The sequence below is a fragment of the Nitrospirillum pindoramense genome (assembly GCF_007827955.1).
Classification (GTDB): domain Bacteria; phylum Pseudomonadota; class Alphaproteobacteria; order Azospirillales; family Azospirillaceae; genus Nitrospirillum; species Nitrospirillum amazonense_B.
In genome coordinates this window covers 340,812-398,482 of the sequence record NZ_VITR01000004.1, presented here as the reverse complement: position 1 = coordinate 398,482, position 57,671 = coordinate 340,812, and the positions used below count along the sequence as shown (strand labels likewise).

Sequence of the window (57,671 nt, the reverse complement as noted above, 5' to 3'; positions counted from 1 at the left end):
GGCCATAGTGGTAGGAATCTTTGGTTCCATAACGGCTGGCATCAGTTTTGGTTCTGTGCTGTGGAGCGCGGCGGCGCCGATACGGTTCCTGATCGCGGGATATCACATCTCCATACCCGGCGACATGCTGTGGTATTCCCTGCTGTACACGGCGCTCACCACCGGGGCCATCATCTTGGTCGGCCGCCCCCTGATTTCTCGCACCATGCGTCAGCAGCAGGTGGAGGCCGACTTCCGCTTCGGCTTGATCTACATTCGCCGCAATGCGGAACAAATCGCCTTCCTGAATGCCGCGCCGGCGGAGGTGCAGTCCCTGCGCGCGGCATTCGATCATGTCAGGAAGAATTATCACCGGCTGATCCTGGCCCAGATGGGCATCAACGCGACCCAGCACGCGTTCGACGGTGTCGGTCAAGTGCTGCCCCTATTCCTGGCTATTCCCAGATACTTCGCGGGTACGTTGACCTTTGGCGGCGTGATGGCGGCCAAGGACGCCTTCTCCCGCATGACCTCATCCCTTTCATTCTTCTATCAAGCCTTTCAGTCATTTGCCCAGCAAATCGCCAACGTCAACCGTATCTGGGCTTTCGACCAGGTGTTGGAGCGGAAGGGCGCCACCGATATCGAAATAATCAGGGACGGTGGTGACACGATTTCCACCCGGGGCCTCCGCCTGGACTTCCATGACAACGCGTCCCTGGCCATTGGGGATTGGACGATCCTGCCGGGTCAGCGCTGGGTGGTGGTGGGGCCGTCGGGAATAGGCAAGAGTTCCACCATGAGGGCCATCGCCGGCTTGTGGCCGGATGGCGCCGGGGTGGTTCACGTGCCGTCCCAGGGCCTGACCATGTTCGTGCCCCAGCGCCTCTATCTGCCCATCGGAACCCTGAAGAACGCCATCTGCTTTCCCGGCTCGCCGGAGCGGTACGATGATGAACAGGTCATCTCCTTGCTCAGCGTCGTCGGGCTGGAGAAACATGCCACGCGGCTGCATGAATCCCGCCCCTGGACGGATCAGCTCTCCCCCGGGGAACAGCAGAGGCTGGCCTTGGTCCGAATCCTGCTCTACCGGCCGGACCGCCTGGTCCTTGACGAAGCCACCAGCGCCTTGGACATGGCGAACGCGCTGCACTTCTACACCACCCTGCTTGAGCGCCTGCCGTCCGTCACCCTGATCAGCGTCGTTCATGATGAGCGCCTGACACCGTTCCATACCCATTGTCTGCGGTTGGCGGCGGATGGGGCGACGCAGGCCACGCTGCCCCCGAAAGAGGAAACAGTATGTTAAGCGCCTACATCAGCGACAGCGAGGTGGACCTGCGCGCGGCCAGCGAGCAGGCCGTCGAGCTGGCCCTGCGCGCCGGTGGCAAGGAAGCCAGCGCCAGCGCCGCCTCGGGCGGCGGGCTTCAACTCGGCCTACGGGACGGGCGGCTGGAAACGGCGGTGCGCAGCGGCCATCGCTCCCTCCATCTGACGGTCTTCCAGGAGGGCAGGGTGGGCGCCGCGTCCACCACCACCTTCGATCCCGGGGCGATCCAACGCCTGGTGGAAGAGGCGGTCAGCATCATGCGCTGGGCCCAGCCGGACGCCGACAATGGCTTGGCGGATGCCGCCGACCTGGCCCATGACGGTCCCCAGCCCCTGCGGTACGAGGCGGTCAGCGACGATGCCGCGGCCCTGGCCGAGGAAGCGCAGGGCATGCAGCGCGCGCTGCATGCCCTCGAAAAGCCGGCCGGGACGGAACTGCGGACGTCGGAAGTGGGGCTCAGTTGCTCCGAGACCTTGTCGGTGATGGTCACCTCAACCGGCTTCTGTCGCGCGAGCCTCGGCTCCAGCCAGGCGCGCTGGTGTTCGGTGACGGCGATGCGGGATGGGGCCATGGCGCGGGACTATGCGCAGTCCATGGCACGCCGGTGCGGCGACCTTGATGCGGCGCCGGGGCTGGCGGAGCGCGCCCTGCAGGGGGCTGCCGGGCAGTTGGGGGCGCGCACGGTGCCGTCCGTCACCGGCCCGGTCCTGTTCAGCCCGAGGACCGCGCAGGCGCTGATCGAGGATCTGGTCGGTGCGTTGATGGGTGCCGCCCAGTACCGGCGCGCCAGCTTCCTGGCCGGCGCTTTGGGGGAGCGGGTGGCGGCGGATCATCTGGACCTGCTCGAGGATCCGTTCGAGCCCTGGGGGCTGGCCAGCGGCGCTTACGACGGCGAAGGCGTCGCCGGCAGCCGCCGACTTATCCTCGATGGCGGCGTGGTCAACGGCTACTTCCTGAACAGTCTGAACGCCCGTCGCCTGGGGATGCGGACCACGGGCAACGCCAGCGGCCCCTACAATCTGGCGCTTTCCAGCCGCCATCCCGGCGGTGATGCCTTGGCGATGCAGCGCCATCTCGGCACGGGTTTGCTGGTCACCACGCTCAGCGGCGGACGCACCGACCCGACGACGGGGCATTGGAGCCGGGCGGTCGAGGGATATTGGATCGAGAATGGCGTCCAGCAATTCCCGGTCGCCGGTATCACCTTGAGCGGGGATATGCGCGCGATGCTGCGCGGTATCACCCATGTCGGCGATGACGTCGAACGTTTTGGCGCCTTTCACACCGGATCCATTTTGATTGACGCGATGCATATCGGAGGACGGGCATGATCAATCCGCCGCACATGGATTGGGCCCGGCGTCTAATCCTTGAGCCCAATCAGTTGGATGAGCTTGAACTGTCGCGCGCGTTGGGGCAGTTGGCGGCCGGCGCCGACTTCGCCGACATGTTCTTCGAAAGCACCAAGTCGCGTGAATGGCGGCTGGACAATGGCAGGGTTTCAGCGGGCAGCTTTTCCATCGGCCAGGGGCTCGGCTCCCGCGCTGTGCTGGGCGATCAGGTTTCCTTCGCGCATACCAGCGACCTGCGTCCGGAGGCCATCCGGTCCGCCCATCAGACAGTGCAGGCTTTGACCCGACTGGGTGGCGGGACGACGGGGGCGACCCTGGCGCCGCTGGCACCGCGGCTGACGGATCATGGGCTCTACTCCCGCAAGGACCCTTTGGCGTCCGCCGACCTGCTCCCCTGGGTTCAATTGTTGGAGGCGGTGGACATGCTGGCCAGGGCGGCGCATCCCGGCGTCCGCCAGGTCAACGCGTCCCTGTCATCGTCCCATCGGGTGGTGTTGATCGCCAATACCGATGGACAATTGGTTGCCGACGCGCGTCCGATGACGCGGCTGTTCATCAATATCGTGCTGGAACGGGGGCCGACGCGGGCCCAGGGCAGCGCGGGTGTTGGCGGGCGGTATGGGCTGGAGGGCCTGACGGATGGGGAGGTGGCGTCGGTCGTGTCCCAGGCCGTGCGTATTGCCACCGTCAACCTGGATGCGCGGCCGGCCCCGGGCGGGGTGATGCCGGTGGTGCTGGGCCCGGGCTATGCCGGTGTCCTGTTCCACGAAGCGATCGGCCACGGCCTTGAAGGCGATCATCACCGCAAGGGCCTTTCCGCCTTCGCCGGCCGGATGGGGGAACGCATCGCGCCGGAAATGGTGACGGTCCTGGACGATGGCTCACTCCCCGGCCGCCTGGGCAGCGTGGGCGTCGATGACGAAGGCACGCCGGGGCAGAAGACCGCCCTTATCGAGAACGGCGTGCTGACCGGGCTGATGCAGGATCGTCTCAATGCCCGGCTTATGAACATGAGGCCCACGGGAAATGCCCGTCGCCAATCCTATGCCCACCTTCCGATGCCGCGGATGACCAACACCTTCCTGCTGGCCGGCCAGGAGGACCCGACCGACATCGTGGCATCGGTGTCGCAGGGCATCTACGCCCCCCGCATGGGCGGCGGTCAGGTCGACATCACCAGCGGCCGCTTCAACTTCACGGCGGTGGAAGCCTACCTCATCGAGGACGGCAAGATCACCGCCCCGGTGAAGGGGGTGACGCTGGTGGGCGTGGGCCATGAGGCGCTTCGCCATATCCGCGCCGTTGGCCATGACTGGGCGTTGGACGAGGGGATCGCGACCTGTGGCAAAGCGGGCCAGACGGTGAGCGTCAGCGTGGGGCAACCAACCCTGCGGATTGATGAAATGGTTGTAAGTGGCAGTGTGTGACGTGGAGGAATCAAAAATGAAAAAAGCGACTAACGTGAATACAGCCGAGTTTGACTCAAAGGTTATTGGTGCCGAGATGCCGGTGCTGGTGGATTTCTGGGCGCCGTGGTGCGGACCTTGCCGCGCCCTGGCACCGATACTTGACGAGGTGGCCACCGATTTTGACGGCGCGATGGATGTCTATAAGGTTGATATCGAGGCGGAGCCGGACGTGGCCACTCGCTTCGGGGTGCAGACCGTACCCGTGCTGATCCTGTTCAAGGGCGGCGAGGAAATCCATCGCCGGGTGGGCGCCCTCTCGCGCACACAGCTGACAGCCATTATCGAGCAGAAATTATGACGGTAAGCACGTCTGCGTTTCACGGTCGTCCGGAACTGAAGCTGGGGCTGCTCGATCATATCGACGCGCTGATCGACCAGGGCCATATCACGGGCAAACGGAATGCCAAGTCGCTAATGGCGCTGATGTCCACCGAGTGGGAGGAGTTTTCGGCGGTCTACGGCCTGCCCCCGTCCCTGGTGCTATTGCTGGACGTCATGCCGGCCTATGCGGGCAACGCGGACGCGATCACAGCCTGGCGGGACTTGGTGGTAGCCGTCGAGCCGGGCGCGGATCTGAACCCCTCGTTACATGGCTTCCTGCTGATGATGCTGGCGCCGCCACGGGATGACATTGATCCGTCGGACATCACAGGGCGCTTGTCAAAACTTCACCAGAGGCTTTTGACCGGAGAGGTGGTGGCGCGCGCCGAATGGGCCAGCCTCCGGAACGAACTGGTGGGCCTGTCGGAAGAGAAGTTTCCGCCGGGCGATCGTCGTAAACTACAATATTCCGTCTGGGAAGCGGCAGCTTGGCCCATGAGCAGCTCCCCCAGCATATTGGTTCAGATGTTCAGAAGCTGGGGAATCCTGAGCGAGCTGGTGCCGGATCCGGAATGGTCCGACGCCGACGAGGCCCGCAAGGATCAGGTTCTCAGCCAGATTTGGCAGGAACAGGCCCCTGCGCGCACCGTAGGGGAACAGCCGAACTACCCGGCCCTGTTCAGCGCGCGTGAGCCTGACCTGGCGGGCCGGTTCGTGGCCCATCTGGACCGGGCGAACGCGGGCGCCAGCGCGCGGTGGATTGAGGCGGTCAGATATCTGGCGATGCTGTTCAGGGGGCAGATCGCCGCAAACCCGGCATGATGGGCATATTCTGAAGTGAAAAAACTGACCTATATCGGTGCCGCGGCGCTGTTGGCGCTCCTGGGTGCCCTGATAAAGCTCGCGCTTTGGCCATCGCACAACGCGCCACAATACGTGACGGTGCCGGTGAAGCGCGGGGCCATCGAGCAGACGGTCCTCGCCAGCGGCGTCCTATTCCCCAAAAAGCTGGTGAGCGTCGGTGCCCAGGTATCCGGCCAGGTGAAGCTTCTGAATGTTTCGCTGGGCCAGCAGGTGACGCAGGGGCAGTTGATCGCGGAAATCGATTCCGCGCCGCAGGTGAATGCCCTGAACGCCGCCCAGGCGGCGCTGGAAAATGTCCAGGCGGAACTGGGAGGCCGGCTGGCGACGCTGGAGCAGGCCAAGCTCAATTTTGAGCGTGAAGCCGCCATGGTGACGAGGAACGCGAGTTCGAGGTTGGATTACGAGACGGCGAAGGCAACGCTCGACAACGCGCGTGCCGGGGTCGCGTCCCTCAACGCCCAGATTGCTCAGGCGAAAGTCGCCGTCGACCTGGCCCAGGTCAATCTGCGGTACACCAAGATTTCCGCCCCCATAGACGGCACCGTCGTCTCCGTCGTGACGGAGCAAGGCCAGACCGTGAACGCGAACCAGACCGCGCCGACGATCATTCTGCTGGCCGATCTCAAGACCATGACGGTCAAGGCCAAAGTCTCCGAGGCGGACGTTGGCAAAGTGAAACCGGGTCAGGATTTGTATTTCAAGATCCTGGCGTCCAATGAGCGCCGGTTTTACTCGACCCTGCGATCCATAGACCCGGCGCCGGAGGACATCGCGGCCTCCCTGGATGCGGGGGCGGGCAGCCGCGGCGGCAGCAGTTCGGCCGCCACCACCAACCCCGTCTACTACAATGGCCGTTTCGACGTCGAAAATCCGGATGGGCAACTGCGGCCCAACATGACGGCGGAGGTCTTCATCGTGCTGGCCAAGGCGGAGAACGCGCTGATCGTGCCGTCCGCCGCGCTGGGGCCGGCCGGCGCCGGAGAACGGACCGTGCGGGTCCTCGGCGCGGAAGGCGTCTCCACGCGGACGGTGCGCGTGGGCATCGACAATAACGAGCAGGCGGAAATCCTGAGCGGGCTTGAGGCCGGCGAAAAAGTGATCGTCGGGGAAATGATGCCCGGCGACGGGCCCCAAAAACCGACACAGCGATAGGGGGCCGCGATGAACGACACGCGGCTCGAACTGACGCGCGTGACCCGGGAGTACATCTCCGGGCCGAATACCATCGCCGCGCTGCGGAACGTCTCCTTGACGATAGAACCGGGTGAAATGGTTGCCATCGTTGGCGCCTCCGGTTCCGGGAAGTCCACGCTGCTCAATATCCTGGGCTGCCTGGATCGCCCCACGTCCGGCAGCTACAGGGTGGCGGGCCAGGAAACGGGCGCGCTGTCGTCCGATGATCTGGCGCGCCTGCGCCGGGAGCGGGTCGGCTTCGTGTTCCAGCATTACAACCTGCTGTCCAGCCTGACGGCGGTCGATAACGTCTCCATGCCGGCCATTTACGACGGCCTGCCGCGCCGCGACCGGTTGCGCCGGGCGGAACTGCTGCTGGGAAGGCTTGGGCTGAAGGACAGGGCCGATCACAGGCCCCATCAACTCTCCGGTGGTCAGCAACAGCGGGTCAGCATCGCGCGGGCGCTGATGAACGGCGGGCCTGTCATTTTGGCCGACGAACCCACTGGCGCGCTGGACCAGAATACCGGTGAGCAGGTGTTGCAGGCCCTGAAGGAACTGCACGCGAAGGGGCACACGGTCATCATCGTCACGCACGACATGACGGTGGCCCAGCATGCCGACAGGATCATCGAGATCCGCGACGGCTTCATCATCGCGGATTCCGGCCGGCGGGCGATCCAGGATGAGGGCCGGCAAGATTCATCCCGCCCCCGATCATCCGGCTGGATCGGCCTGTGGCGCCATCTGGAAGCGGCCCGGATGGCGCTGGCGTCGCTGAATGCCCACCGCCTCCGCACGCTGCTGACCATGCTGGGCATCATCATCGGCACCGCGGCTGTGGTGACCGTGGCGGCGCTGGGCGAAGGCGCCCGCCTGCGGGTCATCGCCAACATCAGCACCCTGGGAACCAACACCCTCAATATCTATCCGGGGGCTGGCTGGGGCGACATGCGGGCCGGTGCCGTCGCGACCTTGAAGGCAAGCGATGTCGCCGCGTTGGGCCGCCACGATTATATCGACAGCGTTACCCCCATCGTTATCGGCAAGGGCACGCTGCGCTTTGGAAACCTGACCGCGAACGCCAGCATCAGTGGCGTGGGGAGCCAATATTTTCGGGTCCACGGGGTCCAGCTGTCTTCCGGGACGGTTTTTGACGACGACGCGGTTTCTCAACTCGCGCCCGTGATCGTTATAGACTCCAAAGTCCGCGACAAGTTCTTCGGTCCTGGGACGGATCCCCTCGGCCAAATCATTTTGGTGGGCATGGTGCCCTGCCGGATCATCGGCGTCGCCGATCAGGATAATCTGGGTTCCATCCAACTGGGCGACCTGAATGTCTGGGCGCCCTATACCGTCGTTTCCGGCAGGCTGACGGGCTCAGCCCGGCTGGATGGCATCACGGTTCGGCCCAAGGCTGGCTACACGACCGAGGTTGTGGAGCAGGCCGTAACCAAACTCCTGACGCTGCTGCACGGACGGAAGGATTTCCACACCTACAATATCGATCTGATCCGCAGGTCGATCGAGGGCGCCAACCACACCATGACCCTGCTGACGTCGATGATCGCGGTGATCTCCCTCATCGTCGGCGGCATCGGGGTCATGAACATCACCCTGGTTTCGGTGACGGAGCGCACGCAGGAAATCGGCGTGCGCCTGGCCGTTGGCGCACGTCAAAGCGATATCCTGAGCCAATTCCTGCTGGAGGCCGTCTTCGTGTGCCTGATCGGCGGCGTGCTGGGTGTCCTGAGCGCGATCGGTATCGGTGAGGTGCTGGCGAAGGCCGCCCCGGCCACGGCCATGGTGATCTCGCCGGTGACCATGCTGATCGCCTTCGCCAGCTCAACCAGCATCGGCCTCATTTTCGGATTCGTCCCGGCGCGCAACGCCGCCCGGCTCAATCCCGTTGACGCCCTGGGGAAAAGCTGATGGCCGCCGCCCTGAAACTGCTCAGACTGTTCCCCCTGGCCCTCGCCGCCACCTTGGCGGGATGCGTCGTGGGCCCCGATTTCGTGAAGCCCCGGTCGGACGGATATGCGCCGGCGCCGCATGCGGATCGTACCGCCGCTTCGGAGGGGCCTGCCGGTGCCGCCCAGGGATTTGGCGTCACCGACGACATCCAGGGCGACTGGTGGACGCTATACCATGACCGGAAGCTGGACGCCCTGATCGCCCAGGCCATCGCGGGAAGCCCGACGCTGGAGGCGGCCCAGGCGACGCTCCGTTCGGCGAGCGCCAACCTTGTCGCCGCCAGGGCGGGCCTGCTGCCCGCCGCCAGTTTGACCGTTTCGGCGAGCAAGAGCAGGACGACGGGACAATATGCGTCGACGGCGTCGCAGTACGGCGCGTCCGTTGGGGCATCCTATACCGTGGACGTCTTCGGCGGGGTCCGCAGAATGATTGAAATGCAGCAGGCGGCGCTGGACCTGCAGCGCTTCTCCGTCGAAGGCACCTACCTGACCCTTACGTCCAACGTCGTCACCACGGCGTTCCAGGAGGCGCTGCTCTCCGCCGAGAGTGCGGCGGAGGAGGAAATCCGGGCGCGCCAGGCCAAGCAACTGGAGATCATTCGGATACGGGAGCAAAGCGGCGCGGAATCGCCCGCGAATGTGCTGACGCAGGAAAGCGTGCTGTTGGGCACGGAGGCCGCGCTGACGACGCTCCGGACCCAGAGCGCGCAGATACGCCATTTGCTGGCGGTCTATCTGGGTGACGATCCCGCCACCTTCGCCGGCGGCGGCCTCACGCTTTCCGGCCTGACGCTGCCGACGGACTTGCCTTGCAGCGTGCCGGCCACGCTAACGGAGCGGAGGCCCGACATCCGCCAAGCCGAAGCGGCGTTGCACCAGGCGTCGGCGGCGATCGGCGTGGCCGTGGCCGCCCGGCTCCCGAATATCGGCCTGACGGCGGCGCTGTCGACGAATTCGGGCGCGCTTCAGACCCTGTTTTCCGGCGGCGTCATCGGTCTGGGGGCCAGCGTGACCCAGACCCTGTTCGATGGCGGCGCCCTGGCGGCGCGCGAGGACGCCAGCAGGGCGGCCTATGACGCGGCGGCGGCGGCCTATCGGCAGACCGTTCTCAGCGCCCTGCAAAATGTCTGTGACGTCCTGGCGGCGATTGAAGCCGACGCCCAGAACCTGTCGATCACGACCCGGCAGGAGGAACGGGCGCGCCAGAGCCTGGAAATATCGGAAGTCCAGTACCAGTATGGCAAGATCGGCTACGCGGACCTTCTCAACGCCGAAGAGCAATATCAAAGCGCCACCATCGCCCGCCTGAGCGCGATGGCGTCCAGGTTCTCCGACACGGCCGCCCTCTATGTTGCCTTGGGGGGAGGGTGGTGGCATCGGCGGGATGCACCGTGAGAAATCGAGATTATCCCGGTGTCATCCAGACCGGCACGCGCTACGGGAACTGATCGCCTCCGCCCGCCGGCATATTCGGCGGCGCCTGGGCAAGGACGTGAAACCGTGATCGCTTAAGCTTCAGCTTGCCTTAAGGTTGGCCAGTTAGAGAGCGGCATCGCCTTTCCCTCAGCGAGCGGTCATGCCACGTTCTCCTTCCTTTCCAATCGCCTGCCGGCGCCGTGCCGTCCTGGCCTGCGCAGCGCTTGCCGCAGGCCTGGGCTTGGCCCCGGCCTTCGCCGCGACGCCCGACCCGGCACCGACGGCGGGTAGCATCCACGCCCTGTTCCTCCAGGCGCTGGAGCGTGACCCGACGCAGCAGGCGCTGGGCGCTCGGCTGGCGGCGGCCGATGCCAGCCAGAACCACGCCGATGGCCTGTTCCCCGTGCCACCCCGGGTCCAGGCCTACAACTTGACCGACCGCGTAGCCCGCAACCGCGGCTGGCAGGAAGCGGAAGTGCAGCTGGCCCTGCCCATCTGGCTGCCGGGGGAATCCGGCGCCCTTGCCCGCAAGGCGGACGCGGAACGCCAGGTGGCCAGCAGCACAGCCCAGCGGCAGGCCCTGACCGTGGCGGGCGCCGTCCGCACCGCCGCCTGGGATCTGGCGCTGGCCCGTAGGCTGGAGGCGCTGGCCCAGGACCGGCTGGATCTGGCCATGCGGCTGGAGGCGGACATGGAGCGCGAGGTGGCGCGGGGCGGGGCAGCCCGCCTGGATCTGTCGCTGCTGCAGGCGGAGCGAGCCAATGCCGCCGCGAACCTGGAGGCCAGGCGCGGTGTCACTGCGCTGGCCCGCGAGGCGCTGGCGGCATTGACCGACAATGGCGACATCGTCGGTGACCTGGCCGAAGCCGATGCCGAGGAGACGGCGGGCAGCGACCCCCGGCTGGAGGTCGCCCGGGCCGGCGAAAGGCTGGCGCAGGAGATGGCCAGCGTCTCACGCATCGCCGACCGCGAGCACCCGGAGGTGGGTGTCATCTATCGCCATAACCGCGATACGTTCGGGGGCCCACCCAGCGATTATGTCGGCCTGCAGGTCACCGTGCCCTTCAGCGGCCCATCCTACACGGCGCGAACTCGCACGGCGGAGGCCGACCTGCGCCAGGCGACGGCGGAAAGGGTGATGGCGGAGCGGACGGTGACGGCCGGCGTGCGCCAGGCCCAGGCCGCCCTTACCCATGCCCGGGCACAAATGGCCGCCGAGACCCAGCGCCAAGCCGCCGCCGCCGATCGCGCCGGCAAGATGCAGCGCGCCCGCGCGCTGGGCGAGGCCGCCACCAGCGAGATGGTGCGCGCCCAGCAATCCTTGAACGATGCCAACATCGCCCTGGCCGAAGCGGAGATGCGGCTGGGACGCGCCCAGTCCGACCTTCTGCAGGCCCGAGGAGTTCTTCCATGACCCGTAGCCCGTTGCCCCGGTTTACCGGGCCCGCCCTGCTGGCGTTCACCTGGTTGGCCGGCGCCGCCCATGCTCAGGCGCCGCAGCAGGCGAACCCGGCGGCGCTGACCCTGACCGACACGCAGGCCAAGGCCGCCGGCGTCGAAACCAGGGCGCCACAACCCGCCCCCGATGTGGCCAGTCCCACCTATCCGGCGCGGCTGGACGTGTTCGAGCATTACAAGACCATTGTCGCCACGCCGGTGCCGGGCATTGTTGATGAACTGGTGGGTGAGGTGAACGACGCGGTGGCGAAGGGCGCCCTGCTCGCCCGCATGCATAGCCCCGATATGGCCCAGGCCCAGCGGGACTATCTGATGGCGCTGGATGCCGCGGCGCTGGCCCAGCGCGAGGCGCAGCGCGACGCCGATCTGGTGGCTGAGGGTATCATCGCCGAGCGCCGGCAGCAGGCCAGCCGCAGCGCCGCCGCGCAGGCTGACGCCCAATTGCAGGAACGCCGCCAAGCGCTGCTGGCACTGGGCCTGACCGCGGCCGAGGTGGAGACCCTGAAGCGCAGCCGCAAGGTGACGGACGGAATGGCCGTTCGGGCGCCCGAGGGCGGAATGATCCTGGACCATGGCGCCTTCCCCGGGCAGCGCATCGACAGCAGCGTGCCGCTGTACACGCTGGCCAGGCTGTCGTCCCTGTTGCTGGAGGTGCAGGTGCCGGCGGCCGTTGCCGCCACCCTTCACGAGAAAGACAAGGTGCGCCTGGCCGACGCCCCCGAGGATGCTACCGTGGAATCAATCGGCCACCATGCCGACCCCGCCAGCCAGACCGTGACTGTGCGCGTCCTGGTGGACAACCGGGCGGGGCGCCTGCGGCCCGGCCTGATGACCGCCGCCTCTTTCCTGTCAACGGGGGTGGGAACCGCCTGGTCCCTGCCGCACGATGCCGTGGTGCGGGTGGCGGGGCGGCCGACGGTGTTCATTCGCCGCGGAGACAAGGTGGAAGCAGCCCCCATCGCGGTCCTGTCGGAAACGGCGGACACCGTGGTGGTGCAAGGGCGCGGTCTTGCCGCCGACAGCGCCGTGGTCGTCCGCGGTACCGTCGTGCTGAAGGGCATGCAGGCTGGCTTGGGGGGGCAGGAATGATCGCCCGCCTCATCGAATTCTCGCTGTCGCAGCGCCTGCTGGTGCTGATCCTGATCGTGCTGCTGGCGGGCGCCGGCCTGTTCGCGGCGCGCGGGCTGCCCATCGACGCCTTTCCCGACGTATCGCCGGTGCAGGTCAACATCGTGCTGAAGGCGCCGGGCATGACACCGGAGGAGGTGGAGAGCCGCATCACCGCCCCCATCGAGGTGGAACTGCTGGGGCTGCCGGGTAAGCAGGCCCTACGCTCCACCACCAAATACGGGCTGACCAGCATCACCGTGGTGTTCGACGACAGCACGGACATTTATTGGGCCCGCAACCAGGTGGCGGAGCGCCTGCAAGGGGTACGCGACATGCTGCCTCCCGGGGTGCAGGGCGGTCTGGCCCCCATCACCACTCCGCTGGGCGAGATGGTGATGTTCACCATTGAGGGGCCAGCCAGCCTCGCGGAAAAGCGCAGCCTGCTGGACTGGGTCATCCGCCCGGCCCTGCGCACCGTTCCGGGCGTGGCCGACGTCAATTCCCTGGGCGGTTTCGTCGAGACCTTCGAGGTGGTGCCGGACCTGGTGGCCTTGGGCGCACGCGGCGTGTCGCTGGATACGCTGAAGTCCGCCATCGCCGCCAACAACCGCAACGATGGCGCCGGCCGCCTGGCGGATGGGGAGGAGGCGCTGCTGGTCCGCAGCGAGGGAAGCCTGCGTAGCCTGGACGACCTGCGCGCCATCGTCATCGCCACGCCCGGCGGCACGCCGGTCCGGGTGGGTGACGTCGCCCAGGTCCGCGACGGCGGTCTGACCCGCTATGGCGCCGTGACCCGCAGCGGCAAGGGCGAGACGGTGGAGGGCCTGGTGCTGGGCCTGCGCGGCAGCAACGCCCAGGCCGTGGTGGAAGGGGTGCGCCAGCGGCTGGCGGAGCTGAAATCCCAGCTGCCCCAGGGCATATCCCTGACCGTGTTCTATGACCGCGGCGAGCTGGTGGACCATGCCGTGGGCACGGTGACCGAGGCGCTACTGATCGCCGTGGCCCTGGTGCTGGTCCTGCTGATCCTGTTCCTGGGGGAATGGCGGGCGGCGCTGGTGGTCAGCCTGACACTGCCCCTGTCGGCGCTTGCAACCTTCCTGCTGATGCGGGCGGTGGGGTTGACGGCCAACCTGATGAGCCTGGGCGGCCTGGCCATCGCCATCGGCCTGCTGGTCGACGGCGCGGTCGTGGTGGTGGAAAACGCGGTGGAGCGGCTGAACCACGCCCACGGCCGTCCGATGTCGCCTTTGACCGTCATCTACCGGTCCATGGCCGAGGTGACAACACCGGTCGTGGCCGGCGTCAGCATCATCGTCGTCGTCTTCCTGCCCCTGCTGTCGCTGGAGGGTCTGGAAGGCAAGCTGTTCCGGCCGGTGGCCCTGGCCATCATGTTCGCGCTGGGCGCCTCGCTGCTGCTGTCCCTGACGGCGGTGCCGGTGCTGTCGTCGCTGATCCTGAAGCCGGGACATGCGGGCGAGCCGTGGCTGATCCGCCACGCCGGCCGGCTGTACGCCCCCCTGATCCGGGGGGCGCTGGCCCGCCCGGTCCGGGTGTTCATCGGCGCCGGCGTTGCGCTGGCCGCGGCCCTGGCCGTCTTCCCCCTGGTGGGCAAGACCTTCATGCCGACCATGGACGAAGGCACCATCGTCATGCAGACGGAAAAGCTGCCCACCGTCAGCCTGGCGGCCTCCACCGCGCTGGACACCCTTATCCAGCGCCGGATCATGGAGCAGGTGCCGGAGGTGGCGGGCATCGTCTCCCGTGTTGGTTCGGACGAGCTGGGGCTGGATCCCATGGGCCTCAACGAGGCCGACAACTTCCTGACCCTGAAGCCCCAGGACCAGTGGCGCCGTAAGGACAAGGCCTGGCTGTTGGACCAGCTGCGCCTGGCCACCGCCGACATCCCCGGCATCTCCTTCGGCTTCACCCAACCCATCGACATGCGGGTGCAGGAGATGGTCAGCGGCAGCCGGGGGGACCTGGTGGTCAAGATCAAGGGCGCGGACATCGCCACCCTGAACCGCCTGGCGGCCGATGTCGCCGCCGTGCTGAAGGAACTGACCGGCAGTGAGGATGTGCTGACCACCCTGAACGAGGGCATGCAATACCTGACCTTGCGCCTGGACCCACTGGCCATCGGGCGGTTGGGCCTGACGGTCGATACGGTGGAGGAGGCGTTGCGCAGTCAGCTTGAGGGCACCCAGGCCGGATCGGTCGTGCGGGGAAACCGCCGCACGCCCATCCTGATCCGCGGTCCCGCCGATCTGGCGCGTGCGCCGCAGGTGTTCGCCAACCTGACCTTGCCCATGCCGGACGGCCGCCTGATCCCGCTGTCGGCCGTGGGACGCGTGGAGCGGGTGGACGGCCCCGTGCTGCTGAGCCGGGAGGAGGCACGACGCCAATCAGTGGTGCGCGCCAACGTCCGCGGCCGGGATCTGGTGGGATATGTCGCGGACGCCCGCGCCGCCATCGCCGCCAAGGTGAGCGTGCCGGCCGGGTACGAGCTGGCCTGGGGCGGCCAGTTCGAGAACCAGCAGCGGGCCGCGGCCCGCCTGGCCATCGTCATCCCTTGCTGCCTGGTGGTGATCTTCGTCATCCTGTACGGGACCTTCGGCACGGCGCGCCAGGCCCTGCTGGTGCTGGGCAACGTGCCCTTCGCCCTGGTGGGCGGGATCATTTCGCTGTGGCTCAGCGGGGAATACCTGTCGGTGCCGGCGTCGGTCGGCTTCATCGCGCTGCTGGGCATCGCCGTGCTGAACGGCGTGGTGCTGGTGGCCTGCTTCAACCAGCTGCTGGCTCGGGGTGTGCCCATTGTCGAGGCGGTGCTGCAGGGGGCCCAGCGGCGCTTGCGCCCCGTGCTGATGACGGCCACCATTGCCGCCTTCGGCCTGCTTCCGCTGCTGTTCCAGACTGGCCCGGGGTCCGAGGTGCAACGCCCCCTGGCCATCGTGGTCGTGGGCGGGCTGGTCAGCTCCACGGTCCTGACGCTGCTGGTCCTGCCGGCGCTTTACCAACGGTTCGGGCTGCCCCGCCCGAGGAGGGTCACGCCATGACAAGCCCGTCTTTCCCTTCCGTTGCCCCCGAAGCCGTCCATATTCTGCTGATCGAATGTTATGCGGAATTCGAGGCGGGCATGGTTGATGTGCTGCTGGATGCCGGGGGATTGGTTGACCGCTTCAGCATTTCAGCGGTGCGGCTCTACGGGCGCGACCTGTCCCTACCCACGCCGCGTGACCGGGTGGTAGGCTCACGCCCCGGCCTGCGGGCCGTGGTCGAGGTGCGGGGCGACGTCCAGGCGGTGGTCGGCCGCCTGCGCCACCACCTGGGCCGTGCCGGCCTGTCCATCCAGGCGTTGCAGGGCCAGCCCCTGATGGCGGCCGGGCCAGGCGCGATGGGGGCATGAGGCCATGCGGCTGCTGCTGGTGGAGGATGACACCCGTCTGGCTGAGTTTCTGGCCCAAGGGCTGGCGGAGGCCGGCTTCGTCGTCGACACGGTGGCCGAGGCGGGGGACGCGGAAGCCGCGCTGGACACCGTGCCCTACGACCTGCTGATCCTGGATCTGGGCCTGCCGGACGGCGACGGCATGGACCTGCTGGCCCGCCTGCGGGCACGGGGGGAGATGCTACCCATCCTGGTGCTGACGGCGCGAGGGGCGCTGGCCGACCGGGTGAGCGGCCTGAACCGCGGGGCGGACGACTATGTGTTGAAGCCTTGCGCCACGGAGGAACTGGTGGCCCGGGCAAAGGCCCTGCTGCGGCGGCCCGGCGGCGCGCTGGGTGCAGTGTTGACCCTGGGCAATTTGCGCTTCGACACCCTGGCCATGGAATGCGCGATGGAAAACCGGCCGCTGGATCTGTCACGGCGCGAACTGGCGGTCCTGGAAACCCTGCTGCGCCGGGCGGGCCGCGTCGTGCCCAAACGGGTGCTGGAGGAAAAGGTCTACGGCTTCGACGACTCCGTCGCCTCCAATTCCATCGAGGTGCATATCTCGCGCCTGCGCCGCAAGCTGGAGGCGGAGGGCGCCACCGTCCGCGTGCACACGTTGCGCGGCATCGGCTATATGCTGTCCGAGGAAAAATGACCCGGCCTGCCCCGTCCCTGCAATGGCAACTGATTTCGCGCGTGCTGGCCCTGACCCTGGCGCTGACCGTGCTGGGCAGCGCCGCGCTGGTGCTGTTGTTTCAGAACACCGTCGACAGCTTGCGCGACCGCAGCCTGCAGGGCCAGGCGGCGGACATCGCGCACCACGCCGCCGTCGCAGCCGACGGTACGGTTACGGTACGGCTGCCGCCGGCGCTGGAAGACAGCTATCGCGGTTCGCGCGGTGAGTTCATCTACGTGCTGCTGGACGCGGACGGCCGGGTGGTGGTGGCGTCCGACGGCGTCTCCGCCCCCTTGGTCGCCCTGTCGCCGGCGCGCGAAGCCCGGTTGTTCCAGATGACCAAGCAGGGACGCATCTTCTATGGTGCCAGCCAGCCGATGTCGATTGGTGGACGGAATTACTGGGTGCAGGTGGCGCAGGGGCCCAGCCATCACAACGTGCTGGAGGACAGCCTGCTGACGGCCATCGTCAACCAGGGTGGCTGGGCAATCCCGCTGTTCGTCCTGCTGTTCCTGGGGCTGACCGCGCAGACGATCCGATCGGGCCTTAAACCGCTGGTGCAGGCGTCGGAACTGGCGGCACGCATCTCGCCCACCAATCTGGAGGTGCGTCTGCCCCTGCGCCGTATGCCCAAGGAGGTGATTCCTCTGCTGCAGGCGGTGAACGGTGCCATCGATCGCCTGGCCCAAGGCCTGCGGGAGCAGCAGCGCTTCACCGCCGACGCCGCGCATGAACTGCGCACCCCGCTGGCCGTCCTGCGCGCGAACCTGGACCGGTACCGGGGCCAGCCCTGGGTTCCCGGCCTGCTGGTGGACGTTGATCGCATGACGCGGGTCGTGCAGCAATTGCTGGACGTTGCCAGGCTGGAAGAGGGTGCCGTCGGCGCACCGCAGTCGGATGTGGATTTGGCCGACCTGGCGGCGGAGGCCGCGGCCTCGCTGGCGCCGGCGGCGATCGAGACGGGGCGGTCGTTCGATCTGCGGGAGCAGGGGCCGAACCGGGTGGCGGGTTACCCCCACGACATTTATTCCGCCCTGCGCAATTTGATGGAAAACGCGCTGGACCACACGCCGGCCGGCACGATGGTGGAGGTCGATGCCACCGTACCCGGTATCGTGCGGGTTCGGGACCATGGGCCCGGCGTGCCGGCGGACCAGCGGGCCCATGTCTTCAGCCGCTTTTGGCGGGCCCCAGCGCGGCGCACCCTGCCGGGGGCCGGGCTCGGCCTGTCCATCGTGGCCGAGGTCATGCGCCGCCATGGCGGCAGGGTGGAGATAGAGGACGCGCCTGGCGGGGGTGCCGTCTTTGCCCTGATCTTCAGTCATGAGACCTGGGCGTAGGCCGCACTCGGGTCCCCCTCCACAGCCTGTCAAGACAGTTGCGGGCCAGGCATTTGAACCTGCGAATGAATGGAGCGGGATTGGAGCAAGGGCTTCAATCGGAAGAGGGCCGAAAACTAAGATTTCATGTTGGTATCTAACCAAGGCCGCCGATAGAGATTTTCTTCGTCGGCGTTGCCCTGTCGGACTCCAAGGCGAAGGTCAAAATCCACTCCCTTGATTTGAACAATATTCGGGTGTCAGCAAGCAAAGTATACGCAATTTGACGTATTAGGATTTCATACCGACGCCCCCACCATTCCCCCGAAACCGATACCGGGGCCTGAAGCCCGGGAAATATCATCGAACGGGACGGGGAGTGGCATCATGATGGGGATTATCAAGGGTCCGCGGGAACGGGCGACGTTGACCTTGCGGACCGGGCTGTTGGCCACGGCGTTGGTTCTGCCGGCCGCCGGTTCCGCCTGGGCGGGTGAGACCATCGCCGACGGCGACAAATCCATCACCGTGGGGCTGGGTTTGCGCGCCAGTTTCACCAGCGTGGAGGATGGGGCGCCCGACGGCAAATCCCGTTCCGCCGATTTCAACCTGGACAGTGTGCGCCTGTACATCAGCGGCCAACTGACACCGATCATCAAGGCCACCTTCAACACCGAACGTGACGGCAATGGCCATGTCGAGGTGCTGGACGGCTATGCCCAGCTTGAGCCGATGGATGGCGTCAATCTGTGGGTGGGTCGCATGCTGCCGCCCAGCGACCGCGCCAACCTGGACGGCCCCTATTACCTCAGCACCTGGAACTACCCGGGCACGGTGTCGCAATATCCGGCCAAGTTCGCCGGCCGGGACGACGGCGCCACGGTCTGGGGCAAGCTGTTGGACAAGAAACTGGTCTATTCCGTCGGCGCGTTCGAAGGACACAACCGGATCAGCGGCGCCAGCAACCAGTCCGACAACCTGCTGTACGCCGGCCGCGTCGCCTATAACTTCCTCGATGCCGAGCCCGATCCGGGCTACTACACCAGCAGCACCTATTACGGGTCCGTCGACGTGCTGACCCTGGCCTTCGCCGGCCAGTATCAGAAGGATGGCGTCGGCACCGTGGGTCGGCACGGCGACTATGGCGCTTGGAACGTGGACGGCCTGTTTGAGAAGAAGCTGGACGGCTTGGGCGTGGTGACGCTGGAAGGGGCCTACTACCAGTACGACACCGGCGGCGTGGCCGATGTCGCCCCCGGATTCGGCGGGGCCGGCGCCTTCGACAACGTGGGTGGATTGGTCCAGGGCAAGGCCTATCTGGTCAGCGGCGCCTTCCTGTTTCCGGCCAAGCTGGGCTGGGGCCAGGTGCAGCCCACGGTGCGCTATCAGCATTTCGACGCCGATCTCACCGGCATTTCCACCAGCCAGACGGATGTGGGCCTGAACTACGTCATCTCCGGCCACAATGCCCGCGTCAGCGCCGACTATGTCATCACCGACACCACGGGCAAGCCGTCCGGCAACGCCGTCGTCCTGGGTCTTCAGGTTCAGTTCTGACGGCGGCGGCCGCCGGCCTCCCAGCCCAAGGCGCCATACGTCAAACGCCCCCTACGGTGGCGGGCGGCGGCCCGCTACCCTGGTCCTTGATTTGGCCACCCCATCGTCCACACTTCCGGGCTTGCCATGGGGCGGGGAGCGGGGAGGGAGTGTGGCCATGATGGGCGGGACGGCGGGGGCATGAGCGCGCGGCAGCGGATCGTCAGGGAACGGCGGCAGTACAACCAGCTGGCCGCCAGCCAGACGCTGGAGGATTACGCCCTGCGCTTCACTGCCACGCGGGCACGGCGCTGGTCGTCGTTCCGCGTGGCCAACACCGCCTTCGGCGCCATCAGTTTCCTGGCCTGCGAGGCCATCGGCGGCAGCGCCACCCTGACCTACGGCTATGCCAACGCCAGTGCCGCCATCCTGGCCGTCGCCGTCCTGATGTTCCTGGTGGGCTTGCCCATCACCTATTACGCCGCCCGCTATGGTGTGGACATCGACCTGCTGACCCGCGGCGCCGGCTTCGGCTATCTGGGGTCCACGCTCACCTCCCTGATCTACGCCAGCTTCACCTTCCTGCTGTTCTCCATCGAGGCCAGCATCATGTCGGCCGCGCTGCAGATGGCGCTGGGCATCCCGCTGTGGCTGGCCCACATCGTCAGTTCCCTGGTCGTCATCCCCATCGCCGTCTATGGCATCCGCCTGATCAGCCGCATGCAGCTGCTGACCCAGCCCCTCTGGCTGCTGCTGCAACTGGCGCCTCTGGCCTATCTGGCGCTGAACCACGGCGCGGATTTGGCGGCCTGGCGGGACTTTCCCGGCGCGTTGGGCCATGCCGACGGCCATATCGACCCGCTGCTGTTCAGCATGGCGGCCAGCATGCTGCTGTCCCTGCTGCCCCAGATCGGGGAGCAGGCGGACTATCTGCGTTTCCTGCCCACCCTGCGCAAGACCGGACGCTGGGCCTGGTGGGCGGCGCTGATCACCACCGGGCCGGGCTGGGTCGCCATGGGCGGTCTGAAGCTGCTGGCCGGGTCCTTCCTGGCGGTGGTGGCCTTGCGCCACGGCCTCTCGGCGGAACAATCGACCCAGCCGACGGAGGTGTTCTACATCGCCTTCCAGGAGATGCTGTCATCGCCTACGGCCGCCCTGGTGCTGACCGGCATCTTCGTCGTCGTCTGCCAGATCAAGATCAACGTCACCAACGCCTATGCCGGGTCCATCGCCTGGTCCAACTTCTTCTCCCGCCTGACGCACAGCCATCCCGGCCGCGTCGTCTGGCTGGTGTTCAACGTCATCCTGGCCCTGATGTTGATGGAGCTGGGCATCTTCCGGGTGATCGGCGGCATCCTGGGCCTGTATGCCAACTTCGCCGCCGGCTGGATCGGGGCGCTGACCGCCGACCTGGTGGTCAACAAGCCCCTGGGCCTGAGCCCGCCGGGCATCGAGTTCAAGCGCGCCCACCTCTACGACATCAACCCGGTGGGCGTGGGCGCCATGGCCCTGTCGGTCGTGGCCTCCACCCTCGCCTCGCTGGGCGCCTTCGGGCCGCTGCTGGGGCCCTTGCCCCACGCCATGGCGCCGTTCATCGGCCTGGGCGTGGCCTTCGTCACCGCCCCCCTGATCGCCAAGGCCACCCGGGGCCGCTTTTACCTGGCGCGGCCCGACACCGACCTGCCCGCCGACGCGGCGGAGGTCCGCTGCGTCATCTGCGAGAACGTGTTCGAGCGGCGGGACATGGCCCATTGCCCCGCCTATGCCGGGGCCATCTGTTCCCTGTGCTGTACGCTGGAAAGCCGCTGCCACGATCTGTGCAAGAAAGAGAGCCGCATCACCGACCAGCTGGCCCGTCTGATGGAGGCCCTGCTGCCCAGCCGCATGGCGGGCGGCGTGCGCACCCGTACCGCCCGTTTCCTGGGGGTGATGGCGGTCTTCACCCTGGTCAACGGCGGCCTGCTGTCCTTCATCGGCATGCAATATGGCGCTGCCGTACCGGAGGTGCGCGGCGTGGTCGCCACCACCCTATGGATCGTCTTCTTCGCCCTGCTGATCGTCTCCGGCGTCGCCGCCTGGCTGCTGGTGCTGGCCCTGGAAAGCCGCCGCGTGGCGGAGGAGGAGACGGCGCGCCAGACCGGCATGCTGATGGAGGAGATCGAGGCGCATGAGCGCACCGACGCCGCCCTGCAGAAGGCCAAGGAGGTGGCGGAGGCGGCCAACGTGGCCAAGAGCCGCTATATCATCGGCATCAGTCATGAGATCCGCACGCCGCTGAATGCCATCTTCGGCTATGCCCAGTTGCTGGAACGCGACGCCAGCATCCGCAACCCCGACGGGGTGCGCGTCATCCGCCGCAGCGCGGAACACCTGTCCAACCTGGTGGACGGCCTGCTGGACATCAGCAAGATCGAAAGCGGCCTGTTGCGCCTGACCCGCGACAAGGTGCGGCTGGTGGAGTTCCTGGACCAGATCGTGGACATGTTCCGCCTGCAGGCCGCCGCCAAGGGCATCCAGTTCCATTACGACCGTCCGGCCTACCTGCCGGCCTTCGTTCATACCGACCAGAAGCGCCTGCGCCAGATCCTGATCAACCTGCTGTCCAACGCCCTGAAATACACGGTCCAGGGCCATGCCACCCTGCGCGTGCGCTATCGCAGCCAGGTGGCGGAGTTCGAGGTGTCGGACACCGGTTTCGGCATCCTGCCCGAGGACAGGGAGCGCATCTTCGAACCGTTCGAGCGGGGGCGGATGGCCAACGCCCGCGCCGTACCCGGCACCGGCCTGGGCCTGACCATCACCCGCCTGCTGACCCGCATCATGGGTGGGGAGATCGCCGTCGCCAGCACGCCGGGGCAGGGCAGCACCTTCACCGTGCGCCTGCTGTTGTCGGAGGCGCAGTCCGGCCCGGACGACCCGCCGGCGGCCCGGACCATCCACGGCTATGCAGGCCCGCGCCTGCGGGTGCTGGTGGCCGACGACGACCCCGACCATCTGGCCCTGATCCAGAACCTGCTGCGGCCGCTGGACTTCCTGCTGTTCGACGCCCGCGACGGGCGGGAATGCGTGGACCTGGCGCGGGAGTGCCGGCCGGACCTGGCCTTGCTGGACATCTCCATGCCCCACATGACGGGGTGGGAGGCGGCGGCGGCCCTGCGCGACCTCGACCTGCCGCGTCTGAAGATCATGATGGTCTCGGCCAACGCCCACGACTACACCCCCGGCCGCGCCGCCACAGGCGGGGAGGATGGCGGCAGTGCCGCGCACGACGCCTTCGTCATCAAGCCGGTGGACATGGACGTGCTGCTGGAACGCATCGGCGCGCTGCTGGGCCTGGAGTGGCTGTACGCCCCGGCCGCAGCACCCGCGCCCGCCGCGCCCCCCGATGTTCTGCCGGCCCTGGCCCAGCCGCATCTGGAAGCGCTGTGGCAGCTGGGCCGCATCGGCCATGTGCGCGGCATCGAGGCCAAGCTGCGCGAGCTGGAGACGGAGGACGTGGCCACCGCCGCCTTCGCCGCCCAGCTGCGCACTCTGGTGCGCGCCTTTGACCTGAAGCGCTATATGGCGGTGCTGGAGGCGGCACGGACGCAGACGGGAGGGAGTGATGGCAGTACAGGTGATGGACAGGACCGGGTGGAGCATGGCCATGACTGATGCCCTCCAGGCCACTCCCGGTCGCCGGGACACCGTGCTGGTGGTGGACGACACGCCGGAAACCCTGGGCTTCCTGACCGACGCCCTGGATCAGGCGGGCCTGACCGTGCTGGTGGCAACGGACGGCGAAAGCGCCCTTGCGCTGCTGGAGCAGGTGACGCCGGACCTGGTGCTGATGGACGCCGTCATGCCCGGTCTGGACGGGTTCGAGACCTGCCGCCAGCTGAAGCGCGATCAGGCCCTGGCCCACCTGCCCGTCATCTTCATGACCGGCCTCAGTGAGACGGAGCATGTGGTGCAGGGCCTGCAGGCCGGCGGCGTCGACTATGTCACCAAGCCCATCGTGGTGGATGAGCTGATGGCCCGCATCCGCGTGCACCTGGCCAACGCCCGCGTGGCCTATGGCGCCCAGGTGGCTCTGGACACCACCGGCCGCTATCTGCTGGCGACCGACGCCCGCGGCACCCTGCGCTGGTGCACGCCCCAGGCCCAGCGCCTGCTGGCGGTCTTCTTCCCCGATGATGGGTCCGGCGGGAACACCCCCAACCGCCTGCCCCCGGCGGTGGCGGAGCGTCTGGCCCAGCTGCGCCGTGACAGCGCGCCGGCCATCCTGATCGACGGCCCTGACGCGAACGATACCCGCCGGCTGGAGGTCGCCTACCTCAGCCAGACGGAACCCGACGAGTTCCTGTTCCGCATCAGCGAGACTGGCGCCGGCCGCGCGGAACGCGCCCTGCAACAGGCCCTGGGCCTGACGGCGCGTGAGGCCGAAGTGCTGGTGTGGATCGCCCACGGCAAATCCAACCGCGACATCAGCGACATCCTGGGCATCAGCCCCCGCACGGTGAACAAGCACCTGGAACAGGTGTTCGTGAAGCTGGGGGTGGAGAACCGGGCATCAGCGGCGGCCGTGGCGGTAAGGGTGATGGCGGGATAGAGGTCCCATCGCAATCGGATAAGCTTCATATCGGCCCACATTGCTGCGGGAGACGTTAACGCCTAAACTTTCCATCACGCATCATAATTGGAGTATGCCGTGGCCAGCCTTACTATCCGAAACATGGAAGAACCGTTGGAGAGCCGCCTACGGGCCCAGGCGGCGGACCATGGACGCTCGATGGAGGAAGAGGCACGGCACATCCTTCAAGCCGTTCTGGTCCATGATCTGCCGCCGGCCCCGGCTGATTTGGCAGGATCGATCCGCCGTCGCTTCGCCCCGTTTGGCGGCGTGGAGCTGGCGTTGCCGCCACGTGAGCCGTTACGTAATCCGCCTAGCTTCCCGGAATGATTATTCTTGATACCAACGTGTTATCGGAGCTGATGCGTCCGGCGCCATCGGATGCTGTTTTGCGTTGGCTTGGCCAACAACCCCCGTCCTTATTGTTCACCACCACCATCACCCAGGCTGAAATTCTATCAGGCGTCGCCCTGCTCCCAGAGGGACGTCGGCGGGCTGGCTTGGAGAATGCCGCGCTACAGATGTTCGTCGCCGACTTCGCCGGCCGAATATTGCCCTTCGACACTCAAGCCGCGATTTCATTCGCGGGCATCACCACAGTGAGACGCCAGGCTGGGCGCCCCATCTCCGCCCTTGATGCCCAAATCGCAGCGATTGCCCACTCGCTCGCCGCCACAGTAGCAACACGTAATATCGATGATTTCTCGGGCTGTGGCGTGTCGCTGGTCAATCCATGGGCTCCCTGACTGAGCCTCAAATATTCACCAAGTGCGCCACCTCCGCCGCCGTCTTCTCGCGTGTGCTGCCGGCGCGGATGATGCGGCCACGTTGCATGACGCGGTAGCTGTCGGCGAAGGACCAGGCGAAGTCCAGGTACTGCTCCACGATCAGGACGGTGACGCCCAGGTCGGCGCGGATGCGGCGCAGGGCGTCCTCGATCTGCTGGACCACGGAGGGCTGGATGCCCTCCGTCGGTTCGTCCAGCAGCAGCAGGCTGGGCTGGCCCGCCAGGGCGCGTCCGATGGCCAGTTGCTGCTGCTCCCCACCGCTGAGCACGCCGCCCTTGCGGTTGATGATCTGCGCCAGCTTGGGGAACAGGTCGAAGATGTGGTCGGGCACGCCCGCCTTCATCGCCCCGCCGCCGCGGCCGGCCAGGGCGGACAGGCCGGTTTCCAAATTCTCCCGAACCGTCAGGTGGGGGAAGATGTGGCGGCCCTGGGGGACGTAGCCGATGCCGGCGCGGGCGCGCTGGTGCGGCCCCAGGGCGCTGACGTCCCGGCCCTGGAAGGTCATGCGGCCGGTGGTCAGGCGCTGGGCGCCGATGATGGTTTTTAGCAAGGTGGTCTTGCCCACGCCGTTGCGGCCGATCAGCGCCACGGCGCCGCCGGCGGGCACCACCAGGTCGATGTCCCATAGGACCTGGCTCTGGCCATAGGATGTCGCCGCCCCGGTGAGCGTCAGCAACGGTTCAGCCATGATGGGTGTCCTCCTTGGCGCGGCCCAGATAGACGGCGGCGACGTCCGCGTCGGCGCGGATGGCGGCCACGCTGCCTTCCTTCAGGAACTGGCCCTGGTGCATGACGGTGACGCGGGCGTCCAACTGCTCCAGGAAGCTCATGTCATGGTCGATGACCAGGACGGCGTGCTGGCCCACCAGGCGGCGGATCAGGGCCGCCGTCTGGCTGGTCTCCGCCGGGCCCATGCCGGCGGTGGGCTCATCCAGCAACAGCAGGTCGGCGCGTGTGGCCACCACCATGCCGATCTCCAGCCATTGCTTCTCGCCATGCGCCAAATGGCCGGCGGGGGCGGCGGCACGGTCGGCCAGACCGATGGTCTCCAATATGTCGGCCACGCGGGCCTTCTCCTCCGCCGCCACGCCGTGGCGGAAGGTTGACCACCAGCGCCGGTCACGCTTGGCGGCGATCATCAGGTTGTCCACCACCGACAGGCCGGGCAGCACGCCCGGCGTCTGGAACTTGCGGCAGATGCCCCGGCGCACGATCTCATGCTCCGGCAGGTGGGTGATGTCCTGGTCCTTGAAGATCACCCGGCCGCTGGTGGCCCGCACCCGGCCGATGATGGCGTCGCACAGGGTGGACTTGCCCGCCCCGTTGGGGCCGATCAGCACCCGCAGGGTGCCCCGGTCCAGGGTCAGGCTGAAGCCGTTCAGGGCCTTGAAGCCATCGAAGTCCACCGTCACCCCATCCACCGCCAGCAGCAGGGTGCTGGCGGGGGCGGTGGTGCCGATATGGGACGCGGTCGCCTGCGCGTTCATTTCGCTTCACCCATGATCAAGGTTTTCAGCCGCCGCCCCCAGGTGGTGCCACCGGCGTCGGCCACCAGGCCGGCCAGGCCGCCAGGCAGCAGGGTCACCACCAGCACGAACACCAGGCCCAGGGCGTAGAGCCACAGGTCGGGGAAGGCGCTGCTGACGCCATCCTTGGCCAGGTTGACGGCCAGGGTGCCGGCAATGGCGCCGGCCAGGCTGTTGCGCCCGCCCACCGCCACCCAGATGACCATCTCGATGGAGGGCACCACGCCCACCAGCGCCGGCGACACCACGCCGGCGTGCAGGGTGAACAGCGCTCCGGCCAGGCCGGCCAGAACGGCGCCGATGGTGAAGGCCACCACCTTGAACGGCGTGGGGTCGTAGCCCAGGAAGCGGATGCGGTTCTCACCATCGCGGATGGCGCGCAGCAGCGTGCCGTAGCGCGACGTCATGAGGGCGCGCAACGCCACGAACACCCCCACCACCAGGGCCAGGGTCAGCCAGTACAGGCCATGCGCCGCCGCCGGCGTGCCCAGATCCACCCCCATCACGGTCTGGAAATCCGTCAGGCCGTTGAAGCCGCCGGTGGAGGGTTGCTGGCTGATCAGCAGGGTGGCGAAGGCCAGCGCCAGCGCCTGGGTGATCAGGGCGAAATAGACGCCACCCACCCGCCGCCGGAACACCGCCCAGGAGAACAGGGCCGCCACCACGCCCGGCACCAGCACCACGCCCAGGATGGCGACCAGGGGGCTTTTGAACGGCACCCACCACCAGGGCAGGGCGTCCAGCCCGCTCCACACCATGAAGTCGGGCAGATCGCCGTCGCCCAGCGCCGCCAGCTTCATGTGCATGGCGATGGCATAGCCGCCCAGGCCGAAGAACACGCCCTGGCCCAGGCTCAGCACCCCGCCCTGGCCCCAGACCAGCACCAGGCCCATGGCCAGCAGCGCCATGGCCAGGAAGCGGGCCAGCAGGTTCAGCTCATAAGCCGACACCAGCCAGGGGGCCAGCGCGGCCAGAGCCACCACCGCCAGCGACAGGGCCATGGGCCGGCCCAAGGTGACGCCCGCCAGGGGCCCCGACAGCGGCGTCCCTTTGCGCATGCTCATATCCATGCCGTCCTCCTTCATTTGGCGCCTCACGCGTCCAGCGCGCGGGACCGCACGGCCACCACCCCCTGGGGGCGGAACTGGATGAAGCCGATGACGAACAGCAGCAGCAGCACCTGGGCCAGGCTGACGTCGACCAGGATTTGCACCAGGGCCGAGAACAGCCCCACGATCAGCGAGGCGATGGCCGTGCCCTTCAGGCTGCCCAGGCCGCCCAGCACCACCACCAGGAAGGCCGGCACGACATAGCTTTGCCCGACATTGGGGGTGACCGGGCCCAGCAGGGCCAGCACCACGCCCGCCAGGCCGGCGATGCCGGTGCCCAGGCAGAATACCGACAGGTCCACGGCCCGCACGTTGATGCCCGCCGCCGCCGCCATGCCCCGGTCCTGGTTCACCGCGCGCACCAGCAGGCCGATGCGCGTCCGCGCCAGCAGAAGGCTGAGCGCGCCCATGACGGCGAAGGCCACGGCCAGGATGAACAGGCGGGTGGCGGGGATGGTCAGGCCCGCGAACTGGCCGGAGGAAACCGTGTAGGCATGGTTCAGCCACTCCGGCGCCCGCACGTCCACGCCGATGGCGCCGAAGATGTTGCGCGCGGCCTGCTGCAGGATCAGGCTGACACCCCAGGTGGCCAGCAGCGTGTCCAGCGGCCGGGCCGACAGCCGCTTGATCAGCGTTGTCTCCAGCACCGCGCCCACGGTGGCGGCGCCCAGGAAGGCCACGGGCATGGCGGCCAGGATGCCCAACGGCCCCGGCACCACCTGCAAGGTGAGGTAGGCGAGGTAGCCGCCCAGCATCAGCATCTCGCCGTGCGCCATGTTGATGACGCGCATGAGCCCGAAACTCAGCGCCAGGCCCAGGGCCGCCAGCACGTAAAGCGAGGCGACGCTGAACCCATTGAAGACCTGGCCAGCGATAAGGGGCCACTCGCTCATTTGTTTCTCCCTCAGACGCCGGGCGGCCACATCCGTGGCCTTGGCTAATCCTCGCTGCGCCCTGCGGTGCTCGCTCCAGCGCCCGCAGTCGCGGGCTACAACGGCATGAGGACATCCTCATGCCGTCGTTTGTTTTCTATCAGCTCGCCGGGCACTTCTTGCCCGGGAACACCAGCGGGTCATAGGGATCGGGGTCGATGGTGCCCTTGGACTGCCAGATGATCTTGAACTGGCCGGTGGGGTCCAGCTGGCCGATGTAGCCGGTCTGCACCAGGCTCTGGTTGGCGGCGAACTTCACCTTGCCCATGGCGGTGTCGAGATAGTCCAGCGTCACCGCCGCCGCGCGCACCTTCTCCGGATCGAAGCTGCCGGCCTTTTCCACCGCCGCCTTCCAGGCGTAGACGTCGACATAGCCGTGGACCATAGGGTCGGTGACGGCAGCACCCGCGCCGAACTTGGCCTGGTAGGCGGTCACGAACTTCTTGTTGGCGACGCTGTCCAGGCTCTGGAAGTAGTTCCACGCGGCGTAGCTGCCCTCCACCAGGCTCGGGCCCATGGCCACGGCCTCCTGCTCGCCGATGCTGAAGGACATGACGGGCAACTTGGCCGAGGGCAGGCCGGCGGCGGCCATCTGCTTGAAGAAGCTGACATTGCTGTCGCCGTTCAGGGTGCTGAAGATGATGTCCGGCTTGGCCGCCTGCACCTTGGCGATGACGGCACTGAAATCCGTGCCGCCCAGGGGCACGTATTCCTCGCCCGCCACCTTCAGCTTATCGGCGTCGATGTGCTTTTTCAGGATCAGGTTGGCGGTGCGGGGGAAGACGTAGTCCGACCCGATGAGGAAGTAGCTTTTATAGCCCTTCTCCACCGCCCATTGCAGGGCCGGCAGGATCTGCTGGTTGGGTTGGGCGCCGGAATACATGATGTTGGGCGAGCATTCGTTGCCCTCGAACTGCACCGGGTACCACAGCAGGCTCTTCAGCTTCTGGAACACCGGCAGCATGGCCTTGCGGCTGGCGGAGGTCCACCCGCCGAAGACGGTGACCACGCCGCCATCCTGCACCAGCTTGGTCGCCTTCTGGGCGAAGATGGCGGGGTCGGACGCGCCGTCCTCCACCACCGGCTCGATCTTCTTGCCCAGCACGCCGCCGCTGGCGTTGATCTCCTCGATGGCCAGGATCTCGGCGTTCTTCACCGTGACCTCGCTGATGGCCATGGTGCCGGTCAGCGACTGCAACACGCCCACCTTCACCGTGTCGGCGGCCCGGGCCGTCATCGGCACCGACAGGCCGGTCGTCGTCAAAAGCACCGCCGCAACCCCGGCCCACGGGTACATCCCCCTCATCGCCATCCCCTTTTCTTTCGCTGCGTCCCGTACCACCCGGTGGGCGGCGGTCACGGAGGGCAGGCTAGGCCGGGGCACCGGGGTGGGGTATGGGGTGTTTGACGTAGAGGGGCGCGGGGATGTTGCCCGCATGGCGGCCCGGTGCTCCACCTGCCCAGATTGCATTGCGTTCGCGATGCCGGATCGTGGCGTTAACCATATATCTTTTGTATGTATGCCACTAATCGCATAAACAACTTGGCTATATTGGCAGCATAACTGCCGTACACTTCCGATATTGTCAGCAAGCTGCGCGCTCAGGTTGCGTTATGGTCGCGCTGCAGGACGCTCCACCATCTGTTGAGCGGCCGGCGGCGCAGTCGCAACCAAGGCAGGAGGCGGGGCGTAGCGGACGGTCTGTGTCCCCTGCGTCTCGGCCCAATGACACTCCACCCCATGTTCCGATGCGCCCAGGATAAAGCCATAGGTTCCAGGGGCATGCAGCATGGGTTCTCGGGTCGGGATGGGGGTGCGGGGGCGGATCTCGCCGGGTGGTGGGGTTCAAATCGAAGGGCGTGCTGATTCCGCTCAAGGAATGTCGCGGAATGCCCGGCCCGGTGGCCGGGCGCTGCTGCTGGCCGGCACCGCCATGGCCCTGCTGGCCGCGACCGGAACGGCCCGCGCCGGCAATGGCCCGGCGCTGCCCACGGGCGGCACCTTCCAGGCGGGTTCGGGCACCATCTCCGGCGGGGCTGGCAGTCTGACCATCAACCAGGGCAGCCAGCGCGCCGTCATCGACTGGAAAAGCTTTTCCATCGGCCAGGGCGGCACCGTCAGCTTCAACAACGGCAGCGGCGCCACGCTGAATCGCGTCACGGGTGGCAACCTGTCCACCATCCTGGGCACGCTGAAGGCCACGGGCACGCTGTACGTCATCAACCCGGCGGGCGTGGTGGTGGGGGCCAGTGGCGTGGTGGTCACGGGCGGCAGCTTCACCGCCAGCACCCTGGACATCGCCAACGACGCCTTCATGGCCGGCGGCACCCTGCTGTTCAAGGGCGACACCGATGCCGAGGTCAAGAATCTGGGCAAGATCTCCGCCACCGGCGGCGACGTCTTCCTGATCGCGCGCAACGTCACCAACGACGGCACCATCACCGCCCCCAACGGCACCGTGGGCCTGGCCGCCGGCCAGCAGGTGCTGCTGAAGGACGGCGATGCGGGGGAACGGGTCTACGTCCAGGTCGGCGGCGGCGATGTCACGAACACCGGCGCCATCGCGGCGGCGCAGGCGGAACTGAAGGCCGCCGGCGGCAACATCTATGCCCTGGCCGGCAATGGCGGCGGCGCCATCCGCGCCACCGGCACCACCGTGAAGGACGGGCATATCTGGCTGTCGGCCAGCGGGTCGACCGAGACGGCCACGGACCAGGGCGGCGCCGTCACCGTCGCCGGCACGGTGGCCGCCACCAACGCCGACGGCACGGGCGGCACCGTCACCGCCACCGGCAAATCGGTGGCGGTGCAGGCCGGCGCCGTGGTCGATGCCAGCGGCACCACCGGCGCCGGCGGCACCATCCTGCTGGGCGGCGACCGCCAAGGGGGCGCCGATGCCGCCACCAAGCTGGTGAAGCAAACCGTCGCCACCGCCGCCCAGACAAGCGTCGCGGCGGGCGCCACCCTGAAGGCCGACGCGGGCGCCACCGGCAATGGTGGCAGCGTCATCGTCTGGTCGGATCAACAGACGGGATTCGCCGGCACCCTCAGCGCCAAGGGCGGCACCCGGACCGGCAACGGCGGCTTCGCCGAAGTGTCCAGCCACAAGCTGCTGGACTTCACCGGCGCGGTGGATTTGACCGCCCCGGTGGGCAGTGTTGGCCAACTGCTGCTGGACCCGGAGAACGTCACCATCTCCACCGGCAGCAATTCCAACAGCAGCCAGTCCAGCGGCACCTTCACCCCCACGGGCAACAGCTCCGTCATCAACACGACCACGCTGCAAAACGCCCTGGCCACCGCCGACGTCACCGTCACCACCGGCAGCATCGGCAGCCAAACGGGCGACATCACCGTCGCCAACAACGTGACTTGGTCCGCCAGCCACAGCCTGACGCTGTCGGCCTATCACAGCATCATCTTCAACGGCGGCACGATCAGCCACACCGCCGGGTCCGGCGACGTCACCCTGCGGGCCGACAACACCGGCACGGGCAGCGGCACCGTCACGTTCACCAGCGGTGGTGTCGCCATGACCGGCAGCAGCGGCTCGGTGAACCTCTACTACAACCCCGCCAGCTATGCCTCCCCCACCAGCTATGCCGGCAATGTCGCCTTGGGGTCGGGTGCCCTGACGACCTACATGTTGGTGAACACCGCCACCAACCTGCAGAATCTGTCGACCAACCTGTCCGGCACCTATGCCCTGGGCCGGGATATCGACGCCAGCGGCACCGCCGCCTGGAACAGTGGCGCGGGATTCGCCCCCATCAACAGCTTCTCCGGGACGCTGGACGGCCTAGGCCACACCGTCACCGGTCTTACCATCAACCGCCCCTCCACGACTGCGGTGGGCCTGTTCGGCGACACGCCGACAAGCAACGGGCCCACGATCCGCAACCTGGGTCTGGTGGATGTGAACATCGCCGGTTCAAACCGTGTGGGCGGCGTGGTCGGGCGCGCCAACGGCGGCGGGTCCCTGACCAACGTCCATGTCACCGGCTCCATCACCGGCTATGGCGATTTCATCGGCGGCCTGATCGGCCAGGATGACCAGCAGTCGATCAGCAACAGCTGGACCGATGTCACCATCACCGTCCCCAAAGGCTACAGCGGCAACGGCGTGGGCGGCCTGGTCGGTTGGCAGCGCTCCGGCTCGCTGACCAACGTCTACGCCCTGGGCACCGTCTACGCCCCGGACGCGAGCCAGGTCGGCGGCCTGGTGGGAACGGACGGCTTCATCGGCTTCGGCCAGGGTGCGGCCGTCACCAACGCTTACGCCACCGGCAATGTCACCGGCAACGATGCCGTCGGCGGCCTGATCGGCATCGCCGAGGGCGGCAGCATCACCAAGACCTACGCCACCGGGTCCGTCACCGGCGTCACCAACCTGGGTGGTCTGGTGGGCATCAACGCCAACCCCATAACCCTCAGCTGGGCCAGCGGCAGCATAACCCGCAGCAGCGGCAGCGCCACCAGCGTGGGCGGCCTGGTGGGCACCAACGGCGACAGCGTCAGCACGGGCAGCATCGCCACCAGCTATTGGGACAGCTACACCGCCGCCGGCCTGTCGGCCGCGGGCGCCACCGTGGGCGGCAGCACCAGCAGCGCCACCGCGGTCACCAGCGACCCGGCGCAGTCGGCCGCCAGCAACTATGCCTACAAGGCCAGCGCCTACGGCGCCTTCAACTTCACCACTGACTGGTGGTTGAGCGACGGCGGCACCCGGCCTCTGGGCCTGTGGGAATATTCACTGACCGTCAGCAACGCCCACCAATTGCAGCTGGTCGCCCACGACCTGACGGCCAGCTATACCCAGAGCAACGACATCCGCATGCCGGCCCCGACCGCCAGCGGAATCTGGAAGTCCACCACCGGCAGCGTCCCCGCCGGCTTCATCCCCCTGGGCACCCCGTCGACGCCGTTCAGCGGCACCTATAACGGCCAGGGGTATGCCATCGATGGGCTGACCATCAACTACGGTGGCGGGAGCAACACCTATATCGGCCTGTTCGGCGGCAACACCGGCACCCTCAACAACATCGCCCTGACCAACGTGGCCATCACCGTCACCAACGCCGACAGCCATGTCGGCGCGCTGGTGGGCGCCAACGGTGGCGGCCAGATCACGAACGCCTATGTCTCCGGCACGTTGACGTTCAGCGGCGGTGGCGGCTACGGCGTCGGCGGCATCGTGGGGATTCAGTACAATGGCGGAACCATCACCGGTTCCACCTCGATGGCCGACGTCAATCTCAGCTTCGTCAATGGCGGGCAGGGTTATGCCGGCGGCGTTCTGGGCGTTACCGCCGACCTGAGCGCCACGGCCATCAACACGTCCTACGCTGGCGGCACCATCACCGTCACCGGTGGCGGCGGAGTCGGTGGCCAAGCCCTGGCGGGTGGCCTGGCGGGGATATCCACCAACATCTCCAACAGCTATTCCACCGCCACCGTCACGGAAACCTCCGGCAGAAGCGTGGATGAAATAGGCGGCCTGGTGGGCCAGAGCGCCACCGGCACCATCAGCAACAGCTACGCCAGCGGCACCATCAGCGCGCCGGGCACGAAGATCGGCGGCCTGATCGGCTTCAACGTCAGCGCCACCATCAACAATTCCTATTGGGACAAGCAGACCACCGGCCTATCCAGCGGCACCGGAAGCGGCAGCGCCACCGGCATGACCGGCCGCACCACCGCCGAGATGGCGGTTCAATCCAACTTCAGTGGCTGGGATTTCACCAACACCTGGTATCTGCCCGCCGGCCTGTCCCGCCCGGTCCTGCGCGCGGAGGCCAGCACCACCATCCGCAACGCCCATGAATTGCAATTGGTGGCCCTGGCCCCCACCGCCCGCTACACCATCGCCAACGATATCGGCTTGGCCACCCCCCTTGCCAACACCGCTGACATTTGGAGCGGGGGGTTCGTGCCCATCGCCAACTTCTCCGGCGAGCTGTCGGGCCAGGGCCACACCATCAGCGGTCTGACCATCACCAGTAGCGCTGCCAATAAAGGCCTGTTCGCCACGACCACCGCCTCGGCCAAATTGGCCAATCTGGCGCTCACCAACGTCTCCGTCTCCGGTGGTAACAATGTGGGCGCCCTGGTGGGCTCGGCGACCGGCACCACCATCAGCAACATCACCGTGTCCGGCACGGTCAGCGGCGCCAGCCAGGTGGGCGGCGTCGTGGGCAGCACCACCGGCGCGATCAGCTACACTGGCATGTCGGGCACGGTCAGCGCCACCGCCGACAGTGTCGGCGGCGTGGTGGGCTTCACCAATGGCGCCATCGCGGACAGCTGGTCCACCGCCACGGTCAGCAGTTCGGGCACCAGCAGCCACGGCCTGTACGTGGGTGGCCTAGCGGGGCAGAGCACCGGCACCATCGACCGGTCCTGGGCCTCTGGCTCCGTCAGCGGTTGGACCGACGTTGGTGGCCTGGTTGGCCTTGCCAGCGGCGCCATCACCACCTCCAGCGCCAGCGGCGCCGTCACCGGTGGGGGCAGCGTGGTCGGCGGGCTGGTGGGAAACCTGTATGGCACCAGCCTGACCAACACCTACGCCACCGGCGCCGTCACCGGCTATCAGGAGGCGGGCGGCCTGGTCGGCATCATCCAGGTGGCGGGCTCCAGCATCAACAACAGCTACGCCAGCGGCGCGGTCAGCAGCACCAGCGGCAGCGTCTACACCAGCGGCCTGGTGGGCCTGTCCAGTGTGACGTTCACCGCCAGCAACTCGTTCTGGGACGTCACCACCACGGGGCGGAGCTATGGCGCCGCCAGCGGCGGCAGCGGCCTGACGGTGGCTGGCTTCACCGGCCTGACCGGCACCCAGGCATTCAGCAGCAGCACCACCCCCATCAGCGGGTGGGATTTCACCAACACCTGGTACATGGTGGACGGCAGCACGCGGCCCCTGTTGCAGGCGGAGGCCTCCACCACCATCCGCTCGGCCCATCAGTTGCAGCTGGTGAACCTGCACCCCACCCTCAACTACACCCTGGCGAACGACATCAACCTGGGCAGCGCCCTGTCCGCCACCGGGGAGGTCTGGAGCAGTGGCGGCTTCTCCCCCATCGATAACTTCGGCGGCAGCTTCGCCGCTACGTTCAATGGCGGCGGCCACACCATCACCGGGCTGACCATCAACCGGCCCGGCACCAGCGATGTCGGCCTCTTCACCCAACTCTCCGGCTATGTCCATGACTTGACGCTCAGCGCCGTCTCCATCACCGGCGGCAGCAATGTCGGCGCGTTGGCGGGGTCCGCGAGCGGGGGAAACATCACCAAGGTCACGGTGACCGGCAGCATCACCGGCAACAGCACCGTCGGCGGATTGTTGGGAAGCAGCGGCGGCCAGCTGCTGCAGACCAAGGCGGATACCCTGATCACCGCCAGCGGCACCAACGTGGGTGGCCTGGCGGGCAGCAACAGCGGCACCATCCAGGACAGCTATTCCCTGGGCGGCATCCGCACGACGGCTGGCGGCAGCGGACAGGCCGTCGGCGGCCTGGTCGGCAGCAACAGCGGAACGATCCAGGACGCCTATGCGCAGACGGCCCTGCTGGGCGCGGTCCGCGCCAGCGGCTCGGCCGTGGGTGGCCTGGTGGGCAGCAACAGCGGCACCGTCGCCAACACCTACAGCATCGGCGCGGTGGTCACCACCGGCACCCCCACCCTGGGCGGCCTGATCGGCAGCAACACCGGCACCGCCACCAACAGCTTCTACGACACCGAAACCTCCGGCCTGTCCGCTGGTGTGGGCAGCGGCACGGCCACCGGCGTCACGGGCAAGACCACCGCCCAACTGCAGACGCGCAGCACCCTCACCGGCGCCGGGTGGGACTACACCACGCCCGTCTGGGGCATGGTCGACGGCACCACGCTGCCCTACTTCACCTGGGAACATTCGGGCGGAGTCCAGATTGTCACCGGCACCGCCTACAGCAACGCCGCCGGCAGCAGCTTCGCCATCGCCAACCGCGTCAGCGCGCTGACCAACGGCACCAGTCTGGGCAGCGGCTTCGCCGGGGCCAACGGCTATTACTACATCCTGGCCGATGGCAGCCCCATCACCGGCGGCAATTTGGTCGCCTACCTGAATCCGGCGCTGGGCAACACCACGCTGGGCAATGCCGTCCGCCTGACCACCAGCGGGGGCACCACCACCGGCCTGACCGTATTGGGCAACACGGTGCAGATGACCAGCGACGGCCCGGCGGTCAGCACCAGCGCGCTGGCCAGCGCCCGGCCGTCCGGCATCGATTCCAGCCTGCTCTACACCGTGTCGGGCAGCACCATCACGCTGTCCGCCAACGCCAGCCTGGATATCGAGGCCGGCAGCCGCGCCATCACCGTGGACGACGCCCTGACGGTCAGCGGCACCGGCACCCTGACGCTGGCCAGCACCGGGACCAGCACGCAGTCGGCCGCCATCACCACGCCCAGCCTGCTGCTGACCGGCAGCGGCGGCGTCTGGCAACTCGGCAGCCTGTCCGGCGGCAACAGCATCAACAGCATCGGCACGCTGGCGGCCAACACCGGCTCGATCCTCATCGGGTCCGGCAGCGCCTTGGCGGTGGGCACCGTGGGCTCCATCAACGGCATCACGCTGACCGGCGGCCTGGGCTTCACCGGCGCCAGCACCAGCGTCACCCAGACCCAGGCGATCAGCGCCGGCGGCCTGGCGCTGGAGGGCGGCAGCTACACCCTGACCAACACGGGCAACGCCTTCACGCATTTCACCGCCAACGGCGCCACCTTCAGCGTCACGGCCGCCGGCACCGTCACCGTCGACACCGTGACCGCCGGCGGCAGCAGCTACAACGGCCTTATCCTGAGCGGCACGGCCAGCAACAGCCTGACGGCCGGCGGTGACCTGACGGTGGCGACCCCCAGCAACACCGCCAACCTGGCGGCTGGCGGGACCCTGACCCTGACGGCCGGCGGCGATCTGACCATCACCGACACCAGCCTGACCATCGCTTCTGGCACTGGCGCCAGCACCCTGACGCTAGTGGCCGGCAACAACGTGACCTTGCAGGGCACCTCCAGCGCCATCACGGTCAGCGGCATCGTCGGCGCCGGGCTGAACCTGTCCCTGTATGCCGACAGCGACAACAGCGGCGCCGGCGGCATCACCCTCAGCCGCGTCAACGTTCTGACCAAGGGCGGTACCCTGGCCCTGGTGGGGGGCCCCGTCGTCAGCGACCCCACGACCGCGGGCAACGCCCACAGCACGGGGGTAAGCGCCACCGACGATGCCGCCATCGGCATCACCAACAGCACCATCAGCCTGGAGGGGGGCAACGCCGTCCTGAAGGGCGACGGGCAGGCCAGCGTCACCGGCACCTCCTCCGGCATCGCGCTGACCAACAGCAGCCTCACCACCACCGTCACCGGCACCCTGACGCTGACCGGCAGCGCCACGACCAGCACCGCCGCCGGCGCGCATGCCGGCATCCAACTGGTGGGCAGCACGCTGCAGACGGCGGCCGGGGCCATCACCCTGACCGGCACGGCGGCGGCGGGCCCCAGCGGCAATACCGGCCTGCTGGTGAACGGCGGCGGCGTGACCGCCACCACCGGCGGCATCACCCTGACCGGCATGGGCACGGGCGGCACCGGCCTGCGGCTCTACGGCGAAACGCTCAGCACCACCAGTGGCGCCATCGCCCTGACGGGCAGCGGCACCACCGGCGCCGGCCTGGTGCTGGGCGATGGCACCAGCACCGCCGCCAGCATCGGCGGCGGCACGCAGACCGGCGCCATCACGCTGACCAGTGACGACTTTGCCCTGTCCAGCGGTGCCGCGCCCACCATCACCACCACGGGCACGGTGACCCTGCGCCAGCAGTCCGCCGACCGCGCCCTGGCCGTGGGCGGCAGTGTGACCGGCGCCGACGTGCTGAGCGCCGCCGGCATCAACGGCGTCACCGCCGGCACCCTGGTCATCGGCCGCACCGACATCAGCGAGACAGCCGGCTACACCATCGCCGGGGCCATCGCGCCCACCAACGTCACCACCCTGTCGCTGGTGACGGGCGGCGCCATCACCCAGTCCGGCGGCGCCAGCATCACCGTCCCCAACCTGGCCGTGAGCGCCGCAAGCGACATCGGCCTGGCCACGGCCGCCAACAGCGTCGGCACCCTGGCCGCCAGCAGCAGCGCCGGCAGTGTCAGTTTCAAGGATGCGGGCGCGCTGACCATAGGGACGGTGGACGGCGTCACTGGCGTCAGTGGCACCACCATCGCCCTAACCGCCGGGGCGAATGGCTTGCTGACGGTAAACCAGGCGGTCAGCGGCACCGGCGTCACCTTGAGCGCCGACCGCATGGACCTGGCCAGCACCGTGACCGCCACCGCCGGCGGCACCGTCACCCTGGTCCCCGTGACCAGCGGCTGGGCCGTCAACCTGGGCAGTGGCACCGACGCCACCGCCAGTACCCTGGAACTGTCGGCGGCGGAATTGGATCGTGTCACCGCCGGCACCCTGGTGGTGGACCCGCCCGTGTCCGGCGACATCGTCATCAGCGCGGCCATCGCCCCGGCCCATGCCAGCACCCTGGTGCTGGAGGCCGGTGGCACCATCACCCAGGCCAGCGGCGCCACCATCACCGTGGGCAGCCTGGGCCTGAACGCCGGCGGCGCCATCACCCTGACGCAGGCCAACAGCATCGGCACCCTGGCCGCCAGCAGCGGCGGCGCCTTGGCCTTCACCAACAGCGGCGCCCTGACCATCGGCACCGTCGGTGGCATCACCGGCATCACCGCCACGGGTGCCGTGACCATCACCATCGGTGGGACGCTGACCGTGGCCAATGCGGTGACCAGCCAGGCCACCGGCGACGCGGTCACCCTGTCGACCACCGGGGCGTTCGTCAACACGGCCGGGTCCGGCGCCATTGCCGCGGCCAGCGGCCGTTGGCTGGTCTATTCGGCCAATTCGGCCGGTGACACCTTCGGTGGCCTGGACAGCGGCAACAGCGCCCTGTGGAACCGCACCCTGGCCTCCGGCGCCGTTGCGGCCAGCGGAAACCGTTATGTCTTCGCGGAACAGCCTACCCTGGTGATCACCGCCAGCGACCTCACCAAAACCTACGGCCAAGACGTCAGCGGCACCTTGACCTACACCCTGTCCGGTGGCGCGGCTGGGGTGGCGCATGCCTATCTGGCGGGGACCAGCCTCGGCACCGCCCCGACGCTGACCTCCACCGGGGCCGGCAACGGCGCCAACGTTGGCGGCTACACCATAACGGCCAGCGGGGCCACCACCACCGACGGCTCTGCCATCAGCTATGTCGCGGGCACGCTGACGGTGAACAAGGCGCCCCTGACGGTCACGGCCAACAACGCCACCATCACCTATGGCCAGAGCCCCAGTCTGGGCGCCAGCTACAGCGGCTTCGTCAATGGCGAGACCGCGGCCAGCCTGGGCGGCACCCTGACCATCGGCGGTGCCGGCACCAGCGCCGGCAGCTACACCCTGACGGCCAGCGGCCTTACCAGCGCCAATTACGACATCAGCTATGCCGCCGGCACCCTGACCGTGAACAAGGCCGCCCTGACCGTCACCGCCAACAACGCAACCATCACCTACGGCCAGACGCCCAGCCTGGGCGTCAGCTACAGCGGCTTCGTCAACGGCGAGACCGCCTCGGTCCTGGGCGGTAGCCTGGCCATCGGCGGGGCGGGCACCAATGCCGGCAGCTACACCCTGACCCCGGCGGGCCTCACCAGCGCCAATTACGACATCAGCTATGCCGCCGGCACGCTGACCGTGAACAAGGCCGCCCTGACCGTCACCGCCAACAATGCAACCGTCACCTACGGCCAGACGCCCACCCTGGGCGCCAGTTACAGCGGCTTCGTCAACGGCGACACCGCGGCTAGCCTCGGCGGCACCCTGACCGTCAGCGGTGCCGGTACCAACGCCGGCAGCTACACCCTGACGGCCAGCGGCCTTAGCAGCGCCAATTACGACATCAGCTATGTCGCGGGCACGCTGACGGTGAACAAGGCCGCCCTGACCGTCACGGCCAACAACGCCACCGTGACCTACGGCCAGACGCCCAGCCTGGGCGTCAGCTACAGCGGCTTCGTCAACGGCGAGACCGCCTCCGTCCTGGGCGGCAGCCTGGCCATCGGCGGGGCGGGCACCGACGCGGGCAGCTACACCCTGACGGCCAGCGGCCTCACCGCCGCCAACTACGCCATCAGCTATGTCGCTGGCACGCTGACGGTGAACAAGGCCGCCCTGACCGTCACGGCCAACAACGCCACCGTGACCTACGGCCAGACGCCCAGCCTGGGCGCCAGCTACAGCGGCTTCGTCAACGGCGAGACCGCCTCGGTCCTGGGCGGCAGCCTGGCCATCGCCGGGGCGGGCACCGATGCCGGCAGCTACACCCTGACCCCTGGCGGCCTCACCGCCGCCAACTACGCCATCAGCTATGTCGCTGGCACGCTGACGGTGAACAAGGCGCCGCTGACCGTCACGGCCAACAACGCCACCGTGACCTACGGCCAGACGCCCAGCCTGGGCGCCAGCTACAGCGGCTTCGTCAATGGCGAGACCGCCTCGGTCCTGGGCGGCAGCCTGGCCATCGGCGGGGCGGGCACCGATGCCGGCAGCTACACCCTGACCCCTGGCGGCCTCACCGCCGCCAACTACGCCATCAGCTATGTCGCTGGCACGCTGACGGTGAACAAGGCGCCGCTGACCGTCACGGCCAACAACGCCACCGTGACCTATGGCCAGACGCCCAGCCTGGGCGCCAGCTACAGCGGCTTCGTCAATGGCGACACGGCCTCGGTCCTGGGCGGCGGCCTGGCCTTCGGCGGGGTGGGCACCAACGCCGGCACCTACACCCTGACCCCGGGTGGCCTCACCAGCGCCAACTACGCCATCAGCTATGTCGCCGGAACCCTGACGGTGAACCGGGCGCCCCTGACAGTCACCGCCAACGACGTCACCGTCGCCTTCGGCGGTACCCCGGCTTATGGCGCCACCTACACGGGCTTTGTGAACGGTGAGACCAGCGCCGTCCTGGGCGGCAGCCTGGTCTACAGCGGTGGTGGCACGGCCAGCGGCACCTACACGATCACGCCGAGTGGGCTGACTTCCGGCAACTACCTCATCACTTACGCCGCCGGAACCCTGACGGTGCAGGCCGTCACAATGCCCCAGGTCCCGTCCTCCACCCATTTCGTGGACCAGCCCTCTGGCAAGGTACCCTTCACCCCAACCCAGCCGCTGGTGGGCTCCGACTACTCCCAGGGCAGTTACCGCGTCATTTACCTGGCGCCCCCGGCCCTGGCTGGCGGCACCATCACCAATACCTCGACCTTTTCCGCCGCCCACCAGGATGGGACGGACGAGACTGAGTTCGAGATCGCCAAGCGGTGGCGCTGAAGCCCGCCATGAACGCCCCTACCAAGCCGTCAGACAACGCCCCCATGACCAGGAAATCCATGTCCGTTTCACCGGCACGCGTCCTCTCGGCCCTGCTCTCGGCCGGCCTGTCCCTGACCGCCGTGCAGGCGCAGGCTCAAAGCTATGAGCGCATCGCGCCCAAGGAGCCGCCGGCCAAGGCGCCGGCGGAGCAAGCGCCGCAACCGCCCATGCCGCCGGCTCCCGCGCCCGAGTCAGATCGGGTGATCCTGCCCCAGTTGAAGGGCCTGGTCTTCGTCCCGACGCCGGCCGCCGTTCAACCCGGTGGCAGGGCGATAACCGGCGTGGACACCGGCCACATCGATATCCTGGACCGTCCCGGCTTTCGCCCGATCGCGGAGGCTTACATCGGCAAGCCGCTGCGCTTGGCCGACCTGAACGAACTGGCCCGCCAGATCGTCGCCTTCTACCGCGACAACGACCACCCCCTGGTCGACGTGTTGGTGCCGGAGCAGGACATCGACAACGGCACCGTGCAGGTGGTGGTGCGCGAATTCACCGTGGGCAAGGTGGCGGCCGAGGGCAACGAGTGGTTCGACAGCGCCCTGCTGACCCGCCACATCGGCGTTGGCCCGGGGGACCGGGTGGAGGGCGAGCGCTTGCTGCGCGAGGTCAACGGCCTGAACGAGAATCCTTTCCGGCAGGTTGACCTGGTCTATCGCCCGGGGTCCGCGCCGGGCACCACCGACCTGGTGTTGTCCACCCGCGACCGCTTCCCCCTGCGCGTCTATGCCGGCTATGACAACAGCGGCGCGCCCAGCACGGGACGCGACCGTTGGAACCTGGGTTTCAACTGGGGCAATGCCTTCTGGCAGGATGAGCAGCTGTCCTACCAGCTGACCACCAGCAATGATTTCTGGCATGACCGGCCGGGCGGGCGGAACGCGTCCTTCGTCGGCCATTCCCTCAGCTGGCTCGCGCCCTTGCCCTGGCAAGACCGCCTGATGATCTTCGGCAGCTACGAGGAAAGCGTGCCCAATGTGGGCAACGACTTCGGCCTGGTGGGCAAGAGCGGCCAGGCCAGCCTGCGCTATCAGATCCCGCTGAAGCGTACCGAGCAGTTCGCCCATCAGCTGGAATTCGGCTACGATTTCAAGACCACCAACAACAACCTGGCCTTCGGTGGCGTCCAAATCTCGCGCACGGCCACGGAGATCAACCAATTCTCCGCCAACTACAACGCCACCCTGGGTGACGCCTGGGGCAGCACGGGGTGGAGCAACACCCTGGTGTGGAGCCCTGGCGGCCTGACCGGCGACAACACCAATGCCGCCTTCCAACCGGGGGACAACCAATCCGGCCGGTTGGGCGCCAAGGCCAATTACCTGTATGTCCGCAGTGAACTGAACCGCCTGGTCAAGCTGCCGGAGGACGCGGTCTGGGCCACACGGGTGGTTGGGCAACTCAGCAACCGCGCCCTGCTGGATACCGAACAGCTGGGGGCCGGCGGCGCCGACATCCTGCGCGGCTATGATGAGCGCGCCGTGAATGGCGACCAGGGCGTGCTGATCAGCACGGAGCTGCGCAGCCGCGCTTTCAAACTGATGCAGCGGGGTCCCGATGACGCCCTGCAGTTGCTGGCCTTTGTCGACTACGGCAGCCTGTGGAATCGCAATACCCCGGCGGGCGAAAGCGACAACGTCAATCTGGCCAGCACCGGAGTGGGCCTGGGCTACACCTACGGCACCTACCTGACCGTGAAGTTCGCCTACGGCTGGCAGTTGCGCAAGCTGCCGGGCGCTGCGGAAAAGGGTGAACTGAGCCACGTGTCCGTGACACTGAGCTATTGACGCGCCTTCTCTCGTGCGATGGACGTCAGCGCAACACCGCGCTGGTGTCGGCCAGGCGCACGTCGTGCATCTGGTTCAGGTAGGCCTCATAATACCCCTTGTGCGAGGCGCCGACGATGGCGAGCAGGCGGGTGCCGGGATGCTGGCCCAGGACATCGCGGATGTTCGCGACCATGCGCAGGTTCCGCGTCTCCCAGTACCCGACGTAATTCCGGCCGTATCCCTGGGGGGAGGGTTCGCGCAAGGCGGCGCCGAAGTCGGCTTGATAGGCTTGCAGCGCGGCCTGCGGCGCGTTGTAGGCGCGGTACAGGGTCATCAGGCCATCTGGTTTGGCGATGCCTGCCTCCAGCCGCTCATCCGCCGCCCGGCGCGCCTTGGCGACGGGATTGTCCCAGGCGTGCGTGATCGCGGCGGCATAGGCATTGGCGTCCGGCGGATCGGGAAAGTCGGCGCTGTGGTCGTCCACGCTCCACAACCGCTCCAATCCCAGGCGCGCCGCCAGCACGGCCGAGATAAGGTTGGTTTCGTTGCGGCGATCCTTGGCCCGGTCCAGCGCCGCCACGAGCTCGAGCGTCAGCCCGTCGCCGTCGTGCCGCTCCTCCGCCGGCAGGCGCAGCCATTGCACCAGGGCGGAGCTCCGCTCCCCCGCCGCCAGGAAGATGGCGGCCAGGTGTCGCCGGTCGGCGGGGGTAGGGGCGGCCGGCCAGGCAGCCAGCAGCCGTTCGGCCTCCGCGTTGGCGGCGGGCACGTCCAGTCCCGTCGCCTGCCCGGCGGGGCCGGGGTCTGGGCAGTAGTCGGCGACGGTTGAGGCATAACGGGTGGGATAACGGCGCAGGCTGTCGCACTGCAGGCCGGACATGTCCTCGGTCGCGATGGCGTCCGGATGCCAGGCAGCCAGGCGGGCCAGCAGGGGTTCCAGCATGTCCGGCCGAAGTTCGCCCTTGAGCCCCGACAGATGCGGTGTGCCCAGCACCAGCACCTCGTTGGCCTTGCCCGCTGGCGGTCCCTTCAACTGGTCGGGCTTGAATGAGGGGTGGTAGTCCGTCGCCCCGGTCCTGGCATCCGCCGGGATGACTTTGGCGACTGCCAGGACGCCGACAAGCAGGGCTAAGCCCAGGCAGGCCGGGCGGCGGCGGATTTGTTTCATGATTCCCCCAAAGGACCGTATAGCGCGTCCGCCATCATCCCGATCGTCCCGGCGTCATGAAAGGGCCGCTTTGGCGTCGGTCGCCCGGTCCGCCCCTGATCCGCCGCGCGTCCAACACCGTATCGTCCGGTGCCGGGGACAAGGGGCCCTGGGGCACGGCTGGAAAGGGTTTGAGATGTGGAGACGGATTTGCGCCGCGCTGTTGTGCGCGCCCCTGCTCAGCAGTTGCGCCGGCATGGCGCCCAAGGATTTCGCGGACGGCACGCCCCCCTTGGTCCTGGAGGATTATTTCACCGGACACACCAAGGCCTGGGGGCTGTTCGAGGACCGCTTCGGCAAGGTGCGGCGCCAATTCACGGTCGATATCGAGGGAACGCGCCAGGACGGCGCCCTGATCCTGCACGAACGCTTTCTGTACAACGATGGCGAACGGGAGGAGCGAACCTGGACCGTACGGCGGGTGGCGCCGGACCGCTATGAGGGGACGGCCGGCGATGTCGTGGGCGTGGCCCGGGGTGTGGCGTCGGGCAACGCCTTCAACTGGGCCTATCGCCTGGACCTGAAGGTCGGTGACGGCACGATGCGCGTCGCCTTCGACGATTGGATGTTCCTGCAACCCGGCGGCGTCATGCTGAACCGGGCCCATGTCACCAAATGGGGCGTTGAAATCGGATCGGTCAGCATCTTCTTCCAGAAGGCACCACCGGATGAGGGGGCCTCAACGACCCCATTCCAGCAGTAGAGGCTTGGTCGGGGGCGCGGAGTTTCCACCGCGCGCCCCGGCCAGCGCAGACGTGATCAGGCGGCCCGCAGCTTGGAGAAGAAGTCGGCCACCGCCTCCTGCAGGCGGGCCGATTCCTTCGCCAGGCTTTGCGAGGCGCCCAGCACCTGGACGGAAGCGGCGGCGGTTTCCTCCGACGCCTCGGCCACGGCGCCGATGTTGTTGGACACCATCACCGTGCCCTTGGACGCCTCTGTCACGTTGCGGGTGATCTCCCGCGTGGCGGCACCCTGTTCCTCCACCGCCGCCGCGATGACGGAGGTTCCGGCACCGATATCGCGGATGGTGGACTGGATTTGGCGGATGGCGCTGACGGCGTCCGTCGTCTCCTGCTGGATGGCCGCCACCTGGGTGCCGATATCCTCGGTCGCCTTGGCGGTCTGGTTGGCCAGGGCCTTCACCTCGGTGGCGACAACGGCGAAGCCCTTGCCGGCTTCACCGGCCCGCGCCGCCTCGATGGTGGCGTTCAGCGCCAGCAGGTTGGTCTGGCTGGCAATTTCACGTATCAGGCCGATCACCGCCTCGATACGCTGCGCACCCTCGGCCAGGCCGTTGACAGTGGCGTCGGTTTGCTCCGCCTGTCGCACCGCCTGGTCGGCCACCGTGGCCGACTGCATGGCCTGGCGGCTGATCTCCCCGATGGAGGCGGTCAGCTCCTCCGTCGCGGCGGCCACGGTCTGGACGTTGGAAGAGGCTTCCTCGGCGCCTGAGGCCACGGCCTGGACCTGGCGGCGGTTGCCATCCACGATCTGGGTCAGGCGGCTGGCCGTCTGGCCCAGTTCCTCGGACGCGTGGGCGACGAAATTCACCAGCTCGGTGGAGACCTTGTCGAATTCTTCGATGTACTGCTCGCGCAGGCGCACGCGCTCCTCACGGCGCAACTGCTCCTGCCGGGCCTCCTCCGCCAATTCGTCGGCCCGGATCATGCTGTCACGGAAGACGGCGACGGCGGCGGCCATGCGGCCGATCTCGTCCTGGCGGTCGGCGCCGGGGATGTCAACCATCAGGTCATGGTCGGCCAGGCGGCCCATGGCGCCGGTCATGTCGTTCAGCGGCTTGGACACCAGGCGGATCAAGGCGTAGCCGGCGGCGCCGCCCAGGGCCAACGCCAGGACCAGCGCGCCGATGACCACGGCCTTCGCGCTTTCATAGCTGTCGCGGTTGGCCTTGGCCGCCAGGTCGGCGCCCTTCATGTTGACCTCGGCGTCCGTCTTCAGCGCCTGGCGCAGCTTGGTGAAATTGTCGATCATGGCGCCACGGAAGAAGGCGATGGCCTCATCCATCTTGCCGTCGTGGGCCATGGCCAGCAGCTGCTGATGCATGTCCAGATAGGACTTCCAGAGGCGCTGGATATCATCGGCCGCCGCGCGTTCGTCGCCCGCGCCGATCAAGGGCGTGTAGGCGGTCCAGGCCTTGTCATAGTCGGACAGGGTGGCGGCGAAGCGCTTTTCCACCTCATCCCGCATGGCCGGTTCCTTCACCAGGAGGTAGGAGCCCTCCAGCGAACGGAAGCGTTCCGTCGCCTGGACAAGTTGGCCCACCGCGCGGGTGGAGGGCAGCCAATCGTCGCGGATGTCCATGGCCGAGGCGTTCATGCGGCCCGCTTGCAGCAGGGCGACCAGGCCCAGGACCAGGGTGATGCAAAGCACTGCGGCGAATGCCAGGATCACTTTGGCGCGAATGGACAAGTTCTTCATGGGGCTAGGCTCCTCACCGAGGTTGGAACCGCCCTGTGGACGGTCCCCGAGACGGGGCGCCATAGCCCTTGTTTGGACCGCGACCAAAGCGGCCGCGAACCTTCCAAAGACAAGGGCAAAGAGTAGGCGCCAACACGCCGAATATTCCGCCCAGTCTATTAACTATTGGTGAACCATGAAGCCTATGCTGGCGGTTAGGGTTGCCCGTCGGGCCGTGTCACGCCGGCTCAAGGTCCCTCCGGGCAGGGCGCGGGGGATGCGCCCGGCGCCGCCTGGTCCAGGCGGGACAGGCTGTCGGCCACCGCGGTCGCCAGCCGTGCGGCACCACTGGACAGGGCGGTCGCGGCGGCGTCGGGGGTGGCGGCGGCCAGCGGCAGGGTGAAGCCCACCCGGCAGGTGAAGGCCGCGCCTTGCGGCAGGCGCCGCATGGTCCAACTGCCATCCACCACGGCGGAGCCCCCCGGCGTGGCGTCGAACCGCTCGATGCGCAAGGCCAGGCGATATTGCGGCGGGCCGTTGGGGGTGGGAAGCACGGGCGCCTGGTAGATGTCGGTGGCGCGCAGGCGCTGCCATAGGGCGTTGGCCAGCGCCAGCCGCATCTCATCCGCCACCGGGGCGGCCCAGCGGTCGTCATCGCGCACGTCCAGCCGGCCGCCGGCGTCGGTCAGCACCAGCTGGGTGCGATTCAGCCGCTCCGGCACCGTCACGGGCAGTACCTCCACCAGCACGCGGGCGCTGCCGGCCACCGGCGCCTCGCCAGGCTGGGGCGCCAGGGCGTGATAGCGGATGGGGGTGGACCCGCCGCAGCCGGTCAACAGCAGGGCCAGCCCGGCAGTGGCCACGAGGGACGGGAGGGGGCGGGGGAACGGTATCGCGGTCATTCGTCCTTGTCCTTCCGGCCGCGCACCAGGGATTCCGGGTGGCGTTCCAGGCTGTCGCTCAGCGCCTTCAGCGAGCGGGTGGCATCCATCACGCCCTTCAGGGCTTGGCGGGTATCCTGTTGCAGCGGGGCGTCGGGGGCGACGCTGGCCTGGGTGGCGGCCAGCGTCTGCTGCATCTGTTGCAGGCTGTCGCGGATTTCCGGCAGCACGTCGTGGTCGGCATGCCGGACCAGATCGTCGATATGCCGCGTGGCGCCGTCCACGCTGGCCAAGGCCTTGCGCGCGTTTTCGCCGATGGCGTCGAAGGGGATCTTGTCCAGCTTGGCCACGATATCCTGCACCTTCTGGTACAGCTCCTCCAGGTCGCCCGGCACGGTCGGCAATTCCAGGGGATCGGCGTCGGGATTGAACGCCACCGGCGCCGCCTTGGGCATGAAGTCGAGTGCGACGTACAGCTGCCCGGTCAGGATGCTGCCGGTCCGCAGCTGGGCGCGCAGGCCCCGGTTCACCAGGTCACGGAGGCGGGCGGTGCGAATGTGCCGGTCGCCGTTCCACGGCAGCGTCTTTTCGAAGGAGGCCAGCCTGTCGGGGAAGAGGGTGACCAGGACGCGGCCGGTGAAGTCATGCGTTTGCGGGTCGTAATCGATGCCGGTGGCCGTCACATTGCCAAGCTCCACCCCCCGGAAGTCCACCGGCGCCCCCACGGTCAAGCCGCGGATGGACTGGTTGAAATGCAGCACCACTGGCACGCTGGGCCCGTCCGGCGCCTTCAGGGCGTCGGCGTGGTTGCCGGCCAGCCAGAAATGGTCGCCGGCCGGGGCGGGGGTGAGGGAGGTGCCGGCCGGATCCTCGAAGGCGACGCCCCCCATCAGGATGGTGGCCAGCGCCTGGGTGTCGATCTTCAGGCCAGCGCCGTCGATGCGCACGTCCACGCCGCTGGCGTGCCAGAACTTGCTGTCCTTGGTGACGAAATGGTCGTACGGCGACTTGATGAAGATGTGCAGCGTGATGTTGCGGCCGTCCTCATCCAGCGTGTAGCGCTCCACGTGCCCCACGGGGATGCGCTTGTAATAAACCGGTGAGCCGGCGGCCAGGGAACCGATGTCGTCGGTGTGCAGGACATAGCGCTGACCGGGCACGTCGGAGGCGACCACCGGCGGGTCCTCCAGTCCGGTGAACTCCTTGCGCGGGTTGGTGGATTTTCCGGCGTCGACGCCGATGTAGGAACCGGACAGCAGGGTGTTCAGTCCTGAGATGCCGGTTTCCGCGAAGCGGGGACGCACCACCCAGAAGCGGCTGTCGTCGACCGCGAAGTTGCCAGCCTCCTTGCTCAATTCCACCGTCACCATGACGCGGGCGTGGTCTTCGTTCAGGCTGACGGACTTGACCTCGCCAATGTCCACATCCTTGAACTTGACCTTGGTCTTGCCCGGCTCGATGCCATCGGCGGTCAGGAAGCTGATGGTGATGCTCGGCCCCTTCATCCATACCGTCTTGACGACCAGGGTCAGGCCGATGAGGGCGGCGATGGCCGGGATCAGCCAGACAAGGGACGGAATCCAACGGCGGCCCGCGTCCACCACGGGTTCCGGTAGGTCCCGGTCATGGATGGCCCTGTCCGGGGATGCCCCCGGCCTGGCCCCAGGGGGGGCAGGTGCATCGGGCCTGTCGTTACGGGGCGGGGTGTCGGCCATGGCGGATTCCGGAGGCTGGGCGGTTTGGTTCTTGACGGTTCGCCGGCGCACGGCGCGCGCGATCCCAGATCATGCGGGGGTCGAAGCTGTGGGCGGCCAGCATGGTCAACACCACCACGCCGCCGAAGGCGGCCGCCCCCGGCCCGGCCTGGATGACGGCCAGGCCCTGGAAATGGACCAGGCCGACCATCAGGGCGACGACGAACACGTCCAGCATGGACCAGCGGCCCACAAACTCGACGATGCGGTAAAGGCGGGCGCGCTGGTCGGCGCGGCTTCGGGCGCCCCGGTGGATGGAGACGGCCAAAGTGCTCAATGTCGCCAGTTTCAACAGCGGCACCAGGATGCTGACGGTGAAGATCAGCACGGCCAGCTCGGGCGAGCCGCTGGTCCAGAAATAGAGGATGCCCGACAGGATGGTGTCGTTCTGGGTGCCCAGCAGCGTCGATGTCTGCATCACCGGGAAGACATTGGCGGGGATATAGAGGATGGCGGCGGCGATCAGCAGCGCCCAGGTGCGCGACAGGCTGTCCGTCTTGCGCCGATGCAGCCGTCCGGCGCACCGGGGGCATCGCAGATGACCCGCACTCCGCCCGGCATGGGGGAGGGGCTCGCGGCAGACCAGGTGGCAATGGTGGCAGGACAGCAGGCCGGCCTGCGCCGCCGTGGTCACGGCGGGCTCCGGTGCCGGGTGCCGGCCGTGTCGCGTGCCCCTCATGGATGCGCGGTCCAGCGGCCGGGGGCGGGCGGGGCGTCCGGCCGGACGATCACCCCCTGGCCGGCCTGCCAGAGGCTGCGCAGGTCCAGGGATAGGATAGCGGCCATCAGGATGGTCAGCAGGCCGAAGGCCCATAGCGCGATGCCGGGCACCACCGTCGACATGTTGGACAGCTTCACCAGCGACACGACAATGCCCAGCATGAACACCTCGATCATGCCCCAGGGGCGCAGGGCCTGAAGGAACCGCAGGATGGGCGCGAAGGCCGCCGCCGGACGACCCCGGCGGATCATCAGCAACAGGGCGAACAGCGCGCCCAGATCCACCAAGGGAAACAATTGGGTGGTGCCGAAGACCAATACGGCCACGATCTCCCGCCCTTCCTGCCATAGGGACAGCACGCTGCCGATCAGCGTGGCGCTGTTGCTGCGGCCCTGGATTTCCAGATCCACGATGGGGAAGCAGTTGGCGATGAGATAGACCACGATGGCGGCCGTCACCAGCGCCAGCTGGTGCTCCGCCTCCAGGTAGGAGCGGCGGTACAGCACGGCCTGACAGCGCACGCACCGGGCCTTTGTGCCCGGTGGCAAAGGGCGCCGTTCGTGCAGGGCGTCGCATTCGGGGCAGGCGACCAGGGTTTCGGTCAAAGGGATGCCAGTTCGTCGTGATGGTCCGGCCTCGGTACATGGCCGGGGCCGCGTTACCCGATATGGTGGGCGGGATCAGGCGTTTACGATAGCCCAGCTTCCTGAATAGCACCATCGGGGAAGGCCATCGGGCGCCAGGACCGGTCGGAGGAAGCCGGTCGACCTAGCGGTCGTGCAACGATTAGGCCGCCTCTCCCGTGGCCAACGTCCTCCAGGGGCGTGGGTGGCGTGGGGTGCGCCATTTAATTCCCTGCCCAGACGATGCGGCCTCATGCACACTGCGGCGGGGCTGCCCCCCTCCTGCAGGCTAGGGCGCGGCGGTATGGTGTGTCAAAGAAAGGGACGACGTTGACTTCTGGTAAGACCTTCCTGGCCGCGGCGCTTGCCACCGGCTGCGCCCTGTCGGCGCTGATGGCACCCGTCCTTCTTCCCCCGGCGGCCTATGCCGCGGAACAGTCCGGGGCCCCGGTCCCGGCCAAGACGGTCAAGGCCACGACGCTCAAGGCCACGACGCTCAAGGACACCCCGCCGTTCAAGGGGCCCGCCCCGGTGCAGGTGGCCAGCGTCGAGGGCATCACGGAGTACCGCTTGGCGAACGGCCTGCGCGTGGTTCTGTTCCCCAGCGAGGCCAAGTCCACCGTCACCGTCAATGTCGTCTATCGCGTCGGCTCGCGCATGGAAAGCTATGGCGAGACGGGGATGGCGCACCTGCTGGAACATCTGATGTTCAAGGGGACGCCCAGCCACCAGTCCATTCCGCAGGAGACGCAGAAGCGGGGCTTCCAGAACAACGCCACCACGGCGGAGGACCGTACGAATTATTACGAGACCTTCGATGCCCGGCAGGATTACCTGGACTGGGCGTTGGCTCTCGAGGCGGACCGCATGGTCAATTCCTTCATCGCCCGCAAGGATCTCGACAGTGAGATGACCGTGGTGCGCAATGAGATGGAGATGCGGGAGAACAACCCCGTCGGCATCCTGATGGAGCGCATGCACTCCACCGCCTATCTCTGGCACCATTATGGCCATTCCACCATCGGCGCGCGGTCCGATGTGGAGAATGTGGACATCGGCCACCTGCAGGCCTTCTATCACCGCTATTACCGGCCGGATAACGCGACCCTGGTCATCGCCGGCAAGTTCGACCCCGCCAAGGCCCTGGCCAGCGTCCAGGCGGCCTTCGGCCCGCTCAAGAACCCGGACGAGGCCCTGCCGCGCGAATATACGGTGGAACCGGCGCAGGACGGTGAGCGGTCCGTCACCCTGCGGCGCGTGGGGGACACGGGGTACGAGGGGCTGGCCTATCACATTCCGGCGGCCACCCATCCCGACAGCGCCGCCCTGTCCATCCTGGCGTTCGTACTGGGCAACACCCCGTCCGGACGCCTGCACAAGGCGCTGGTGGAACAGAAGCTGGCCACGGGCGTTTCGGCCTCCGCCGAAAAGCATGTGGACCCGGGCTTGGCGCTGACGCTGGCGGAGGTGCCAAAGGGGGGCGACGCCGCCAAGGTGCTGTCGGTCATGACCGAGGTCGTGGAGGGCGTCCACGACCATCCCATCACCGAGGAGGAGGTGGACCGCGCCAAGACCCGCATCCTGAAGAACTACGACCAGTTGATGGATAACCCCAACGGCGTGGCGCTCAGCCTGACGGATCCCATCGCCCAGGGCGATTGGCGCCTGCTGTTCGTCGGGCGTGACCGCATCGCGGCCGTGACCACCGCCGATGTTCAGCGGGTGGCGGAAACCTATTTCCGCCAAGCCAACCGCACCGTCGGCCACTTCATCCCCACGGCGACGCCGGAGCGGGTGGACATTCCCACCGCCCCGGCCGTCGCCACGCTGGTCGACGGGTATAAGGGGCGGGCGGCGGCGGTGGCGGATGCGGTGTTCGACACCAGCTCCGCCAACATCGATGCCCATACCCAGCGACTGGATCTGCCGGATGGGGGCAAGTTGGCCTTGTTGGCCAAGCCGGCCCGGGGACAGGCGGTCAACCTGGTCGTCCGCCTGCGTTTCGGCGACGATGCCAGCCTGACCGGCAAGGACGCCGCGTCCGAGGCCGTGGCCAACATGCTGCTGAAGGGCACGGCCAAGCATGACCGCCAGCAGATCTCCGATCTTCTGGACAAGCTGAAAGCCAACCTGGCCATTTCCTCCGGCACCCAGCAGGCCACCGTGGCCGTGCGGACCGACCGCGCCCATATCGCCGACGTGCTGGCATTGGTGGGTGAGGTGCTGCGGGAGCCGTCCTTCCCGGCCGATGAATTCGAACAGTGGCGCGCCGCCACCATCGCCGACCTGGAATCCTCGCGCACTGATCCGCAGTCCCTGGCCAGCAACGCCTTCAGCCGCGCCTTCGACACGACGCAGCCGGACCATCCGGGCCATATCGACACGATCGACGACTGGATCGCCAAGATCAAGGCGCTGAAGCTGGACGAGGTTAAGGCCTTCCATCAGGCTTTCTATGGCGCCCGCGCGGCCCAGGTGGCCGTCGTCGGCGACTTCGACGCCGCCACGATGCCGCAACTGGTGCAGTCGGCGCTGGGCGGTTTCGTGGCGCCGCAGACCTTCACCCGCATTGCCGACACGCCGTCCCAGGTGGCCGGCCTGGACCAGGTGATCCAGACCCCGGACAAGGCCAACGGCATTCTGCTGGCCGGCCTTCCCTTGGCCCTGAACGAAGATGATCCCGACTATCCCGCCCTGCTGATGGCCAACCGCATCCTGGGGGGCAGCACCCTGCATTCCCGCCTGGGTGATCGGGTCCGCCAGAAGGAGGGGCTGTCCTACGGCGCGGGTTCCGCCCTGTCGGCGGGAGCCATCGACAAGGTCGGCCGCCTGACCCTCCAGGCCATCGCGGCTCCCCAGAACGTGGCCAAGGTCAAGACGGCGTTTGGCGAGGAACTGACCCGTCTGGTCAACGATGGCGTCACCGACCAGGAACTGGCGGAGGCCAAAAGCGGTTTCCTGGATCAGTTCCGCATGGGCCGCACCGAGGACGCGCGCCTGGCCAGCTTGCTGGCGGGCAACCTCTACCTGGGTCGGACCATGGCATGGTCGGCCGAGATGGAGGCCAAGGTGGCGGCGGTGACGCCGGCGCAAATCTCGCAGGCCCTGCGCGCCCGTATCGACCCCGCCAAGCTCTCCTATTTCCGGGCGGGGGACTTTGCCAAGGTGACGAACTGAGGTTTATCGAAAGGGGTGCGCGGGCGACCGGCGATACCTCCTCTAGCCAGGCGCGCACGGGCGCGTTAGCTTGACGCCCCTTGGAACGCGGGGGCGGGGAAGGGTGGCCGGCCGCCCCGCCCTGGCCAGGGGGCATGACGTGGCGGATCGCCAGGATTTGACGGGAAAAGGGGCGGCGGTGCGCGCCATGCCGGCACCCGCCCTTTTGCGTGTCCGTCCCGCCGGAAAGCCGGGTGCCGCGGCCACGTCATCCTTGGGCGTCCGTGGCCGCCTGCTGCTGGCGGCCGTGGCGTTGCTGCTGCCGCCGCTGTTGGGGGGCGCGCTGCTGCTGGGCGGCGCCTACACCCGCGAGCGCCGGGTGGCGGAGCGCCACCTGGACGAAACCGCCCATATGCTGTCCCTGGCCGTGGACCAGCAGTTGGGGCAGAGCCAAGCCTATCTCCGGGCCCTGGTCGCGTCGCCCGCCATGGCCGCCGGCGACATCGCCGCCCTGGAGGCCCAGGCCAGGGCGATCGACCTTCCCAAGGGCTATTGGTTCCGGCTGGCGTCCGCCATCGACGGGCGCGTGTTGATCAACACCGCCTTGCCGCCGGGGGCGCCGCTGCCGGGGGGGCAACTGGGCCCCAACCTGCGGGCGGCCCTGGACAGCGGCCACAGCCGGGTCGGCACCCTGTTCAACAGCACCCTCACCAACCAGCAGGCCATCGCGCTGCATGAACCGGTGTATCGGGACGGCGCCCCCGCCTATGTCCTGTCGCTGGTCATGCCGTCGACGGAATTCACCCAGCTGCTGACGGACCAGCAGCTGCGCGCGGGCTGGATCGGCGCTGTCGTCGACCGGTCCGGCGGCATCATCGCCCGCACCCGGGACCCGGACCGTTATGTCGGGCAGAAGGCGCGGCCGGAATTCATCGAGGCGTTCAACAACAGGACGTCCGGCCGCATGCCCGGCCTGTCGCTGGAAGGCGTTCCCATCATCATCTCCTTCCGTCATACGCCCAGCCAGGATCTGGTCGTGTCCGTGGCGGCACCCCGCGATGAGTTGGGCCGTGAGGCTTGGCGCGGCCTGCTGGTGGCCATGGCGGGGGCCGTGGCCCTGTTCGCCTTGGCCATGGGCTTGGCCCTGCGCCTGGCCAGGGGCATCACCTATCCGGTGGAACAGTTGGCCGCGCGGGCCGCCAGCCTGGGCCGGGGCGCGCCGGTTCCAACCGAGACGCTGGGCCTGGCGGAGGCCGACGCCGTGGCCAAGGTCCTGGCCGACGCCGGCCAGCGCCTGGCCCGCTCCAGCGCGGAGCAGGAGGAGAAGGTGCGCGCGGCGGTGGCCGAGGCGGAAAGCGCCAACACCGCGCTTTTCCAGGCGCACCGCATGGAAGCCGTGGGTCGGTTGACCGGCGGCATCGCCCATGACTTCAACAACCTCTTGCAGGCCGTGTCCGGCTGCCTGGACATGCTGATGCGCCGGGCGGCGGACGATCGCAGCCGAGACCTGATCCGCGCCGGCATGCAGGCCATCGACCGGGGTGCCGGGTTGACCCGCCAGCTCATGGCCTTCGCGCGCCGCCAGGCCCTGCGGCCGGAACCGGTGGACGTGGCCGACCTGGTGCGCACCATGCGTCAACTGCTGATGCACGCGCTCAGGGCCGACATCGTGCTGGAAATGGCCCTCCCGCAAAGCCTGTGGCCGGCCATGGCCGACCCCGCCCAGTTGGAACTGGCGCTGCTGAACGTGGCCGTGAACGCGCGTGACGCCATGCCCAACGGCGGCGTCCTGCGCTTCGTCGCCGAGAACGTGACCCTGGCGCCCGACCACACGGAAGAAGGGTTGAAGGGTCAGTTCGTGCGCTTGGCCATCACCGACACCGGATCGGGCATCGATCCCGCGGTTTTGCCCCATGTCTTCGAACCGTTCTTCACCACCAAGGAGGTGGGCAAGGGCTCCGGCCTGGGCCTGTCCCAGGTATATGGCTTCGCCCGCCAGTCGGGCGGCACGGTTCATCTGGACAGCGTCCCGGGCGTGGGCACCACCGTCACCCTGTTCCTACCCCGCGCTGCCGACGCCCCCCGTCGACCCGCGCCCGTGGTCGAGGTGCGCCCCGCCGACCGGGTGGAAACGCGCACCGTTCTGGTGGTGGAGGATGACGCCACCGTGTCCGCCACGGTGGCCGCCGGCCTGACGGAGCGGGGCTTTGCCGTGCTCCAGGCGTCCCGCGCCGATCAGGCTCTGGCCCTGCTGCAGAACGGCGACACCATCGACATCCTGTTTTCCGATATCGTCATGCCAGGTGGCATGAATGGGGTTGATCTCGCCAAGGTGGCCCTGGTGCTGCGGCCCGATCTGGCCGTCCTGCTGACAACCGGATATGCCGAGAATCTGCCGCCGCTGGAAGGTATGCGCCTGCTGCCCAAGCCCTACCGTATGGAGCAGCTGTTGGAGGCGCTGGACGCCTTGCGGTGAAGTCTGCCTTTCGGTCTATCCGGTTTTTCTGGCCCGGCTTTCAGCTTCCATTAACCCGCGCGCGCCCATACTCGCCACCGGCGGCGCGGCCCGCCTTTCAGGGATGGGGCCGGGCCCCGTTCCGCCTGTCCTTGTACCAGGCCGCGAGCGGATGGTTGCATGTTCGGCGCCCAGTTGGCCCAGATACTGGATGATCATGAACGCTGGCTGGCGGCGAAGCCGGGCGGCCGGCGCGCCAATCTGGTAATGCACGTTCTGCGTGGCGCCAACCTGTCAAACCGCGATCTTTCCCGCGCCTTGCTGACCGGTGCCGATTTATCCGGTGCCGCCTTGGACAATTGCCGGCTGGAGGGGGCCGACCTTTGCGGCGCGGGCCTGTCCGATGCCAACCTGACCCAAACCTGCCTGGTGTCCGCCGACATGCGCGGATGTGACTTGCGGGGCGCCGTGCTGGACCGGACGGATTTGCGTGGGGCCGACCTTCGCCCCAGCGATATGTTGATCGCGTTGCCACCCGCCGGCGCGGGGCAGGGGGCCTTGAGCGGGCAAGGCGTCGTCTTCCGGCGTGCGCGGCTGGGCCGCGCCCTTCTCGTTGGGGGCCGTTTGGCCGGGGTGTCGATGCTGGATTGCGACCTCACCGGCGCCTTGCTGCGGGGGGCTGACCTGCGGGGGGGCGACTTCACAGGCTCGCTGCTGCGGGACGTGGATTTGGCGGGCGCCGATCTCAGCGACGCCAGCCTGAGCGGAAGCCGTTTGAGCGGCGCCCAGCTTGCGGGTGCACGTCTGCAGGGTACCCGTTTCGCCCAGGCTGACCTCATGGGGGTGGAACTGAATCGGTG

Annotated in this window: 36 protein-coding genes (2 of these 36 cut by a window edge); 25 read left to right on the top strand and 11 right to left on the bottom strand. The window is 67.9% G+C overall.

The window, feature by feature from the left end; translation table 11 throughout:
* The 19 genes from FBZ90_RS08885 to FBZ90_RS08795 all read left to right on the top strand — a co-directional run.
* Positions 1–1,288 carry the 3' portion of an ABC transporter ATP-binding protein/permease gene (locus FBZ90_RS08885; protein WP_145731104.1) on the top strand. The gene continues 488 nt to the left of window position 1, outside the view, so the window shows 1,288 of its 1,776 coding nt (coding positions 489–1,776); its start codon lies off the left edge, out of view; the stop codon is at positions 1,286–1,288.
* A complete protein-coding gene (locus FBZ90_RS08880; RefSeq protein WP_145731102.1) occupies positions 1,282–2,640 on the top strand; it encodes a TldD/PmbA family protein in 1,359 nt (452 codons plus the stop codon). Before FBZ90_RS08885 ends, FBZ90_RS08880 begins: the two co-directional genes overlap by 7 nt.
* Entirely contained in the window at positions 2,637–4,088 is a 1,452-nt protein-coding gene (tldD, locus tag FBZ90_RS08875) for a metalloprotease TldD (protein ID WP_145731100.1), read from the top strand. The genes FBZ90_RS08880 and tldD overlap by 4 nt, the downstream gene beginning before the upstream one ends.
* Positions 4,089–4,104: 16 nt before the next feature.
* Positions 4,105–4,428 (top strand): thioredoxin, encoded by a 324-nt coding sequence (trxA, locus tag FBZ90_RS08870; protein WP_145731098.1) that lies wholly within the window; start codon positions 4,105–4,107, stop codon positions 4,426–4,428.
* Positions 4,425–5,273 (top strand): hypothetical protein, encoded by an 849-nt coding sequence (locus FBZ90_RS08865; protein ID WP_145731096.1) that lies wholly within the window; start codon positions 4,425–4,427, stop codon positions 5,271–5,273. Before trxA ends, FBZ90_RS08865 begins: the two co-directional genes overlap by 4 nt.
* Before the next feature lie 15 nt (positions 5,274–5,288).
* Positions 5,289–6,467 (top strand): efflux RND transporter periplasmic adaptor subunit, encoded by a 1,179-nt coding sequence (locus FBZ90_RS08860; protein WP_145731094.1) that lies wholly within the window; start codon positions 5,289–5,291, stop codon positions 6,465–6,467.
* A gap of 9 nt (positions 6,468–6,476) precedes the next feature.
* The gene (locus tag FBZ90_RS08855; protein ID WP_145731092.1) at positions 6,477–8,420 is read left to right on the top strand and encodes a MacB family efflux pump subunit; all 1,944 of its coding nucleotides are present in this window, start codon (positions 6,477–6,479) and stop codon (positions 8,418–8,420) included.
* Positions 8,420–9,856, top strand: a complete 1,437-nt coding sequence (locus FBZ90_RS08850; RefSeq protein WP_145731090.1) for an efflux transporter outer membrane subunit — start codon at positions 8,420–8,422, stop codon at positions 9,854–9,856. The genes FBZ90_RS08855 and FBZ90_RS08850 overlap by 1 nt, the downstream gene beginning before the upstream one ends.
* A 181-nt stretch (positions 9,857–10,037) precedes the next feature.
* Complete coding sequence (locus tag FBZ90_RS08845; RefSeq protein WP_145731089.1) at positions 10,038–11,291, top strand: TolC family protein; 1,254 nt, start codon at positions 10,038–10,040, stop codon at positions 11,289–11,291.
* The gene (locus tag FBZ90_RS08840) at positions 11,288–12,424 is read left to right on the top strand and encodes an efflux RND transporter periplasmic adaptor subunit (RefSeq protein ID WP_145731087.1); all 1,137 of its coding nucleotides are present in this window, start codon (positions 11,288–11,290) and stop codon (positions 12,422–12,424) included. Before FBZ90_RS08845 ends, FBZ90_RS08840 begins: the two co-directional genes overlap by 4 nt.
* A complete protein-coding gene (locus FBZ90_RS08835) occupies positions 12,421–15,498 on the top strand; it encodes an efflux RND transporter permease subunit (RefSeq protein WP_145731085.1) in 3,078 nt (1,025 codons plus the stop codon). The genes FBZ90_RS08840 and FBZ90_RS08835 overlap by 4 nt, the downstream gene beginning before the upstream one ends.
* Entirely contained in the window at positions 15,495–15,848 is a 354-nt protein-coding gene (locus tag FBZ90_RS08830) for a DUF3240 family protein (RefSeq protein ID WP_145731083.1), read from the top strand. The genes FBZ90_RS08835 and FBZ90_RS08830 overlap by 4 nt, the downstream gene beginning before the upstream one ends.
* Before the next feature lie 4 nt (positions 15,849–15,852).
* A complete protein-coding gene (locus tag FBZ90_RS08825) occupies positions 15,853–16,527 on the top strand; it encodes a response regulator (protein ID WP_145731081.1) in 675 nt (224 codons plus the stop codon).
* On the top strand, positions 16,524–17,888 hold the full coding sequence (locus FBZ90_RS08820) for a sensor histidine kinase (RefSeq protein WP_145731078.1): 1,365 nt from the start codon (positions 16,524–16,526) through the stop codon (positions 17,886–17,888). Before FBZ90_RS08825 ends, FBZ90_RS08820 begins: the two co-directional genes overlap by 4 nt.
* Positions 17,889–18,254: 366 nt before the next feature.
* Complete coding sequence (locus FBZ90_RS08815; protein ID WP_246130229.1) at positions 18,255–19,424, top strand: OprO/OprP family phosphate-selective porin; 1,170 nt, start codon at positions 18,255–18,257, stop codon at positions 19,422–19,424.
* A 180-nt stretch (positions 19,425–19,604) separates the two neighbouring features.
* Complete coding sequence (locus FBZ90_RS08810) at positions 19,605–23,057, top strand: hybrid sensor histidine kinase/response regulator (RefSeq protein WP_145731076.1); 3,453 nt, start codon at positions 19,605–19,607, stop codon at positions 23,055–23,057.
* Entirely contained in the window at positions 23,050–23,994 is a 945-nt protein-coding gene (locus FBZ90_RS08805; RefSeq protein WP_246130228.1) for a response regulator, read from the top strand. Before FBZ90_RS08810 ends, FBZ90_RS08805 begins: the two co-directional genes overlap by 8 nt.
* A 99-nt stretch (positions 23,995–24,093) precedes the next feature.
* Positions 24,094–24,345, top strand: coding sequence for a FitA-like ribbon-helix-helix domain-containing protein (locus tag FBZ90_RS28795; RefSeq protein ID WP_145731074.1), 252 nt, complete (start codon positions 24,094–24,096; stop codon positions 24,343–24,345).
* On the top strand, positions 24,342–24,761 hold the full coding sequence (locus tag FBZ90_RS08795) for a type II toxin-antitoxin system VapC family toxin (protein ID WP_145731072.1): 420 nt from the start codon (positions 24,342–24,344) through the stop codon (positions 24,759–24,761). Before FBZ90_RS28795 ends, FBZ90_RS08795 begins: the two co-directional genes overlap by 4 nt.
* Positions 24,762–24,768: 7 nt before the next feature.
* On the opposite strand, the gene urtE is transcribed toward FBZ90_RS08795, so the two are convergent.
* From urtE to urtA, 5 genes are all read right to left on the bottom strand, one after another.
* A complete protein-coding gene (urtE, locus tag FBZ90_RS08790; RefSeq protein WP_145731070.1) occupies positions 24,769–25,491 on the bottom strand; it encodes an urea ABC transporter ATP-binding subunit UrtE in 723 nt (240 codons plus the stop codon).
* Positions 25,484–26,290, bottom strand: coding sequence for an urea ABC transporter ATP-binding protein UrtD (gene urtD, locus FBZ90_RS08785; protein WP_145731069.1), 807 nt, complete (start codon positions 26,288–26,290; stop codon positions 25,484–25,486). The genes urtE and urtD overlap by 8 nt, the downstream gene beginning before the upstream one ends.
* On the bottom strand, positions 26,287–27,399 hold the full coding sequence (gene urtC, locus FBZ90_RS08780) for an urea ABC transporter permease subunit UrtC (protein ID WP_246130227.1): 1,113 nt from the start codon (positions 27,397–27,399) through the stop codon (positions 26,287–26,289). The genes urtD and urtC overlap by 4 nt, the downstream gene beginning before the upstream one ends.
* A 23-nt stretch (positions 27,400–27,422) precedes the next feature.
* Entirely contained in the window at positions 27,423–28,331 is a 909-nt protein-coding gene (gene urtB, locus FBZ90_RS08775; protein WP_145731068.1) for an urea ABC transporter permease subunit UrtB, read from the bottom strand.
* A gap of 139 nt (positions 28,332–28,470) precedes the next feature.
* Positions 28,471–29,640, bottom strand: a complete 1,170-nt coding sequence (gene urtA / locus FBZ90_RS08770) for an urea ABC transporter substrate-binding protein (protein WP_246130226.1) — start codon at positions 29,638–29,640, stop codon at positions 28,471–28,473.
* A gap of 610 nt (positions 29,641–30,250) precedes the next feature.
* Here urtA and FBZ90_RS08765 point away from each other — a divergent pair.
* Together FBZ90_RS08765 and FBZ90_RS08760 are read left to right on the top strand one after the other, a co-directional pair.
* Complete coding sequence (locus tag FBZ90_RS08765) at positions 30,251–41,788, top strand: MBG domain-containing protein (RefSeq protein ID WP_186455680.1); 11,538 nt, start codon at positions 30,251–30,253, stop codon at positions 41,786–41,788.
* A gap of 59 nt (positions 41,789–41,847) precedes the next feature.
* Positions 41,848–43,617, top strand: coding sequence for a ShlB/FhaC/HecB family hemolysin secretion/activation protein (locus FBZ90_RS08760; RefSeq protein WP_186455679.1), 1,770 nt, complete (start codon positions 41,848–41,850; stop codon positions 43,615–43,617).
* A gap of 25 nt (positions 43,618–43,642) precedes the next feature.
* On the opposite strand, the gene FBZ90_RS08755 is transcribed toward FBZ90_RS08760, so the two are convergent.
* Positions 43,643–44,764, bottom strand: a complete 1,122-nt coding sequence (locus FBZ90_RS08755; protein WP_211101953.1) for a DUF5694 domain-containing protein — start codon at positions 44,762–44,764, stop codon at positions 43,643–43,645.
* Between the two features lie 175 nt (positions 44,765–44,939).
* On the opposite strand from FBZ90_RS08755, the gene FBZ90_RS08750 reads away from it, so the two are divergent.
* On the top strand, positions 44,940–45,506 hold the full coding sequence (locus FBZ90_RS08750; protein WP_145731062.1) for a DUF3833 domain-containing protein: 567 nt from the start codon (positions 44,940–44,942) through the stop codon (positions 45,504–45,506).
* Positions 45,507–45,562: 56 nt separating this feature from the next.
* Here FBZ90_RS08750 and FBZ90_RS08745 read toward each other — a convergent pair whose 3' ends face one another.
* The 5 genes from FBZ90_RS08745 to FBZ90_RS08725 form a co-directional block, all read right to left on the bottom strand.
* The gene (locus tag FBZ90_RS08745; RefSeq protein WP_186455678.1) at positions 45,563–47,242 is read right to left on the bottom strand and encodes a methyl-accepting chemotaxis protein; all 1,680 of its coding nucleotides are present in this window, start codon (positions 47,240–47,242) and stop codon (positions 45,563–45,565) included.
* A gap of 227 nt (positions 47,243–47,469) precedes the next feature.
* On the bottom strand, positions 47,470–48,123 hold the full coding sequence (locus FBZ90_RS08740; RefSeq protein ID WP_145731058.1) for a PqiC family protein: 654 nt from the start codon (positions 48,121–48,123) through the stop codon (positions 47,470–47,472).
* Complete coding sequence (locus tag FBZ90_RS08735; RefSeq protein ID WP_246130225.1) at positions 48,120–49,703, bottom strand: PqiB family protein; 1,584 nt, start codon at positions 49,701–49,703, stop codon at positions 48,120–48,122. The genes FBZ90_RS08740 and FBZ90_RS08735 overlap by 4 nt, the downstream gene beginning before the upstream one ends.
* 91 nt (positions 49,704–49,794) lie before the next feature.
* The gene (locus FBZ90_RS08730; RefSeq protein ID WP_145731054.1) at positions 49,795–50,535 is read right to left on the bottom strand and encodes a paraquat-inducible protein A; all 741 of its coding nucleotides are present in this window, start codon (positions 50,533–50,535) and stop codon (positions 49,795–49,797) included.
* Positions 50,532–51,098: a paraquat-inducible protein A gene (locus FBZ90_RS08725; RefSeq protein ID WP_246130224.1), complete on the bottom strand. Its 567-nt coding sequence runs from the start codon at positions 51,096–51,098 to the stop codon at positions 50,532–50,534. Before FBZ90_RS08725 ends, FBZ90_RS08730 begins: the two co-directional genes overlap by 4 nt.
* 432 nt (positions 51,099–51,530) lie before the next feature.
* On the opposite strand from FBZ90_RS08725, the gene FBZ90_RS08720 reads away from it, so the two are divergent.
* The 3 genes from FBZ90_RS08720 to FBZ90_RS08710 form a co-directional block, all read left to right on the top strand.
* Positions 51,531–54,377, top strand: coding sequence for a M16 family metallopeptidase (locus FBZ90_RS08720; protein ID WP_186455677.1), 2,847 nt, complete (start codon positions 51,531–51,533; stop codon positions 54,375–54,377).
* 103 nt (positions 54,378–54,480) lie between these two features.
* Complete coding sequence (locus tag FBZ90_RS28635; RefSeq protein ID WP_145731048.1) at positions 54,481–56,832, top strand: hybrid sensor histidine kinase/response regulator; 2,352 nt, start codon at positions 54,481–54,483, stop codon at positions 56,830–56,832.
* Between the two features lie 159 nt (positions 56,833–56,991).
* Positions 56,992–57,671 carry the 5' portion of a pentapeptide repeat-containing protein gene (locus FBZ90_RS08710; protein ID WP_145731046.1) on the top strand. It continues 619 nt past the right edge of the window, so only the first 680 of its 1,299 coding nucleotides appear in the window; it begins with the start codon at positions 56,992–56,994; the stop codon falls past the right edge of the window.

What these genes read in the sequence shown, in the direction of transcription:
- FBZ90_RS08880 (WP_145731102.1), top strand. Translation starts at nt 1,282, where the DNA reads ATGTTAAGCGCCTACATCAGCGACAGCGAGGTGGACCTGCGCGCGGCC.
- tldD (WP_145731100.1), top strand. Translation starts at nt 2,637, where the DNA reads ATGATCAATCCGCCGCACATGGATTGGGCCCGGCGTCTAATCCTTGAG.
- trxA (WP_145731098.1), top strand. Translation starts at nt 4,105, where the DNA reads ATGAAAAAAGCGACTAACGTGAATACAGCCGAGTTTGACTCAAAGGTT.
- FBZ90_RS08865 (WP_145731096.1), top strand. Translation starts at nt 4,425, where the DNA reads ATGACGGTAAGCACGTCTGCGTTTCACGGTCGTCCGGAACTGAAGCTG.
- FBZ90_RS08855 (WP_145731092.1), top strand. Translation starts at nt 6,477, where the DNA reads ATGAACGACACGCGGCTCGAACTGACGCGCGTGACCCGGGAGTACATC.
- FBZ90_RS08850 (WP_145731090.1), top strand. Translation starts at nt 8,420, where the DNA reads ATGGCCGCCGCCCTGAAACTGCTCAGACTGTTCCCCCTGGCCCTCGCC.
- FBZ90_RS08845 (WP_145731089.1), top strand. Translation starts at nt 10,038, where the DNA reads ATGCCACGTTCTCCTTCCTTTCCAATCGCCTGCCGGCGCCGTGCCGTC.
- FBZ90_RS08840 (WP_145731087.1), top strand. Translation starts at nt 11,288, where the DNA reads ATGACCCGTAGCCCGTTGCCCCGGTTTACCGGGCCCGCCCTGCTGGCG.
- FBZ90_RS08835 (WP_145731085.1), top strand. Translation starts at nt 12,421, where the DNA reads ATGATCGCCCGCCTCATCGAATTCTCGCTGTCGCAGCGCCTGCTGGTG.
- FBZ90_RS08830 (WP_145731083.1), top strand. Translation starts at nt 15,495, where the DNA reads ATGACAAGCCCGTCTTTCCCTTCCGTTGCCCCCGAAGCCGTCCATATT.
- FBZ90_RS08825 (WP_145731081.1), top strand. Translation starts at nt 15,853, where the DNA reads ATGCGGCTGCTGCTGGTGGAGGATGACACCCGTCTGGCTGAGTTTCTG.
- FBZ90_RS08820 (WP_145731078.1), top strand. Translation starts at nt 16,524, where the DNA reads ATGACCCGGCCTGCCCCGTCCCTGCAATGGCAACTGATTTCGCGCGTG.
- FBZ90_RS08815 (WP_246130229.1), top strand. Translation starts at nt 18,255, where the DNA reads ATGATGGGGATTATCAAGGGTCCGCGGGAACGGGCGACGTTGACCTTG.
- FBZ90_RS08810 (WP_145731076.1), top strand. Translation starts at nt 19,605, where the DNA reads ATGAGCGCGCGGCAGCGGATCGTCAGGGAACGGCGGCAGTACAACCAG.
- FBZ90_RS08805 (WP_246130228.1), top strand. Translation starts at nt 23,050, where the DNA reads ATGACTGATGCCCTCCAGGCCACTCCCGGTCGCCGGGACACCGTGCTG.
- FBZ90_RS08795 (WP_145731072.1), top strand. Translation starts at nt 24,342, where the DNA reads ATGATTATTCTTGATACCAACGTGTTATCGGAGCTGATGCGTCCGGCG.
- urtE (WP_145731070.1), bottom strand. Translation starts at nt 25,491, where the DNA reads ATGGCTGAACCGTTGCTGACGCTCACCGGGGCGGCGACATCCTATGGC.
- urtD (WP_145731069.1), bottom strand. Translation starts at nt 26,290, where the DNA reads ATGAACGCGCAGGCGACCGCGTCCCATATCGGCACCACCGCCCCCGCC.
- urtC (WP_246130227.1), bottom strand. Translation starts at nt 27,399, where the DNA reads ATGGATATGAGCATGCGCAAAGGGACGCCGCTGTCGGGGCCCCTGGCG.
- urtB (WP_145731068.1), bottom strand. Translation starts at nt 28,331, where the DNA reads ATGAGCGAGTGGCCCCTTATCGCTGGCCAGGTCTTCAATGGGTTCAGC.
- FBZ90_RS08765 (WP_186455680.1), top strand. Translation starts at nt 30,251, where the DNA reads ATGTCGCGGAATGCCCGGCCCGGTGGCCGGGCGCTGCTGCTGGCCGGC.
- FBZ90_RS08760 (WP_186455679.1), top strand. Translation starts at nt 41,848, where the DNA reads ATGTCCGTTTCACCGGCACGCGTCCTCTCGGCCCTGCTCTCGGCCGGC.
- FBZ90_RS08755 (WP_211101953.1), bottom strand. Translation starts at nt 44,764, where the DNA reads ATGAAACAAATCCGCCGCCGCCCGGCCTGCCTGGGCTTAGCCCTGCTT.
- FBZ90_RS08750 (WP_145731062.1), top strand. Translation starts at nt 44,940, where the DNA reads ATGTGGAGACGGATTTGCGCCGCGCTGTTGTGCGCGCCCCTGCTCAGC.
- FBZ90_RS08745 (WP_186455678.1), bottom strand. Translation starts at nt 47,242, where the DNA reads ATGAAGAACTTGTCCATTCGCGCCAAAGTGATCCTGGCATTCGCCGCA.
- FBZ90_RS08740 (WP_145731058.1), bottom strand. Translation starts at nt 48,123, where the DNA reads ATGACCGCGATACCGTTCCCCCGCCCCCTCCCGTCCCTCGTGGCCACT.
- FBZ90_RS08730 (WP_145731054.1), bottom strand. Translation starts at nt 50,535, where the DNA reads ATGAGGGGCACGCGACACGGCCGGCACCCGGCACCGGAGCCCGCCGTG.